Origin of the sequence: Bradyrhizobium sp. WSM3983, from assembly GCF_000473045.1 — a bacterium.
Classification (GTDB): Bacteria; Pseudomonadota; Alphaproteobacteria; order Rhizobiales; family Xanthobacteraceae; genus Bradyrhizobium.
Genome location: NZ_KI421489.1, coordinates 1 through 56740, shown reverse-complemented (window position 1 = coordinate 56740; position 56740 = coordinate 1). Strand labels below are relative to the sequence as shown.

Sequence of the window (56740 nt, the reverse complement as noted above, 5' to 3'; positions counted from 1 at the left end):
GGTTTGATTCGAAGGCGCCGCAGAATCCCACAAAGGAAGCGGCCGGGCCATCGATACACCGCGAAGTGAAGCGCGTTAAGGCCGCAAAATACGGGCCGATTGCCGCGAGCGGGAGAAAATGGGTTGGCGCGCCGGTGCGGCGACGATAAGGATGCAATTCCAGCGATTTGTACCCGGAAGGTGGATGGCTTCCCTCGATTCTTTCAGCATCGCCATTCTGCTCGGCGCCGTCCTGGTGATGGCCGGTATCCTGTCGAGCCTGCTCGCGCTGCGCTTCGGCGCGCCGCTGCTGCTGGTCTTCCTCGCGATCGGCATGCTGGCGGGCGATTCAGGTCCCGGCCAGCTCCAGTTCAACGACGTCGGCACGACCTATCTGGTCGGCTCGGTGGCGCTGGCCCTGATCCTGTTCGACGGCGGGCTGAAGACGCGCTTTGCCAGCATCCGCACCGTGCTCGCGCCCTCCGTTGTGCTCGCGACCGTCGGCGTGCTCCTGACCGCGCTGATCACAGCGCCGTTCGCGAAATACGCGCTCGATCTCAACTGGACGGAGTCGCTGCTGGTCGGCGCGGTGGTCGCCTCGACCGACGCCGCCGCCGTGTTCCTGCTGGTGCACACCCAGGGCCTGCGCCTGCGCCCGCGCGTCGGCGCGACGCTGGAGGCCGAATCCGGCACCAACGATCCCTTCGCGATCTTCCTCACCCTGATGCTGGTCGAGTACATCTCGCTGGGCTCGAGCTCGCCCGGCCATGTGGTGGTGGAGTTCCTGCAAGAGGCGGTGCTGGGCGCTGTCGTCGGCTTCCTTGGCGGACGTCTCGTCGTCATCGGGCTCAACAAGGTCGCGCTGCCGCAGGGACTGCATGCGCCGTTCGTGACCACGGCCGCGCTCGTAATCTTCGGCGGCTCGCAGATCATGCATGCCTCGGGCTTCCTCGCCGTCTATCTCGCCGGCATCATCATCGGCAACCGGCCGACGCGCGCGCATAATTCGGTGGTGGCGTTTCTCGATGCCGCGACCTGGCTGGCGCAGATCGTGATGTTCGTGCTGCTCGGCCTTCTGGTGTCGCCGAGCCGGCTGGGCTCCAGCGTGCTGCCGGCGATCGGCGTCGCCTTCGTCCTGATGCTGGTGGCGCGGCCGATCGCGGTGTTCGTGTGCCTGGCGCCGTTCCGCTTCAACTGGCGCGAAAAGATCTTCATTGCCTGGACCGGTTTGCGCGGCGCGGTCGCGATCTTCCTGGCGTCGATCCCGATGCTGGTCGGCCTGTCGAAGGCCTATCTCTATTTCGACGTCGCCTTCGTCGTCGTGATCATCTCGCTGCTGCTGCAAGGCTGGACGCTGGCGCCCGCCGCGCGCAAGCTGCACGTGGCGCTGCCGCGCGCCGAGCGCGGTCCGCGGCGCGTCGAACTTGATCTGCCCGGCCAGCTCGAGCAGCAGCTGGTCGGCTATCCGGTGCGGCCCAAGAGCCTGTATTTTCGCCGCGGCCTGATCCCGTCCTGGTCGAAGCCGACGCTTGTGATCCGCAAAGAGAGCATCCTGACGCCTGTGGAAGCCGAGCCGATCGCGCCCGGCGATTACATCTATCTGCTGGCGCCTCCGGAAAAAGCCGAGGCGCTCGATCGCTTCTTCGTCGACATGCAGCCGAGCACGGAGCCGGATCCGCACCTGCTCGGCGACTTCATGGTGTCGGGCGAGCACACGCTCGCCGAGCTCGCCGAGATCTACGGCGTGAAGGTGGGCGAGGAAGACGGCAAGCTCACGCTCGCCGATTATTTCGACGTCCATCTCGACCGTGCGCCGAAGGAAGGCGCCGAGCTCGCGCTTGACACCATCGTGCTCGTGGCGCGCAGCATCTCCGGCGGCCGCGTCAACGTCGTCGGCCTCCGCCTGCCGGAAGAGGACGAAACGCCGGCGCCGCTGACCCGCAGCCAGGTGCTGCGGCGCAAGCTGGCGGAGCTATGGACCTCGGTGGCGGGGGTGTAGTTTCCGTCATTCCAGGCTCGCGCTACGCGCGCCCGGAACGACGAGAAACCGCCACCAAATCGCCGCAACCGCCGAGAATTTGCGCGGCTTCGTGACTCCTGGTTCCGGAACGTCTCGCGGCGCTATCCGTTTCTCACGCGTAACGGTCAACGCATCTGACAGGAGCAACCCATGCGCAAATTCATCCTGCCCGCCATCGTCGCGATCGGCCTGGGGGCCGCGGCGCCGGCGATGGCCTATGACACGGGCGATCAGATCTCGATGCAGGCCGCGCTCGATGTCGCGACCGACATCGGCGTCATGACGATTTCGCACACCGAGTTCGCCGGCGACGAATGGCAGATCGAGGGCCGCGACCGCAGCGGCCGCTGGATGGAGGTCGATGTCGACGCCCGAACGGGCGATGTGCGCAACGTCGACCACGGCTGGTAACTGACGCACGTTCGATGGATCGCGCGGTATGGGTCGTGGCTTTCGCCAGGACGACAGCGGTGGAGGTTCAGCCAGCCCGCCTCACGTCAGCACCTTCACCCCGCCGAACGACGTCACGCGGCCCTGCCTGAGCATCACGATCTGCGTCGCGAGCTGGCGCAGCTCGGCGACGTCGTGGCTGACATAGACCATGGGGACATTGGCTTCGTCGCGCAGGCGGACCAGATAGGGCAGGATTTCGACCTTGCGGGCCTCGTCGAGCGCGCCGAGCGGTTCGTCGAGCAGCAGCAAACGCGGCTTTGACAAGAGCGCGCGGCCGAGTGCGACGCGCTGGCGCTCGCCGCCGGAAAGCTTTCCGGGACGGCGATCAAGCAGCGCGCCGATGTCGAGCAACTCGACGACGCGCGTACGTTGCGCCGGATCGGCCGCAAGGCGGTTCATCCGCCGTCCATAGTCGAGGTTTTGCGCGACGTTGAGATGCGGAAACAACCGCGCATCCTGGAACACATAGCCGATGCGGCGGCGCCAGGTCGGCACATGGATGCCGGCTGCGGTGTCGTCGACGGTCTCGCCGTCGATGACGATGGTGCCGCGGTCGGGCCGCAGCAGGCCTGCGATCATGTTGATCAGCGAGCTCTTGCCGGCACCGGAGGCGCCGAACAGGCCGGTGACACGGCCCTCGCTCTCGAAGGATGCCGAGAGGGAGAATTCGCCGAGCTGTTTTTCGACATCGACCCGCAGCATGGTCAGTTTCCGTGCAATCGCTGCGTGGCGCGACGGGCGAACCATTCTGCGGCGATCAGCGCGCCTAGTGCCAGGATCACGGAGACGATCACGAGCCGCCCTGCAGCCGCGTCTCCGTCCGGCGTCTGGATCAGCGAATAGATCGCCGACGAAATCGTCTGGGTCTCGCCGGGAATGTTGGAAACGAAGGTGATGGTCGCGCCAAACTCGCCGATCGCCTTGGCAAAGCCGAGCACCATGCCGGCGAGCACGCCGGGCAGCGCCAAGGGCAGCGTCACCGTGAAGAACACTTTGAGCGGCGCCGCACCGAGCGTCTCGGCGGCCTGTTCGAGCCGGCGGTCGATCGCCTCGATCGACAGCCGCATCGGGCGCACCAGCAGCGGAAACGACATCACGCCGCAGGCGAGCGCTGCACCGGTCCAGCGGAACGCGAAGACGATACCGAGATGATCGGCGAGGAAAGCGCCGACGAGGCCGCGGCGGCCGAAGGTGAGGAGCAGGAGATAGCCGGTCACAACCGGCGGCAGCACCAGCGGCAGATGCACGACGGCGTCAAGGAATGACTTGCCCCAAAAATCCTTGCGGGCGAGCAGCCACGCCAGGGCAATGCCGAACGGCGTTGCCACCAGCGTCGCGATGACGGCGACCCTGAGCGAGAGCAGGATCGCCGTCCATTCCGCGGGAGAGATGTCGAGCATCAAGTCGCAGAAATCAGGTGGTGGGGCTGATCAGGAACTTGAACCCGTATTTTTCCAGAATGGTCTTGGCCGCCGACGTGCGCAGGAAGGCAAGATAATCGTTGGTCTCGGGCTTCGCAGTCGTGGTCGCCGCAACCGGATAGATGATCGCCGGATGCGAATCCGCCGGGAAGATGCCGACGATCTTCACGCCGGGCTCGACCTTGGCGTCGGTGGAATAGACGATGCCGAGATTGGCTTCACCACGCGCCACCAGCGTCAGCGCAGCGCGCACGCTCTCGGCCATGGCGAATTTCGGCTCCGCCGCCTGCCAGGCGCCGAGCTTCTCCAGCGCGGCCTTGGCGTATTTGCCTGCTGGCACCGACTTGACGTCGCCGGTCGCGATCTTGCCGTCGCCGGCGAGTTTTGCGAGGTCAAAACCTTGCGCGATGGTGACGTTGTCGATTTTGGAGTCCTTCGGTGCGATCAGCACGATACTGTTGCCGAGCAGGTTGACGCGGGTCGGCTCGTTGATGGTCTTCTTGGAAGTCGCGTAGTCCATCCAGTCGGTGTCGGCCGAGACGAACACGTCGGCCGGCGCGCCCTGCTCGATCTGCCTGGCGAGCACCGAGCTCGCGGCATAGCTGACGCTGAACTTGATGCCGGTCTTGGCGGTGTAGGCGGCATCGACCTCGTCGAGCGCGTTCTTCATCGACGCCGCGGCGAAGACCGTGATGGTCTTGTCCTCGGCGCTGGCAGGCGAAAGGCTCGTGCCCGCGAGCATGACGAAGGCGGTGAAAAGTCCGGCGATACGATACATGGATGGCGCTCCGTGCGAGCCCGCGCGCGCAAACGCACGCGCAAATCTGGCGTTGGTGGGTTCGATCGCGACCGGCGGAAGCGCTGTTCCACGTGTCCCCGCAACGGCTTACGGCCGGCTGGGATATCGCTAGCCTCGAAGATAGCAGGCCGGCGCCTCAGGTCAAAGGCGCCCGTTTGTCTAATCTATTGCGCCGGCAGGATCGAAATCGAGAGCGAATTGTCCTTGGCGCCGCTGATTTGGAGCACGAAGGGCTTGTCCGAGAGCTCGTATTTCATGGTCTTGCGGATGCCGTCGCAATCGGTCGCGCCGCTGAAGGCGACCGGTTTGAGGAAATGCCCGTCCTGGACCAGATCGACCCAGGCGCCTGAGGACAGGCTGATCGTGTAGAGCCCGGCCTTGGCCGCCTTGATGCTTGTGAAGCCGGCAAAGGTGCCGTCCTTCGGCGCCCGCTCCGGCGGCGAGGGCAGCTTTGCCTCCTGAGGCGCGACCAGGCCCAGCGTGATCGCCGATGACGGGACCGCGGCCTGTTCGCTTCCCGAGGCGAGCTTGGCGCGGTCCGGCGCGGTCAGCGCGGCGCGGTCGCGCTCGATCGGCCATTTGAACTTGTCGCAGCCGCTCGGCTCTTCGGCAGCCAGAGCGGAGGTCGCGCCGAACATGAGCACGGCAAGGAGAGCGAGGACGCGCATGTCAAATCCCATCATTGGCCACGCGAGGACGCGGGCTTGCAGTCAAGCTTCGTCAGTGAACGGGATGCGCATCCCGGAATGCCGCGTGCTTACGGCCAGCGGCAGCGCGATCCTAGCTCATTTGAGAGGGACGACCAACCAACTAGTTCGTCATTCCGGGCAAGCGAAACGGCACAATCTCTCCACTCGTCGTCCCGGCGAAGGCCGGGACCCATGACCACAGGCCGTGGTTTTGCGATGACTCGGAGTGACCACTTCGTCCGACGACTTCTCCCTCGGCGTATGGGTCCCGGCCTTCGCCGGGACGACGGCGGTGGGTTGGCACCAGCGTTCCCGCTCGCAAATCCTACGGCTTCGCATCGCCCGCGCGCAGCACGGCTTTGCAGGCCGCCGGCATCTGCGCCAGCGTCATCGGTGGTTTCGGCTTCGGCGGCTCCGGCGGCGGCTTTGGATGCAGCACGCCCTCGCTGAACCAGTAGGCGAGATCGGAGGGCTTGCAGCCTTCGTCATCGGATTGCGACGGCTGTCCCTGGCATTCGCTGGCGCCCGCCGGGCAGCGCATGCGGATGTGGAAATGATAGTCGTGGCCCCACCACGGTCGGATTTTTGACAGCCAGGAGCGGTCGCCCTTGGCCTCGCGGCACAGCGCCTTCTTGATCGCGGGATTGACGAAGATGCGCTGCACCGCCGGCTCCTGCGCCGCATCGCGCAGCACCAGCACATGGCTCGGCGTGAACACTTTCGGATCGATGTCGAGCCGGTCCTCGCGCACCATCATCACCGCCGACATCTCCTCGCGCTCCTCGCGCGAGAGCCGACGGTCCGGCATCGGCGTCAGCCAGATGTCGGCATCGAGCCCGATCTGATGGCTGGCATGGCCGGATAGTGCCGGCCCGCCGCGCGGCTGGCCGATGTCGCCGACCAGGATACCCGGCCAGCCCGCGTCCTTGTGCACCTTGGCCGCGAGCCGCTTGATCAGCGCGATCATGTCGGGATGGCCGTAATTGCGGTGACGCGACAGGCGCATCACCTGCCAATTGTCGCCATTGAGCGGCATCTGTTGCGCGCCGCCGATGCAGCCCTTCACATAGGAGCCGATGACATGCGCCGGCCCCGCCGAGGGCAGGAGCTTGCGCGCGAACAGCTCCTTGGCGCCGATCTTGGGATCGTTCGGATTGGCGAGCGGCGGCAACGGTTTTGGGTTCACGCTGCCCTTGTCCTGGGCCAGCGCGCCGCCGGCGGCCAGGAGCGTCATCATAAGCAGGAGAGGGGCGATGCGGCGGGGACTCATGCTGATGTCCTTATAGCCCAACGCCGCGTCGGGGTTAAGGATTAGGCTTTCGGACTGGCGCGCCTTCAAGCGCAGCGGGGACATCGTGCGAAAGTCGTAGATTTCCGCCGCTGCAGCCCGATTTTTAACGGTACGATAACTCTATCCTGCCTTGACCAAAATTCGTGCTCGGAACGAGATGCGCTTGGCTGCTGCATGCACGCGGAGGTGCGTTCCGGAATTGATTCAAGGAGAGTGCACGTTTTTGCGTCTCCTCTCTCGCCGGTCGCGGCGAGCAAGCAGGTTCGACGCGCCTGACGACGCTGATCGCGCCTCGCAAACAGGCAAAACGCTGCGGCTCCCAGCCACAGCAACGCGCCTCCCCGGAGAACGAAACCACCCAAGATTACTTTTCTTTCAGACACTTGGAGCAAGACTTGCGTCCGCTGGGCGCGGCTAGGACGTGTGAAGTTGAGTTTGGGGTTCAAAAAAACAAAAAAGCGAAAGCGTAACGTGCTTGCCAGGGGCGACCGACAGCCGCGCAAGCCGCGGTTTGCGCGCGCGCCCCACCCGCGCGCCGAACGCGACCTGCTCGTGCAAAGCCGTGCGGAAGCTGAAGCGGCCATCATTGAAGCGCGCAAATCGCATGAGCGGCTGCGCCAGGCCGTCGACCTGCTGCCGCAGGGCATCGTGATCCTCGATCCCGAAGGCCGCTACGTCCTCTGGAACAAGCAATATTCCGAGATCTACAGCAAGACCGCTGATCTGTTCGAAGAAGGCGTGCGGCTCGAAGACACGCTGCGTGTCGGCGTGGCCCGCGGCGACTATCCGGAAGCGGCCGGCCACGAGGACGAATGGATCGCCGAGCGGCTGAAGAAGCTTTACGAGCCCGGCAAACGCCACGAGCAGACGCTGTCCGACGGCCGCGTCATCCTGATCGAGGAGCGCCGCACCGATGACGGCGGCGTCGTCGGCCTGCGCGTCGACATCACCGAATTGAAGCAGCGCGAGGCCTCGTTCCGCCTGCTGTTCGACGGCAATCCCGTCCCCATGATCGTCTGCGCGCTGGACGACGAGCGCATCCTCGGCGTCAATGATGCCGCGGTCGCGCATTACGGCTATAGCCGCGCCGAGTTCGAGAAGCTCAAGATCCGCTCCCTGCAGGCCTTCGACAGCGAGCCGCCCTGGACCATCGATCGCTCCAGCGAGGAGCAGGCCGCGCGCACCTGGAAGCACGTCAAGGCCGACGGTGCGTTGATCGATCTCGCGATCTATTCCCGCGAATTGACCTATGACGAGCGGCCCGCGGTGCTGCTCGCCCTGATGGACATCACCGAACGCAAGCGCGCCGAGGCGCGGCTTGCCTTCATGGCCCAGCATGACGGGCTGACCGGCCTGCCGAACCGCAATCTGCTGCGCCAGCAGGTCGACGAGATGCTCGCCCATACGCGTCGCAGCACCGACAAGGTCGCGGTGCTGATGCTCGGGCTCGACAATTTCAAGGCGGTCAACGACACGCTGGGTCACGCGGTCGGCGACAAGCTGCTGCGCGGCGTTGCCAAGCGGCTGCGCTCGACCTTGCGCGAGGAGGACGCGCTGGCGCGGCTCAACTCCGACGAATTCGCGATCGTGCAGAGCGGCCTGACGCGTCCCGAGGACGCGGTGATGATGGCAAAACGTCTCTTGGAAGCCATCGCCGATCCCTATCTGCTCGATGGCCATTCGGTGGTGATCGGCGCCTCCATCGGCATCGCGATGGCGCCCGGTGACGGCGATGAGTCCGAAAAGCTGCTCAAGAGCGCCGACATGGCGCTGTCTCGCGCCAAGTCGGATGCGCGCGGCACCTTCGCCTTCTTCGAGGCTGCGCTCGATGCGAAAGCGCAGAGCCGCCGCAAGATCGAGGTCGAGCTGCGTGACGCGATCCAGAACGACGTGCTGCGTCCCTATTATCAGCCACTGATCGACCTCTCGAGCGGCCGCATCACCGGCTTCGAGGCGCTGGTGCGCTGGCCGCATGCCGAGCGCGGCATGGTCTCGCCGGCCGAGTTCATTCCGGTTGCGGAAGAAACCGGTCTCATCAACCCTCTCGGCGGCCTGATGCTGCGCCGCGCCTGCCTCGATGCCGCGACCTGGCCGGATGACGTCCGCGTCGCCGTCAACCTGTCGCCGCTCCAGTTCCGCAGCGGCAATCTGCTGTCGATGGTCACGGACGCGCTGAAACATTCCGGCCTGCCGCCGCGGCGGCTCGAGCTCGAGATCACCGAAACGCTGCTCTTGGAGAAGAGCGCCCAGGTGCTGGCGACGCTGCATGCGCTGCGCGCGCTCGGCGTGCGCATCTCGATGGACGATTTCGGCACCGGCTATTCCAGCCTCAGCTATTTGCGCAGCTTCCCGTTCGACAAGATCAAGATCGACCAGTCCTTCGTCCGCGATCTCGGCGCCAACCGCGAGGCGCAGGCGATCATCCGCTCCATCGTCAGCCTAGGCAAAGGCCTTGGCGTCATCATCACCGCCGAGGGCGTCGAGACCGAGGCCGAACTGAGCTGCCTGCGCACTGAGGGCTGCGACGAGGGCCAGGGCTTTCTGTTCAGCAAGGCCCGGCCCAATGCCGAGATCATCAGCCTGCTGGCCGCGCAGCGCGGCATCGACGGTGACACCGCGCTGGTCGCTTAGGTATTGGTCATCTGTGTCTTGAAGGCGTAGCGCAGCGCAGATACAACCTGCGGCGAGAACGCTGCGTTGGTGGCATGATCTGACCTCCGCCATTGTCAGGCGTCCGACGATCCATCGGAGACCCGCGCCATGAGCCTTGACGCGCCGACCGCGCCCGACATGCCGCGTTATGCACGGTTCTCGCGGCGGCTGCGCGCCATGTTTCTCGACTGGACCCTCTCGTTGGCGCTGGTATTCGGCGCCTTGATCGTGGCGAGCAATGTCGAGAGCGATACCCTGGCTCGGGTGCTCGGGGCCGTGGTCGTTCTGATTCTTGTGCTCTACGAACCGCTCCTGGTCTCGCGCGTCGGCAGCACGCTCGGGCATTACTGGACCAACCTTCGCGTGGTCGCCGACAACGGCGGCAATCTGAGTTTTCCCAGGGCGCTCGGCCGGTTTGCCCTCAAGAGCCTGCTCGGCTGGTACTCGTTCCTCAGCATGGGGGCGACGCGTCGAAACCAGGCGGTGCATGATCTCTTGACGCGCTCGACGGTGCAGATCCGCGATCCTGCGCAGGCCGGGCCATCGCAATTCATCACCGAGCGGGTCGAGTCCGACCGCGCGGGAATGCCGTCACGCTTTCGACGAGGCGTTGTGACGCTGGCCTATCTCATTCTCTGCATCATCGTCTTTCCGATAGCGCTTGACGTCCTGGTCAAGGCCGGAGTTTTGTCGAGGGCCTGCTTCTTCAGCGGCATTTGCACCGGCAGCGATCGTATCGTCGATATCGTCGTCGGCATGCTGTATCTGGCGGGCCTGGCCTTCGTCATCGCCCTCGGCTGGCGTGGCCAGCTCCTCGGCGCGCGGAAGGCCTGACTCGTTCAGAGTGACTCAGTAACCGGAGTAGGGGCCAGACGGCATGCAGGTGTCGTCGACATAGCTGTAGCCGCCGCCATATCCGTACGCCGGCGCATAGCCATAGCCGGGATAGCCGCCGCCATAGCCTCGGTAATAGGCGCTCGCGATCCCGGCACCGACGACGGCGCCGGCGCCGCCGTAACCGAGGCCCCGGTAGCCGTAGCCGCGATAGCCGTAACCGCGATAGGCGAGGCCGCCACGATAGCCATAGCCGCCACGGTAACCCCATCCGACGCCGCGATAGCCGTAGCCGCCGCGGTAGCCGTAGCCCCAGCGCACGTTGGTGGTCACAGGATCGACCATCGACTTGATCGTCGCCACGGATGTCGGCATCGGGCCGGCCTGGGCGCCCGTGACGAGCAGGGCGCCGGCCGCGGCGAGAACGGCAGTACGTAGAGAGTTCGAGAACCTCATGACCGTCTCCGTGCTGTACGGCGGCGCTTGGGCGCGGCCATCGACACTCTATTCGGAGACAGCCTTGCTGTCGTGGGCTTGATTTAAATCAAACAGATCGCGGCCGGTCACGCCGCGCGAAGCCCCGCGAGGAAGGTGTCGACACTCTGCCGGAGCGCCGACGCATGCTGCCCGAGCTCGCCCGAGGCGACCATCACATTGCCGGCCAGCGCACGCGACTGGTCCGCGGCCTGGCTCGCGCCGGCGACGTTGGCCGAGACTTCGGTGGTGCCGGTGGAGGCCTGCTGCACGCTGCGGGCGATCTCCCGCGTCGCCGAGCCTTGCTCCTCGACGGCGGCGGCAATCGTGGTGGCGATGCCGCTGATCTCGCGGATGGTGCCGCTGATATCGGAGATCGCGGTGACGCAATTGCCGGTCGCCGCCTGGATCGCATTGACTTGGGTCGCGATCTCGTCGGTCGCCTTCGCGGTCTGGCTCGCCAGCTCCTTCACTTCGGACGCGACGACCGCAAAGCCGCGGCCGGCCTCGCCGGCGCGGGCCGCCTCGATGGTGGCATTCAGCGCCAGCAGATTGGTCTGGCTCGCGATCTCGCTGATCAGGCGCAGCACGTCGCCGATGCGCTCGGCGGAGGCCGCAAGGCTCGTGACCATCTCCGTGGTCTCGGTGGCCTTGACCACCGCGCCGCTCGCGACCTGGCTGGAATGGGTGACCTGGCGGCCGATCTCGGTGACGGAGGAGGCGAGCTCCTCGGTCGCTGCCGCCACCGCATTGACGCTGGTCGAGGCTTCTTCCGACGCGGTCGCAGCCGCCGAGGCGCGTTGCGAGGTGCCGTTGACGCTGGAGGTGATCTCGCCGGCGACATGCTGCATGCCCGCGGTCGCCTTGGCGACCGCGGCGACCACGCCCTTGACGTCGGCCTCGAAGCGGTCGGCCATCCGGCGCTGCAGCGCCTGCTTCTCGATCTCGGCCTTGGCCTTGTCGGCCTCCTGCGCCTCGCGCAGCGAGCCTGTTTCGAGCATGCTCTGGCGAAACATTTCGACCGCCTTGGCCATGGTGCCGAGCTCGTCCGGACGCTCGCTGCCGGGAATGGTGACGCGGGTGTCGCCGCTCGACAGGGCGTTCATGACCGCGGTGATCGCGGTGAGCGGCCGCGACAATCCGCGCCCGAGCAGGAACGCCAGCACGATGGCGGCGGTGAGGATTGCGACCGTGCCGAGGATCAGATTGCGCTCGGAAGCGGCAAAGGCGGCCTCGTATTCGGTCGTGTCCTTGATAATCTCGAGCACGCCGACCGGTTGGCCTGCGTAGTTCTTGATCGGCCCGGCATAGACCTCGGCCGGATGGCCGTCGAGTTCGGCCCCGCGCAGCAGCGGCGCGCCGCTGATCACGGCTCTCAGTTCGTCCGGCTTGGCGACGGCGTTCTCGCCGAAGGTCGAGGACAGCTTGTTCAGCGCCGCGCCGTCGACGGAGTAGACGGCGAGGTCGATGCCAAAGCGCTTCTTGGCGCGGTCGACGAATTCCTTGCCGAAGGCGGCGCCGATATCGACATTGGCGAGGTTCTTGCCGTCGCGCACGATCGGCGTCATGCCGAAGATGCCGAGCGCCTCGCGGCCCGGCTCGACGCCGACGATCTGCCGCCCGGTCTTGAGCGCCTCGACCACGGTGGCGCGACGGCCGGAGACGTCGTCGCCAAACGACTTGGGAGTGTGGACGCGGAAGAAAGAGATCGCCGGTGGAACCTGGAAGGTGATCAGCGGGATGCCTTGCGCCTTCAGCGCCTTGTTGGCGTCGCCGAGCAGCGCGAGGAGGGCGTCGCGATCGCCCTTGGCAATGGCATCGCCGACCGGCGGCAGCGCGGCGATCACGGCGGAGACCGCCAAGGCCGAACGGCCCTCATAGTCAATCGCCGCGATCACGCTCTCATATTGCAGCTTGAGCTGCTGATCGAGCGCCATCCGTGTCAGCGCCCGCTGCTGGGTGATCGAGAAACCGGAGAGGATGGCGCAAGCCACCGCAACGGTGAGCGCGATCGTGAGAATCAGGCGGGCCGCAATCGACTTGAGCTTGAACATCGAAAATTCCCGGGCATTACAAAAGATTGATTTTGGTTTTGCGTAACGGTCCCAGAAATTGCTTAACAACAAGAGCGGCATGGCTCCGTGTTTCCACGGATTCGCTACCCTGCTTTTGCATGACTCAATGCGGTCTGCGCATGGAGAGACTGGTCGTTCGCCGTCAGAAGAGACAAAGCGCCGCAGCTTCGTTTGTTGGCGACTAGCGATTTTCGGCAAGGATCATCTTGCCGACATCCTCGTAATGCGTGTCGCGCGCCTGGATCTGCTGGGTGATGGCGTGCATGTCACGAAACCGTCGCTCGAACGGATTGCTGCGGAATACGGCGGTGGCGCCGGCCATGTGATAGGCGGTGTCGACCACCTTGGCCGATTGCTGGATGGTCCAGGTCGCGGCGAGGCGGACGGCGCTGCGATGCGCCGGGCTGAACGAGCCTGTTACGGAGAGGTCGCGCCACATCGCATTCGCCGTCGCATAGAGATAGGCGTGGGCGGCGCGCAGATCCGCCTCGGTGCGGCCGATCAGGCCCTGGACTGATTGGTTGTCGCGCATAGCGCTGGCCGCCAACGACTGGTGTTTTGCGCGCGCCAGTGCGATCGCCGCATCCAGCGTCGCGCGCGCGACGCCGAGCGAGACCGCGGCAAAGCCGAGGCTGAAGGTCGAACCGGTGGGAAGCCGATAGAGCGGGCCTGGCTCGCGCAAGGCTTCCGGCACGTCCCGGAACACGGCGAAGCGATCGGGGATGAAGAGGTCTTTCACCTCATAGGAATCGGTACCGGTGCCGGCGAGCCCGATCGCCTGCCAGACGTCGTGCATCACGGCACCTGCCAGCGGGAACAGGATGGTGCGCATTTCCGGCGCACCATCGGCAGTCTTTCGCGGTGTGCCGTCGGCATTGACGATGCGGACATGCGCGCCTAACCAGCTCGCCTGCCGCGAGCCCGAGGCAAAATCCCAGCGCGCGGTGACGCGGTAGCCGCCCTCGACCGCGCGCGCCTCATGCGCAACCGCGCCCCAGGCGAGAATGCCGGGGGCGGTGTTGAAGATCTCGTGTGCGGAATCGTGGTCGAGGCTGGCTGCGATCATGGCGCAGACGCTGCATTGGGCGAGGCACCAGGCCGTGGACGCATCGGCCTTCGCGATCTCCTCCAGCATCTGCATGAAGATGTCGGGCGGCGCTTCCGATCCGCCCAGGCTCTGGGGCAGCAGCGCGCGATAGAGCCCGTTCTCGATCAGCGCGTCGACGAGATCAGGCGTCAGCCGCCGCGTCCGCTCGATCTCGTTGGCCTCGCCCGCAATCAGCGGCGCGATGGCCCGCGCCCGCTCGACGAGGCCAACCCCCGGAGTTGCGTTCATGTCAGCTTTTCCTCGCCCATTCTGGTGTGAGCGGTCAATGACGTGATGGTGGTCTATTTGGTGGGGACGATCAAGGTGGTGGGTCCGCGAAGCATTGTTCCGCGCGGGTTAGACTCAGCGATCTGCTTGTCGTGCAATCCGGATAAATGCTACGTTTCGTAGCATATCTCCATCCGAGAGGCACGTGATGAAGAAGCCAACCCGCCGCGCTGCAGCGCCGCCCGCGCCCGCGGTGGCGCTCGAGGACGCGCCGATGAGCGACATCATCGATGCCCTGGCCGGCGGCCGGGTCACCGCCACGGCGCTGACCAAAGCCTATCTCGCGCGCATCGCGGCCTATGATCGCGGCGGGCCCATGCTGAATTCCGTGCGCGCGCTCAATCCCGACGCACTCGCGATCGCAGCCAAGCTCGACGGCAGCAAGCCGTCGGCGAAACGGCCGCTGGCCGGCGTGCCGATCCTGGTGAAGGACAACGTCGCGACCTCCGACAAGCAGCCGACCACGGCAGGCTCGCTGGCACTGGAGGGCGCGCGCTCCAGGGACGACGCCACCGTCGTCAAGCTGCTGCGCAAGGCCGGTGCGGTGATCCTCGGCAAGGCGAATTTGACCGAGTTCGCCAACATCCTCGCGATCGAGATGCCTGGGGGCTATTCATCGCTGGGCGGCCAGGTGAAAAACCCTTATGTGCCGGCGCTGATGGACGAACATGGCATCCCGGTCGTGCAGCCGGGCGGCTCGAGCTCGGGTTCGGCGGTCGCCGTAGCGGCCGGTCTGTGTGCGGCCTCGATCGGCACCGAGACCTCGGGCTCGCTGCTGCATCCTGCCAGCCGGAATGGCCTCGTCACCATCAAGCCGACCGTCGGGCTGATCAGCCGCGCCGGCATCGTGCCGGTCGCGCACAGTCAGGACACCGCAGGGCCGATGACGCGCACGGTGCGCGATGCGGCGACGCTGCTGAACGTGCTGGCCACCAGGGACACGCGCGACCCGGCGACGGAGCGACAGCGTAGGCCGGCCGACTACACGGCCGACCTCGCGCGCGATGCGATGAAGGGCGCGCGCATCGGCGTGCCGAGCGACCCCGCCGACCCGCTGAACGATTGCTACTACGGCAAGTTGCCACCCGTCGGGGCCAAGCTGATGGCCGAGACGATCAGGGTGCTCGAGGATCTCGGTGCCGTCATCGTGCGCGCCAACATGCCGACGCGTGGCTGGATCGCCGGGCCGGGCACCGGCATGGCCGTGCTCAACCGCAATCCGCTGAGCAGCAACAAGGGCAATCCGACCGGTTCGCCGATCGTGTTTCTCTACGAGCTGAAATACGGCCTCAATCTCTATTTGAGGGATTGGGCGACCAACACCGACATCAAGACCATGGCCGACATCGTGGCCTTCAACGCGGCGAACGCGAAAGAAGCGCTGCGCTTCGGCCAGGACCTGTTTCTCGCCTCTGACCTCACCAGGGGTGATCTGAGCGAGCGCGAGTACAAATCGGCACGCGCCATGGACTTGCTCGCGGCCAGGACGCGCGGCATGGACGCCTACATGAACCAGCATAAGCTGGACGCCGTCCTGTTCCCCGGCGCGACCGGCGCGGCGATTGCAGCCAAGGCAGGCTATCCCAGCGTCATGGTGCCCGGAGGCTTCGTCTCGGGCGCCGACGGCAAGGACACGTCGGACTATCCGCTCGGCATCAGCTTCGCGGGCCGCGCCTGGAGCGAGCACAAGTTGTTGCGTCTCGCTTACGCCTATGAGCAGGCCTCGCACATGCGCAAGCCGCCGCCCGGCCTGCCGGCACTCTGAACCTTGGCGGCGCGGCCCGCGACCAACAACGGCCATTGTTACCAATACCGCCGGTTGAGGCCTCCCATGCCGATCGTCAGAATTCTCCTGATCCTTTTCGCATTCGTGTCGCCCGCGCTGGCGCAGGACGGCGCGCACGATCTGGCCGCCGCGCGCGATGCCGCGAAGGCCTTCAAGGTCTATGTCGACGCCGTCGCCAAAAAGGGCGAGCGGCCCGATCTGACCCGGCCGGAGGTCGCAGCCCTGCTCGGCCATGTCTTCGATCTCGATGCCCTCGCCGCGCTGCCGCCCGTGCAGGCGAGCGACATGAATTGGCTGATGGATTGGACCGACGCCGCCAACGCAACCCACAAGCTGTTCATCCTTTACGGTTCGAAGCCGGGGCCGCAGCCTGATCTGGCGGCACTTGCGCGCAACATGACCGAGTATGGCGACCAGTACGCGGTAGCGATGAGTTTCATGATCCGCGGCATGGCGCGCGAAGCGGTTGCGGGCCAATTGTTCTGGGCCGAGCTCGCGCCGGAGCAACGCACCCGCATCCGCGAGGAGGGATTTTTGGGCTTCCGCAAGAACAGCGCTATCTACATCCTGACCACGGTCTGCGCGGCGATCCAGGGCGCCAGCAAGCCCGCCAACGCGCGGCTGGTCGCGGCCGCACTGCGCGACACGCGCGAGGTCTGGGCAAGCTTTCTGCTGCCGCAGGATCGGGCCCGCGTGATCGCAGAGCTCGCCGACCTTCCGAAATGGGCGCCCGACGAGCTGGCGCGCGCCGATCTTGCCACCTTCACGGCCGCACTTCAGGTGGCGAACTGATCCCGCATTAGACCTGCGCTTCGGCTTTCGCATCCGGGCTGCTTTGACCGAGCCGCGGCTCCGTGCCCGCGAGCAGCCGCTGAATGTTGGCGCGATGGCGAACGATCACGTAGAGGCCGCCTGCGATCACCAGCAACCGATAGGGCCACGGGTGCGCAAAGCCGCAGACGAGGATGATGGCGGTTGCTGCTGCGAGCATCGAGCTGAGTGAGACGATCCGGGCGATCGCCAGCACGATGCCGAAGACCGCTGCCGCCCCCAATCCCACCGGCCACGACATTCCCAGCAGCACGCCCAGCCCGGTTGCAGCCGATTTGCCACCCGTAAAATTCAGCCAGATCGAGCGGCCATGACCCAGCAGTGCGGCAATGCCGGCGAGGCACACGGCCCACGGCACCCAGACTTGCAAATCGGCCGCTGTCGGCGGCGTCGGGGATAGCTCCGCAGTGAGCCACGGACAAAACCAGCGGGCAACGAGGATGGCCGCCACGCCCTTCAGCACATCGATGACGAGTACCGCCAGCGCAGGCCATTTGCCGAGGGTCCGCAACACATTCGTGGCGCCGGTGGATCTGGAGCCGTGCTCGCGAATGTCGATGCCTCTCAGCAGCTTCCCCGCCAGATAGCCCGTCGGGATCGCGCCGAGCAGATAGGCGATCACCAATCCGACTATAACAGCTATCCAGAATCCCATCGGCCCTGAGTCCAGTGTCCCGCAAGCGCTGTTTTATCGCCGACTTCGTTTGACCGCCATGGGCGAGTGCCTTGGAACTGTGTTCCCGCTGTAGTAGAAGGCATCCCGGCACGAGTGAAAGATCATGCGTTTGGCGCTCAGGATTTTCGGCTTCGTTCTCGAGCTTCAGAGCGACCGACAACAATTCGGGGCTTGTCCCGACCATGGTGTTCACGCGTGATGATCATCCCGACCAGAAGCTGACTCTGACCGAGATCTCGTCAAAGACGATGTCTGACGTTCACGGTCCGGCGGGCCGCCAACCGCGCTCCGAGCAAATCACTGCGTATCGCAAGGTCTATCGGTGGGTGAGCGATGGCATCTATGAGGGTCCATACGAGATCAAGATGGATTGCGCGAATTACGAGCTCTCGGCGCCAACGCGGAGGCCCTGACCACAGCACGCGCTCTTGCCAGTCTCTTGAATCGGCGGACACGGCACGCTGCCGTAGGAGCAAAACACGCAACAGTCGCCCGCCTTGGGCTTCAACCTGGTGCCGCATCCCTTGCAATCGTAGAAGAACTCGCACGCGTCGGTTGGCATGGTCTCTGTGGCCTTGTGGCCGCATGCGGGACAGGTCAGGGTCGATTGCATTTGCATGGCCGGGCTGCTCTGAGGAGCCTCAAAAGGCGAAGATAGCACGTTTTGCATATTTTTTCACATTGACGGCTCGACCATGTCGGTATGGACAGGTCTCGATCGTCCTTGGCCAGACACTTCCCGGACGTGCTGGAGATGGACCCCGCGCACGTGAAGTGATGCCGTCATCTCGATCGTCAAAATCGAACTGGAGCAATACCCATGAGGATCACCGTCGAAACCAGCGTCGCAGCCCCAATCGATCAGGTCTGGCGTGCCTATACGACGCCTGCCGACATCGAGAAGTGGAACGCCGCGTCGGACGACTGGCATACGACCAAGGCGACGGTCGACCTGCGTGAAGGCGGCGTGTTCTCGTCGCGCATGGAGGCCAAGGACGGCAGCATGGGCTTTGACTTCGCCGGCACCTACACGACGATCGTTGAACACAAGCTGATCGAATATGCGTTCGGCGATCGAAAGGCCGAGGTCGAGTTCGTTCCCGGCCCGAAAGGCATTGTCGTCCGCGTCGTCTTCGACGGCGAACAGACGCACTCGGTCGAGCAGCAGCAAAGCGGCTGGCAGGCGATCCTCGACAGTTTTGCGCGATACGTCGAGGCGAAGCAGAAGGCGTCGTAAAGGGCGTGTGGCCGCCAGGGAGAGGTCCCTGACGGCCGCCGCCGGCTTTCCGCGGAGCACTTGGCGGAAATTGAACAGGGAATAGTCTGCTTCCGGTTAGTTGTGGGCATGAATCGTGGTCGTAGCGATGTCAGCTTCGGGTCATCCAGTTTGTCAAGAACCCACATTCGGCGAAGAACGGCTCGGCCCGTACAGGCGGAAATAGGCGAACCAGGATTGCCCGGGATCATGGGCTCCAGTTCGCGCGAGGTTGGCCGCAGCGTCGCGGCCAGCGCTAAATGTCAACGCTAACTGTTCCGCAGGGCTGGAAGGTTTGGAGCGAGCGCCCGCGCAAGCACCCCTCATGTTTCTGGGCGTAGGCAAGCACGCCCATGATAATCAAAGCCACCACGACCAATCCAGCTACTAGGTTCTGCACCATGGCTGTCACTCCAAGGCGAACTCATGAACAAGGCGACCGGCGCGAATCGTAGGGATCAACGCCGGGAGCCGCGCTCCCTCTCAGCCCGATCATGGGGCTGGGGCTGAAAAGATCGGCGAGAGATCGCGCAGCCAAAGAGAGCACAACCGTCGACCTGATGGCAGTGCAAACTTGTGCCGCGCTGCGCAAATTCGATGCCTGATCAGACTCGTTCCCGGCCCGAAAGGCATTGTCGTCCGCGTCGTCTTCGACGGCGAACAGACGCACCCGGTCGAGCAGCAGCAAAGCGGCTGGCAGGCGATCCTCGACAGTTTTGCGCGATACGTCGAGGCGAAGCAGAAGGCGTCGTAAAGGGCGTGTGGCCGCCAGGGAGAGGTCCCTGACGGCCGCCGCCGGCTTTCCGCGGAGCACTTGGCGGAAATTGAACAGGGAATAGTCTGCTTCCGGTCACAGAAGCCGACCCAATGCCCGTCTTTGCGGCCTACTCCTGTGAAAGCTTCCTCAGAAGGACGCCAAATAGTGTGAGAAAGAAGATCGTGGTTGTCTCCCGGCTCTGTCGAGACCGTATTGTCGACGCCGGCGTTTGCCGCTAATGGGCGCCCCGAGCAACGATCTATTAATTGTGAGCGCGCGCCTCACGTGCGTTTTGAACGATTAGCGCTTAAGTTGTGATCGACATAACGGTCGAAAGCCTTGGTGCAAATCGCATGCAAACATACGATTGGGCTGTTGTCCTCTACTACGCGTGGCCAATCATCTTGATACCTGCGGGATGGATCCTGTTAGGGCGATCGTGCCGGGAACGCGCAGCTTCCGGGGCCTCGATGATTGAGTTGCGGGAGCAACACCTCACCGAAACATGCCGGACGAGCGCTGCAATGGAGAGGATCGCAGCTGTTCTCGAGAAAAACCAAGCGACTGATCAAAGTTACCTAACTTAGGAGGTTGTAGATGACCGTGCGCGATATACTGCTTGCCATGTACTCTTGGTGGCCGTTCATCCTGATGGTGGGTGGATCGATCTTGGCAATGCGTGTGATGCGCCAGCGCACCCCGTCCGGCGCCACGATGATTGATCTATATGAGCAGCAGATTGCCGAAACGCGGCGAACGAACGCAGGATTGGAGCGGATCGCTGCTGCTCTCGAGCTTGGGATTGGTAGGACACAACCGCAGGTCAATAGAGGCGTCGAAACCGCTTGAATGCGCAAAGTATCGGTGAGACCACATCAATGATACGGCTGTGAAGCACCCCAATCCAAGGAAGCATCGATCCATTCGGCGACTCCACTGGAGTCCGGATCGCGCGGGCATTGTATGGATGCTGGTGTCAGCAATTATCGCTGTCACCATCTTTGCGGTCGTTGTGGTTTATTTCCCTTTCCTACCGCAGCGGAACGCCAATGCGGGCTTTGGACCCGACTGGGATTGCACGCCTCACCCCAGCGGCGAACCCACTTGCATCAAGAAGATCGGCCGATAAATCAGCCGATACGCGCGGCTTCGAGACCGCAGACTTCTGCTTAGGGTTAATTGCGGCCCCTCACCCGGATTGCTCAGGCGCGCAATTGCGCGCCAAAGCAATCCGACCTCTTCCCGCTGGGGAGAGGTGAACCAGGCTGCTCACCTAACTCATTTCATGGTGTGGCGAGCCGCGATCTCTTCGTCTACGATCCGATCGCGCCACGTTTCGGAGACGCCAGGATGCGAACCATTGGCCTGATTGGGGGCATGAGCTGGGAGAGCACCGCGCTCTATTACAAGCTCATCAACGAGCGTGTCCGCGACCGCATGGGCAAGCTGCATTCGGCGCCGCTGTTGCTGTACTCCTACGACTTTCAGGAGATCAAGGAGATGCAATATGCCGGCCGCTGGGCCGAGGCGGCGACGAGCCTTGCGGAGGTCGCGCAGTGCCTCGAAAGCGCCGGCGCGCATGCGATCGTGTTGTGCACGAACACGATGCATAAACTGGCGCCCGATATCGTTTCGAAGCTGACCATCCCCTTCATTCACATCGGCGATGCAACCGCGCAACGCATTCGGGCCAAGGGGTATCGGCGGGTCGGGCTTTTGGGAACGAAGTTCACAATGGAGGAAGACTTTTACGTCGATCGACTGCGAGCGCACGATCTCGATGTGCTGGTGCCTCCCGCCGACGAGCGGGCCGACGTGAACCGCATCATCTACGATGAGCTGTGTCTTGGCGTCGTCGCCGCTCCCTCGCGCCGCCGCTATCAGGACGTGATGGCCGCGCTGGTCGGGCGCGGCGCGGAGTGCATCATCCTCGGCTGCACCGAGATCACGATGCTGGTGGGGGCTGCCGATACATCGGTCGAGACGTTCGACACGACGGCCATTCACGCAGAGACGGCAGCCGATTTCGCGATTGGGTGAAGGCGGTGTAGCCGGGTTGGCGTTGGTTCAATTCGCTGATACCAGAACCCAATCTCGTCTGGAAAGGCGCCGACACCCCGGCCGAATTCGGCCCAAAGTGGACAAACTCGTACGTTACCAATCGTAACCGAGCATCCAGCCCAGTTGGTTCGACCATGCTCCGACTCCCTCCGCCGATTTGGACGTTGATCTACCTGGTCTTGTGCGCGGTGCTCAGTTGGTCGCTCGGCTGGTCGGCGCTTCCGGGCTTCCCGCTTCCGCTGCTGGGAGTGGTTTTAGTTGCCTTGGCGTTCATCGCTCCAGTCTGGGCTTTCGTTCTGTTCCGGCGTGAGGACACCGAGATCCAACCAACGTCGCCGACGAATCGCAAGCTGGTTACCGGCGGCCCCTACCAGTTCACGCGCAACCCGATGTATCTGGGCCTCGTGATTCTCGCTCTCGGCATCGCGATATGGGTCGGCGCCTGGCCCATGTTTATTGCGCCTGTCGCGGTGTTCGCGACGGCCAACTGGGTCCATATCCCGTTCGAGGAAGCCAAGATGCGCCGCCAGTTCGAGGCGGAATATGACGACTACGTCGCGCGCGTGCGGCGCTGGGTGTGAGCTCGTAGGATGGGTTTCGCTGCAGCGAAACCCATCAAACTTCTTGTCCTCGCAATCGGATCGAGCTGAACGCGGCGCCCGCCCGTCGGGCGATGGGTTTCGCAAGAGCTCAACCCATCCTACGGGCTTCCTGCCTTCTTTGCCGGATGTTTCGGTTTGCGCGGGATGCCGCCGCTGTAGTCCTTGCGTCCTCTGAGCGCGTTTCCATTGGATTGCCGTCACGCCGAAGTGACGCCTCCGTGGGAAATGTGCCGTCTGGCTTCCCCCGACTGGCGGACGCGGAGTGCTCGATGTGATGACACGGTTGCGTGGATCTCGCCGCTACGAGATCGACAACCTGATCGCAGGCTGATCGGAAGCTGCGAGCAAGCACAGCGAGTGTCTCATGAAAACATTCAACTCCGTCATTAGATCAACAAGCGCCATCACAGCCCTTGCTGCCGGGATTCTTCTGGTCGCGGCACAAGGGGCCACTGCCGGCAATCATGATGGCAATCATGGCTTCAACCATTTTGGTCAGGGCGGCGGCAGTGACACCAGGCGCGGCATGGGCGATCCGGCTCGCAATGCCATCGGCGCCGAGCGTCGCGGCAGCGGCCAATCTGATCGCAAGCCCATGTTTGGTCTCAAGCCAGATCGTGCCGACAAGCATGCCAACAAGCAGGACCGAGAGCACGACAAATGGGGACGGGACCGAGAGCGGCTCGCTGACGGCAAGAAAATGACTGGGCCCACGGGCAAGCCGAGCGACAAGCCTGTTGAGGCGAGTAGCGGAAAGCCAACTGACTCAGCTGCAAGCAAACCTATTGCTTCCGGCTCGGCGAACACGGCCGCCGTCGCTCCGCCCGTTAACACCATCCATCCGATTCTCAGCCCGCCCGCCGGCAACGTGACCGTGTCCAACGGCGTGACCAAGTATGAAATACCCGATGGCGCGGGAGGGGTGTCGGCGTATTCCAGCGCTCCCGGCAAGATCACCGTGACCAACGGCAAGGATTCGGTGACCTTGAACGGCGGCTCGGTGACCGTATCCAACGCGCTCGGTGTCGGAGCGGCGCAGAATAACGTTCAGGTTGGCGCCCGAAACGGCGAAGGCAAGACGGTCGTCAGCGTTGCGCCGACGCCGGAGGCGCCGACCTCTAGAGGCACTGTCACCGGTTTTGGTATGCCGGGGGGTCCTGTTGCGAAAACTGCCCTCAAGATCATCGACGCAGTTCCAGTCGCCACCTTTGGCCCTCCCATTGCTGCCGGCTATGGCCTCGCCAAAGACGGAGTTAAGGGCGCCGTTCACGGCGTCAAAGAGTCGGCGAAGGTCGTCTATGACTTTCTGACTTGGTGACCTCTGCAACTGATCGCGTGGGCGGCGGGCTTATTCTCGTCGCCCTGCCAGCACCAGTGCCTAGTAGCCATCCGAGGGAAACCAGAATGTCCAGACTTTCACGTCACACGATCCCCACCGTCGCGCTCACCCTGATCAGCTTCGGGGTTTCCACCCAGCAGGCCCTTGCTGAGCCTGAAAACTGCTCGGCGAGATTCAACCATTGCATTCGCGATGGCGAGAAACTCGGCTCTTTCAACGCCTGCAACAAAGCTGAACACGCGTGCGAAAGCAGGAATACCGAAAGGGGATACAAAGGCAATGACGTGAAAGGCCGCGGGGCGGAGGGCAAGGAAAAGAACACGGGGGGAAAGGGCGGAGGCAAGACTGCCTCAGATGGCGCGACCTGGAATGGCGAGTACACGACCGTCGTCGTGACGGACAATGCAGGCACCAGCACCTACACGGTCAAACAAGGCGTCCCTATCGAAAATGGACAGATGATTCTAGCACCAAACGGTGCCAGCTATCACGTCTGGGATCCTGAATTGGCGAGGCAACTCAAAGCAGCAGGCGTCAATGCCGCCTACGCCAATCCCGCGGCTGCAAAAAACGAGTACGCGCTCTCGCGCGACAAGGTCGTCCGCGACAGAGCGATCGCAGCGGGCCAGCCTGTCCCTCCACCGACCGGCCATCGCAACGACGACGCGTTAGGTAATCGAGCTCCCGTCGTCAACGATCATCGCAATGGCGGCTCGCCCAAGCCCGACAGCCCGCCGCCCGCTGCCGCCCCGGGAACCGTCAGCAGCACGCCCGTATCCAACCCTGATGCAGTGTCGCGGGTTAGCGATCATCGTCATCCGGCAGGAGCTGCTTCCGGCCACGAAGGCGGGGTTACGGTCACCCAGACGACCAGGACTGCGGGTTCAGGATCTGCTTCGGGTGACGGCAACCGCAGGCAGAAATGAACCGAAATGGATTTGCGCAATCTCGCATCACCCAGGAGAAAGCCATGGATGCTCGCTGGAGAATGCCACTATTCGTCGTTGCACTCAGCGTCGGATCGCTTGCCGCGGCTACTGCCCAGCTCTCAGCGCCGATCCCTACGGCAATTGCAACGCCCAGCCTCGCACTAGCTGTTGTCCTTCATGCCGAGGGGGCTCAAATCTACGAGTGCAGGGCCGCATCCGACGGCAACCTCGCCTGGCGCGCCCGTGAGCCGATCGCCACGCTTGTCTTCGACGGTAGCACGGTCGGGCGCCATTACGCGGGTCCACGCTGGGAGTACGTCGATGGAAGCGTGGTGCACGCCAAGTTGGCCAGCAGCACGCCTGGTGCGTCCGAGGCCGATATCCCGTGGCTCCGGCTCGATGTCGTGGACCAGCGCGGCAACGGCAAATTGTCCGGCGTGACCCGCGTAGAGCGTGTCAACACCCGGGGTGGCGTAGCGCGCGGACCTTGCGACGAAGCAGGCGCTTTCCTCAGCGTGCCTTACTCGGCGGATTACGTCTTTTTGCGAAAGGACTGAGACCCTGTGACCAGGCCGGCGCTGAAGACTGCGGAGACTGGCGTCGCTTCTCTCCACATGCAGTCCGCTCAAGCTGCGCAACGAACCGCGCCAAGCGACCCTCGCGACAAAGAGTGCCGATGCGCTCGGAGTCCTGAAGGAGGTCACTATGCTGATTGATCACGGGCAAACTGAATTCACGTACTGTCCCCCGGTCGGAGGATTTCTGCGGCGGCGCTGAGTGCTAGACGCGGATGGCAATGAATCTCTGTAAGTCGCTTTGCCAAAGCAGGCAGCATCCGCGAGACTAATAGAAAGGAAAAACCCATGAACAAGTCGAAGAACCTCATTTCCACCATCCACATCGTCGCGCTGATTGCAGTCGGAAGCGTTCCGGCGGCAGCCGCCGGCGGTACGTTCGCAGCAGACGCCGCCGGGACTGAAGGCCGCGCCCTCCGAGAAATTCCAATCGAAAAGCCTCTCCCTCCAGTTTACCGGGGCGAGCACAGGCACGATCGTAGTTGGTGGTACCCCTTTCATCGTGGTCACAGCAGCCGGGTCGTCATGACGCCTGTCATCGGCAAGCGCGCGCGATAGAGCACGACAGATCTGCGACTCTCGGGATCCGGGGTTGTTATCAGATGCAGACCAGCGCAGGCCAGCCAAAGGTTGCGGATATGCTGCCTCTGGTTCCCGAGAGGGCACGGCCCGCGAAGACCTTAGCGGCATCGTGCTTGGTCAGAGTTTAAGGACCCTCATCGTCGAAGCCGAGCTCAAATCCGGCTTCGACGAAAGAGACACGCGTTCGACGCTTTTCTGCTCATGCAAAATGGTCGAGAACACGCGGCGTCAGCTGTCGATGTTGGAAGCCGGGACTGCAGGTGTGTTAGCGCGAGTTTCCATCGCTTGCCGACCGACATCGCCGAAGCGCGAGCTTGAGCTCGGGCTTCGGCGAGAACCGTTCTGACGCGGCTTGCCGCTGTCCGGAGAGCCGGCCTTATTCCGGCACTGCTTCGCCGGAGCCGCCGAGTTCGGCCGGAAAATCCTTGAGCTTGGGGAGCCCGTCCCGCATGCGCAGCACCGTTTCAGCGTAATTGACGTGAACGCCAGGCGCAAAGGGAAGGGTCGGGATGGTCGCGGCGAACACGTCCACAAGCCCCAGCGGCGGATGGTTGGTCATCAGGTGACCGCCGCACTTGCTGCAGTATTGGCGCTCGCTGAGTGCCGTCTTCTCGAACGTCGCAATGTGCTCGGCTCCTGACTTGATCTGTACCGCGCCGGGCTTCCACAGGCTGAAGGCGTTGACAGGACCGCCGGACCAGGACCGGCAAGAACTGCAATGGCAGTACCCCATGGCCTCCGGAGATCCTGTGACCTCGACTTTCACTGCGCCGCAAAAGCAGCTCCCGATGTGACTCATGACTCTTCTCCCTTTCGAAGTTGATCACGTGTCATCGAGTATCAAAGAGCGTTGACGCGATTCCAGTTCAGGAACTGTACTGGCGCCAGGTATGTCGTCGCGAAGCAGTTCAGCTTCATGCTGGTCGACGAGGCCGGGAGCCGGATCTCGTGTTCAGCTCGCGAGCTTTTGCTCCTTTGCAAATGGACTGAGACCAAGCCAGACTTGCATCGCCGAGGCAAGTTGCCGATTTCCGGTCAGCATCATCCGCTCGCTCCCAACGGCAGCGCGTACGGTATCAAGCCCCATCCAGATGGCCGTCATGGTGCGCAGGTCGACTGACACATAGAGGTCGACATCGAACCCTGGATCGACCGAGCAGAGATCGACACCATCTTCGGGATCGACGATCAGCCACCACGAGCGCTGCGCACCCGACAAGTCAGGGTAAACGAACTGGACTACGCTACGCGTTCGCGGCATGGGGGTCGTATTCAGATTTCGCCGCATGTCCCACATCAGAAGCTGAACGTCCAGGTGCTTCAGCGACAGGTGCGCTTCGATCCGGCGCTGACCCCAGACGCCGAAGGCCTCGATGATGGGCCCGAGTTCGCGTCCAGATACCGTCAGATGATATTCGAAGATGCCGGGATCGGACACCGAGGCCGTGCGGGCGACGATTCCCGCCGCCTCAAGGTCCTTGAGCCGCTGGGAGAGCAGGGCCGGCGACATCCGCGGCACGCCGCGACGCAAGTCATTAAAACGTGTTGAGCCGGCCACGAGCTCGCGCAGCAACACCACTGTCCAACGGGTGCATAATATCTCTGCTGCCATCGCGACCGGGCAAAATTGCTTATAGCTGCCTGTTGCCATGTTTTCCTCCGCCAACCAGGTCACCGTACGACTTGGACGCGAGTGCTTCCAGTTCAGTTTCTGTACCGGCTTCGATTCAGTTCCTGAACTGGTCGCGCGCAATGCCGGTTGATAACTGGGGGGAGCGAGCTTGGGCTCGCCGAAAACGCGCACTCCGCCTGTCGTCGCGTGCCGCCGATGAGGTGCAGAGCCGCCCCTTGCAGCTTTTAACCAATAAGGATTTCCTATGACATCGTATACGTTTGAACCGACTTTGCCGGTGATAATCCGCTCCGCGGCGCTTGGCGCGGCAGCCCTTGTAGTGATGGGCGTCTCAGCAGCTTCCGCGGCCACGCTGTCGCGCAGTGTCGACGTTAAAGGCTCACCATCGGCCGTATGGTCGATGATCGGTCCGTTCTGCGCGATCAAGGACTGGTTGCCGCCCGTGGGCGCCTGCATTGAGGACGGCAAGGCGCCCCCATCCCGAACCCTCGTGACAAAGGACGGCAAGGCGGCATTCGTGGAAAAGCAAACCGCACGAAATGACTCGGAGTATAGCTATTCCTATTCATTCCTATCGAGTCCGTTGCCGGTGACAAACTACACGTCGACCATCAAGGTTACGGCCAAGGGCGACGGCTCCTCCACTGTCACATGGACCGGCTCTTACACCCCGGACCAAGGCAAAGAAAGGGCGGCTAACGAGGCGTTGAACGGCGTCTATGAAGTTGGTCTGGCTGAAATCAAGGCCAGGCTTGCCAAATAATTGGCAAGGCCATCGTCCCTGATTGCGTCTCTGCCGGTTCGGCATCGCCCAGCCAACGTTCGATGCCGACCGGCAGAGTTAATTTCGTGAGATTGCCTGGCGATTCAGCAAGGCTTCATGGGAAACAATCTGATTTGAATCAGTTCCACTGATCGCAAATTTATCAATGGCCGGCGGAGACATGGGTGAACATTGCTCATCCGAAGTGAGCGAGTCCCTCTTTGTTGGGCGCTCAGCATTCGTTCCGATCCGGCTGTCCATCAACTGTCCTCGCCTTCTATCCTCACAGTTGTGGAATTTCGGTCGCGTCTCGAGAGGAAGCAACGGTGGCTAGCGGCATTCAATACCATCCGAAATCTGCTCCGGCGGGCACCGTTGTTCGGTCGGACGCGCAGAACGAACGGCAGAGCCAATATCAAAAAGCATCCCGTCTGATTGGAGACATCTATGATGCCTCCCTCGACCCGGCGACTTGGACCACTGTCCTCGAAGAGATAGCAGAATTCGTAGGCGGTCCGGCAGCCATGCTGGCCTTCACGCGGCCTGGCCTTGCAGTCGTCGAATCGTATCATCAGTTCGGTATCGATGCGCGTAGCATGCGACTCTATTCGGAGACATATTCGAAATTCAACCCGCTCGCGGCAGTTGCGCTTGTCGGCATTGGACAAGTCGTCAGCGTTCCGGATCTCGTGTCGTACGAGGAATTCTGTAAGGGGCGCTTCTATCAGGAATGGGCGGCGCCCCAGGGCTGGATCGACGTTGCGAGCGCCGTGCTGGAGAAATCAGCGACGGGATGTGTCTTTCTCAGTGTCGTCCGCAGCCGGACGGCGGGGATGGTCGACGACGAAATGCGTCGGCGCATGTCGCTTGTCATCCCTCACGTCCGGCGTGCGGCTCTGATAGGCAAGACCATCGATCTCAAGCGCGCAGAGTCGTCGACATTCGCCGAAGCTTTCAATGGACTCTGCTCCGGCCTGTTTCTCGTTGACGGCCGACGACATATCGTGCACGCCAATGCCGCAGGGCATGCCCTTCTCAGGGAGGGCAGCGTGTTCCGTTCGATTAATGGCGAACTCAACGCAGGCGAAGCGCAGATCAACAGGATCTTGCGCGACACTTTCGCAGCGGCCGATCAGGGCGGCGCTGTGCGCTCCGCCAGGGGCATTGCGTTGCCACTACAAGCGTCCGACGGAGAACGCTACGTCGCTCACCTGTTGCCGCTGAAATCGGACGCCCATCTGCCTGCTGGCGCTATCAATGGGGCGGTCGCTGCATTGTTCGTCCGCAAGGCCGTCTTGGAAGCACCGTCGGCTCCGGAAGTTATAGGCCGGAGCTACAAGCTGACGCCGACCGAGTTGCGTGTGTTGCTTGCCGTCGTTGAAGTTGGCGGTGTTCCGGAAGTTGCCGCGGCGCTTGGGGTCGCGGAGAGCACGATCAAGACGCACGTCAGTCGCCTGTATGAAAAAACCGGCGCTGGTCGACAGGCCGATCTGGTCAAGCTTGTCGCCGGATTTTCCACGCCACTAGCCGATTGAAGGCACGCAAACGGCGTGCCTCCACATTTCCTCAGCGCCTTCACTGATCACCATTGCCGGTGCGGGCGAGTGGGGCGGGTCCCGCCACCCATAGAGCCGCCCAACCCGGCAGTGGGTTCGCCGCCGATGCCCTTGCCCGGGCCACCATTGATGTTGAAGGGCTTTGCCGCGGCAGAGCTGATCGGGCGCGTACCGGTGTTGTCTCGGGCGAACACGCCTTCCGTCGCCGCTATGAGCATAATGCTCGCCGCGACTGTCGTGACGATTGTAAAGAAATTCATATGATTTTTCATGGTCTACTTCCTGCTCTGTCCGCTCATCTGGATGCCCGACCAAGAGGCAAGGCCCTGAGCTGCCCGCATCATGACGACAATTTCTGCTGCCAGCGTCGTTCGATCGGGGGACGGCCCGATGCTCAAAGGCCATTAAGGACGTCGCGCATTAAGCGCGCGAGGCGCGGGGTTCGATTCGCCCTGGAAAGGCGCCTGTTCGATCTCCCGGCAATGGTCCCGCCATCCACAGGCGCCGCCATGATGCCATCGTGCCGCTGTTTTGCCCGACGCGTCAAGTCGTTTCGTAAAATCAGCAGCGAGTGCCGCGTGGCCACTGGCTACTGTGCATGGGGTTGTTTTCGATATTTTTTGTCCGGTCCAGCAAGCCTCAGCCGGACCCCATCGCCATCATGCTTAGGCGGTCCGAGCACTCGCCTCAGCTGTCGACCTTCAGCGCGGCAATGAAAGCTTCCTGCGGGATGTCGACCTTGCCGAACTGCCGCATCTTCTTCTTGCCTTCCTTCTGCTTCTCCAGAAGCTTGCGCTTACGCGTGATGTCGCCGCCGTAGCATTTTGCGGTGACGTCCTTGCGCAGCGCGCGGACCGTCTCGCGCGCGATCACCTTGCCGCCGATCGCCGCCTGGATCGGGATCTGGAACATGTGCGGCGGGATCAGCTCCTTCATCTTCTCGACCATGGCCCGGCCGCGGCCTTCGGCACGGGTGCGATGCACCAGCATCGAGAGCGCATCGACCGGCTCGTTGTTGACCAGGATCTGCATCTTGACGAGGTCGGCCGGCTTGTAGTCGGTGAGATGATAGTCGAACGAGGCGTAGCCCTTGGAGACCGACTTCAGACGGTCGTAGAAATCGAACACGACTTCGTTGAGCGGCAGATCATACTTCACCATCGCGCGGGAGCCGACGTAAGTCAGCTCCTTCTGGGAGCCGCGGCGGTCCTGGCACAGCTTCAGCACGCTGCCGAGATATTCGTCGGGAGTGAGGATCGTGGCTTCGATCCAGGGCTCCTCGATCTCCGCGATCTTGACCACGTCCGGCATGTCGATGGGATTGTGGATCTCGATCTCGGAGCCGTCGTTGAGCTTCATCTTGTAGATGACGCTCGGTGCGGTCGCGATCAGATTGAGATCGAACTCGCGCGACAGCCGCTCCTGGATGATCTCGAGGTGCAGCAGCCCGAGGAAGCCGCAGCGGAAGCCGAAGCCGAGTGCGGCCGAGGTTTCCATCTCGAAGGAGAAGCTGGCGTCGTTCAGCCGCAGCTTGCCCATCGCGGCGCGCAGGGTTTCGAAGTCGTCGGCATCGATCGGGAACAGGCCGCAGAACACCACGGGGATCGCCGGCTTGAAGCCCGGCAGCATCTCCGTGACGGGTTTCCTGTCGTCGGTGATGGTGTCGCCGACGCGGGTGTCTGCGACCTCCTTGATCGCGGCGGTGATGAAGCCGATCTCGCCGGGGCCGAGCTCGTCGACCTGCTGCATCTTCGGCGTGAAGAAGCCGACGCGCTCGATGTCATAGGCCGCACCTGTGCCCATCATGCGGACGCGGCTGCCCTTCTTCATGACGCCGTCGACGACGCGGATCAGCACGACCACGCCGAGGTAGACGTCGTACCAGCTGTCGACCAGCAGCGCCTTCAACGTTGCGTCGCGATCGCCCTTCGGCGGCGGCAGTCGGGTGACGATGGCTTCCAGCACATCGGGAATGCCCAGGCCGGTCTTGGCCGAGATCATCACCGCGTCGGAGGCGTCGATGCCGATGACGTCCTCGATCTGCTGCTTGACCTTCTCGGGCTCTGCGGCCGGAAGGTCGACCTTGTTCAGGACAGGAACGATCTCGTGATTGTTGTCGAGCGCCTGGTAGACGTTGGCGAGTGTCTGCGCTTCGACGCCCTGGCTGGCGTCGACCACCAGCAGGGAACCCTCGCAGGCCGCCAGCGACCGCGAGACCTCGTAGGCGAAGTCGACATGGCCTGGCGTGTCCATCAGGTTGAAGATGTAATCCTTGCCGTCCTTGGCGCGATAGGCGAGCCGGACCGTCTGCGCCTTGATGGTGATACCGCGCTCGCGCTCGATGTCCATGGAATCGAGCACCTGCTCCTTGCCCGCCATTTCGCGGTCGGAGAGGCCGCCGGTCATCTGGATCAGGCGGTCGGCCAGCGTCGATTTGCCATGGTCGATATGGGCGACGATGGAGAAATTGCGGATGTTGGAAATGGGGACGGTCGTCATGGGCGCGGGATACCACTCACATCCCCGTGCGGCAACCATATTGCTGTAATTTCAGGGCCTTTCTTCACGCCAAGCTGATTCCACCGGGTGCCAAAACGCGCTACGCAACGGCCATGTCAACGACCTCGATCCCCTCCGCCCGCGCGCGCGCAAAGACACGCCTCGGCTTTGACCGTTTCCGGGCCTGGCTGGTTGCCTACGCGACCCACCCCTCGGCCCGGCTTTGGCTGGTGATCCAGCTCGCCATCCTGCATGCGGTGATCTGGACCTTCATCCTGATCAATCTCAAGGCGGCGCAGGACGTTCACATGGACGTCGCAGAAGCCTGGGGCTGGGGGCAGAAATTCCTGTGGGGCTACGGCAAGCATCCGCCGTTGTCGGGCTGGATCGCCGGGCTCTGGTTTTGGGTTCTCCCCGCAACGGACTGGGCGACCTATGCGCTGGCGATGGCGACGGTCAGCGTCGGCATGGTGATCTGCTGGCTGGTCGCGTTGCGCGTGGTCGATCCGCGCCGCGCGTTCCTGGTCGTGGTGATGGTCGCGCTCTATCCCATCTTCAATTTCAAGGGCTTCAAGTACAACCCCGATCTGCTTCAGCTCGTCACCTTGCCGCTCGTCGTGCTCGCTTATCTCAACGCGTTCGAGAAGCGGAGCTGGCAGTCCGGAATCTTTCTCGGGCTTGCCGGCGCGCTGGCGCTGATGACCAAATACTGGGTGCTGACCATGATCGGCGCCATTGGCCTTGCCGCGCTGATCCATCCGGAGCGCATGAAGTTCCTGCTGTCGCCGGCGCCATGGGTCGCGATCGCGACGATGGCAGTGGCGATGATCCCGCACATCGTCTGGCTTGCGGATGCGCATTTCGTGCCGCTGACCTATGCCGGCGACACCTACAGCATCGAGGATGCCGGCCAGGTGCGTCAGCTCGTGTTCGGCTATGTCCTGCACAACGCCGCGCTGCTGGCGCTTCCCGTGGCGCTCGCCGCACTCGCGATGGCGCTGGTGCCGCCCTGGCTGACGCTGCTTGTGCGCGCGCCGCTGCGCATTGTCACGCGGGCCTGGGCGCGCGGCGCCAACGCGAGCGTCAATGTTCCCCAGGCGCTGAACATCTGGATCATCCAGATCATCGTCGCGGCCGGGCCGCCGCTCGGCGCGCTTGCCTTCAGCATCTACATGAAGACCGATTGGGGCATCTCGCTGTTCTTCCTGGTGCCGCTCGCGCTGGTCGCGATCCCGACGCTGCGGGTGCAGAGCGCCGTGCTGTTCAACATCGTAGCGATCTGGCTCGTGCTCAGCGTCGCGACGCTTGTCGCCTCGCCCTGGATCGCCGCGCGCGAGATGGCGGCGAATTCCGACAATACGGCGACCTATGGTGCGCGCTCGGAGCTTGCGCGCGAGCTGACGCAAGCCTGGCATTCGCGCTTCGCCTCGCGCTGGGCGATCGTTGCCGGCACCATGGAATCGATCCAGCCGATGGTGTTCTACAGCGCCGATCATCCGGCTGCGTTCACGCCGAACGAGGCGTGGGGCTCCGGGCTGACGACACTCGACGACGTCAGGAAATACGGCTTCATCGGCGTGTTCGACCCGACCGACGGCCGCTTGCCTGCATTCGAGAAATGGGTGTCCGAGATCGCGCCGAACGCCGAGCGGATGGTGATGACGACGCGCCGCTTCACCCACGGCAAGGCCGGTCCGTCGATGACGTGGAACGTCTACATCGCCCCGCCGGAGAAGTGACCGAGGGGCCTAAACCCCTTCCTCGTTGAATTTGCTTTCAACGAGCTCGGTAATCGCCGCCAGCGCGGCTTCGGCATCGTCGCCGGCGGCTGCAACCGTGATCGTCGTCCCCGGTCCTGCCGCAAGCATCATCAGGCCCATGATCGAGGTGCCGCCGACGGTCTCGCCGCCGCGCGTCACCCACACCTGCGCGTTGAAGCGCTCGACCGCCTGGACGAATTTTGCCGAGGCGCGGGCGTGCAGGCCGCGCTTGTTGATGATCAGGAGCTCTTTGGAAATCGCGCCCGCGGGCACGCCTGTCCCCGCTTGTGGAGCGTCGTCGCTCATTTGCCGGCGAGCACCCGGCTGGCGATGGTGACGTATTTGCGGCCGGCTTCCTGGGCCATCGCGATCGCGTCGGGAAGCGGACGCTCCTCGCGCACCTTGGCGAGCTTCACCAGCATGGGCAGGTTGATGCCCGCGAGAACTTCGACCTTGGGCCGGCTCATGCAGGAAATCGCGAGGTTCGACGGGGTACCGCCGAACATGTCGGTGAGGATCGCAACGCCGTCGCCGGAATCGACGCGGTTAACCGCCTCGATGATGTCGCTTCGGCAGAGATCGGAATCATCTTCGGCGCCGATCGTAATCGCTTCGATTTGCTTTTGTGGGCCCATGACATGTTCAAGCGCTGCCTTGAATTCGTCGGCAAGGCGCCCGTGGGTCACAAGTACTAGACCAATCATCGGAAAACTCCCGCGGGCGCTTTTGGTGCACCGCACGAACGCGCCACTTTGACCATCCAGAGCCCCCGCGCAAGGGGGGATGTTGCGTATCTCCCTGAATCTAGACGGATGGATAAGGGGAGCTGCGCCGGTCTATTCGGTCGCGAGTGTGGGGTTCATATGGTTACAATTTCCCTTCAAACAATCGGCTCAAGGGTTAGCCGGAGGTTAACTCTTGGTAGTGATCAAGGCCGCAACAACCAAGGGGAGGGGCGAATCGCCGCGCTTGACCGGGATTCGCGGTATTTCGACACCCAAAATGGTGGTTTTCAGCAATTCCGGCGGCGGCAGCCGTTCGGCGTCGTCGGCGTCCAGATCGACCACGAGGCCGACCGTCGCATGCTCCACGAAGTCGCAGCGGCGGATTCCCAGCCCGCGAATCTCGATCAGCCCGGCCAGAAGAGGGGCGGGACGAACCGAAATTTCATGGCCGACTGTCGCCAGATGGACACGGTCGTCACCGACCAGGACGGCGCTTTCGATCACGCCTGAGCGCCCCGCCATGATCAAATCGAAGGCAAGGCGCGACTTGCCGGCCCCCGAGGGCCCACGGATCAGCACCGCCAGGGGGCCGACCTTGACCGCGGAGGCGTGAACGCTCGGCCCGCCGTCGCTCATAGCGCCGGCAGCCTCACCACGAAGCGCGCGCCGGCAATCGTCGGCGCCCCGTCTTCATCAGCTGGGCCGGCGCGGTTCTCTGCCCAGATGCGCCCGCCATGGGCGTCGACGATCTGCTTGGAGATCGACAGGCCGAGGCCGGAATTCTGGCCAAAGCCCTGGTGCGGCCGGTCGGTGTAAAAGCGCTCGAAGATGCGCTCCAGCGCGTCGTCACGGATGCCGGGGCCGTCATCGTCGACCACGATCTCGATCTCGCCGCGGACACGGCGGCAGGTCAGGCGCACCTTGCTGCCGGCTTCCGAGAAGGACTGCGCGTTGGAGAGCAGGTTGGAGACCACCTGCCCGAGCCGCGAATCATGGCCGGTAACCGCGAATGTGTCGGTCGGGCTGCGGCCCTCGAAGCGTGCCTCGACCGCGACGTCGTGACCGAGCTTCGTTTCATTGGCGACCGCAACCAGGGTACCCAGGAGCCGCTTGAGATCGACCGGGATCGCATCCTGCCGCTGCAATTCGGCATCGAGCCGGCTCGCATCCGAGATGTCCGAGATCAGGCGGTCGAGCCGCTTGACGTCGTGCTCGATCACTTCGAGCAGGCGGGCGCGACTGGTCTCATTGCGCGCCAGCGGCATCGTCTCGACCGCGGAGCGCAGCGAGGTCAGCGGGTTCTTCAGCTCGTGGGCGACGTCGGCGGCGAACATTTCGATCGCCTCGATCCGCTTGTAGAGCGCGTTGGTCATGTCGCGGAGCGCGCCGGAGAGGTGGCCGATCTCGTCGCGGCGACGGGTGAAGTCGGGAATTTCGACACGGGTCTTGATGCGGCGGCGGACCCGTTCGGCGCTATCGGCGAGCCGGCGCACGGGACCTGCGATGGTGCTCGCGAGCAGCAACGACAGCATGATCATGACCGCGGCGGCGACGCCGCCGACTTTCAGGATCGCGAGGCGCTCGGCGGTGACCATCTGATCGATTTCGTCACCCTGGGTCGACAGCATCAGCGCGCCACGGATGGCGCGCGAGCGCAGCACGGGGACCGCGACCGAGACAATCACCTCGCCGCGCGCATTGACCCGCACCATCGAGCGCTTCTGGCCCTGGAGCGCGTCGGCGACTTCGACATAGCCATTGCCGTTCTCGCGCCCGAGTTCGCGATAGAGCGGCAGGTCGCCGCGGTTCAACCAGGTGCGGGTCGCGACCATGGCGCGCTCGACCAGGCCGGGTTTCTCGGACGGTGGCGGCAGCGGGAAGGCCCTGAGAACGTCGAGGTCACGGCTGTCGAGCAACACCGAACCGTTGGGATCGAAAATCCGCGCACGGGTTTTGGTCGGCGAGATCAGCGTGCGCAACACCGGCGCCACGCGCTCGGGATTGATCGGAAAATCCAGCGAGTCGTCGGTCCCGCCATAGCTCTCACCCAGCTTCAGGTCGAGCAGCCGTTCGGGGTCGACGGTGATCGCATTGGTCTGCACCGTCGCCGACGCGCCGATGGCGCCGGCGATGATTTCGGCCTGCACCAGCAGGCTCTGCGCGCGGGCGTCGATCAGGCCGGCGCGGAACTGCGAGAGATACAGGATGCTCGCGACCAGGGCGACGAGACCCGCGAGGTTGAGCGAGACGATACGGCGGGTCAGGCTCGAGAACGACAGCGCGAAGAAGAACTGGCCGGCGCGCTTGAGCCAGTTCAGCGGCCCCCAGCCTCGCGAGCCCGGCTTGTCTTCATGGTCCGAGGCGCCGTGGGCGACAACGTCCTCGGCGTTCGAACTCGGATCAGACTGCGTTCGGTCAAGCAATGCTTACGCCCGCGTTAGGACAGCTCGTGCGACGGCCCCCGCATCCTAGAGCATGCCCGGTTCCGATGGAATTCAGAACCGGCGCAGCCCTCATCTGTTGTGAAGGCGCGTGCGCCTCAGGCTTCCTTGAAGCGGTAGCCGACGCCGTAGAGCGTCTCGATCATCTCGAAATCGTTGTCGACCACCTTGAACTTCTTGCGCAGCCGCTTGATGTGGCTGTCGATGGTGCGGTCGTCGACATAGACCTGGTCGTCGTAGGCGGCGTCCATCAGCGCGTTGCGGCTCTTGACCACGCCGGGCCGGGTCGCCAGCGCCTGGAGGATCAGGAATTCGGTGACGGTGAGCGTCACCGGCTCGTTCTTCCAGGTGCAAGTATGCCGTTCTGGATCCATGCGCAGCAGGCCGCGATCGAGCGCCTTGGCGTCGTTCTCCTTCGGCGCGACGGTCGGATCCTTCGGCGCCGAGCGGCGCAGCACCGCCTTGACGCGTTCGACCAGCAGGCGCTGCGAGAACGGTTTGCGGATGAAATCGTCGGCGCCCATCTTGAGGCCGAACAGCTCGTCGATCTCCTCGTCCTTGGAGGTCAGGAAGATCACCGGCAGGTCGGACTTCTGCCTGAGACGGCGCAGCGTCTCCATGCCGTCCATGCGCGGCATCTTGATGTCGAGGATGGCGAGATCGGGCTGGGTGGTGCGGAAACCGTCAAGCGCGGAAGCGCCGTCGGTGTAGGTCATGATGCGGTAGCCTTCGGCTTCCAGCGCGATCGAGACGGATGTGAGAATGTTGCGGTCGTCGTCGACCAAAGCGATTGTGGGCATGAGCCTCTGCTTTCTGCTTTCCGTTTGGGTCGTGGCTTAAACGGCGAGCAATCCAGTGATGCGCCGCATACATGGGTCCCGAACTTGGAATTCGAACTTTGTCACCGAGCAATGCAAGCTGGGCTGAAGTGTGACCAAGTTCCGCGAAACACGGCAGATTCGCCGCATGTCGACCCATAACCCGGCCCTCGTTTACCCGAAAAAAGGCCTGCCTTGCAACCACCTGAGCCGAGAAAGCCAATGCAACCGACCCCTGATTTCGACCCCGGAAAGCTTGCCAAATCGCTCCTCAGGCGGTCGCGGCAGGGGGCGCTCGCGACGCTCATGCCGGGCAGCGGCGATCCCTATTGTTCCCTGGTCAATCTGGCCAGTCACCCCGATGGTTCGCCGATCCTGCTGATCTCGCAATTGGCGGTTCATACCAGGAACATCCTCGCAGACAGCCGGGTCTCCCTGATGCTGGACGAGCGCGCTGCGGGCGATCCGCTGGAAGGCGCCCGGATCATGCTGTCCGGTCGGGCCGAACAGGCCGACGGCGAGAGGGATTTGCTCCAGCGGCGGTATCTCAATGCCCATCCGTCGGCGGAAGCCTTTGTCTCATTTAAGGATTTTGCGTTTTTCCGGATCCACCCTGCGGGAACCCATCTGGTTGCAGGTTTTGGCCGAATCGTCGATCTCAAGCCGGAGCAGTTCCTCACGGACCTCGCCGGCGCCGAGGATCTGCTCGCGGCGGAGGAGGGGGCGGTCGAGCACATGAATGCCGACCATCGCGACGCCATGGGCCTGTACGCAACGCGGCTGCTCGGCGCGGCCGCGGGCGACTGGCGCTGCACCGGCTGCGACCCCGAAGGTCTCGACATGCAGGACGGCCAGACCGCACTGCGGCTGGATTTTCCGGAGCGGGTCACGAACGGCACGGCGCTGCGCAAGATGTTGGTCCGTCTGGTGGGAGAAGCGCGTGCGAAGAGGGACTAACCCGCAATAGTTTGAACGTCGCCTCCCATCGCTGCGACCCAAGATCGTGATCGGTCTGAGATTGGCAGCGAGAAGGTTCATGACGCGTCGTTTGGCATTGGTCGCCGGCCTGGCGCTCTCGATCACGGCATCGCTTGCCACGCCCAGCTTTGCCCAGACGGGCGGTCTTGCCGCGCAGAGCGCGCGGATTAATGTGCTGAGAGGTGCCGGGAAATACTCCGAAGCGCTGCCGCTGGCGCAGGCCATGGTTGTCTCGCTCGAGAAGACCAGCAACAACCGCGATCTCGCCGCTGCCCTCAACAACCTCGCGCAGATCTATGCCGATCAGGGGCATGACGATCAGGCCGAGCCGATCTACAAGCGCGCCATCGCTTTGATGGAGAAGGGGACCGGCCTCGACAGTGTCGAGATCGCGCCCGTGCTGAACAATCTCGCCGCTCTCGATCAGCGGCAAGGCCGCTTCGCTGATGCCGAACCGTTGTTCAAGCGGGCGCTGGCTATCCGCGAGAAGGCGCTGTCGCGCGAGCATCCCGACGTCGGCCAGTCTCTCAACAATCTCGGTACGCTCTATGTGAAGCAGGAGCACTTTGCAGATGCCGAGCCGCTGTTCCAGCGGGCGCTCGCGATCTACCAGAAGGTCGGCGGCCCTGAGCATCCGGCGGTCGCGACGCTTCTGAACAATCTCGGCCAGCTTGATCGCGATCTCGGCCGCGACGCCGATGCCGAAGCGCCGATCAAGCGCTCGCTCGCGATCCGGGAAAAAGCGCTGGGGCCCGATCATCCCGACGTCGCGCGGTCCCTCAACAATCTCGCCGGCCTCTACGAGCACCAGCAGCGCTATGCCGAGGCAGAACCGCTCTATCGCCGCGCGCTCGCCATCCGCGAGCGTGCGCTTGGGCCGGATCATCCTGACGTCGCGACGTCCACCAGCAATCTCGCTTATTTCCTCTTTGTGTCCGGGCGAACCGCGGACGCGTTGCCGCTCGCGGAAAAGACGCTTGCGAATGGTCGCGCGCAACTGCGCGTGGTGCTGCCGATCCTGTTTGCGGCGCGCCAGCAATCGCTGCTGCCGCAAGACAAGGCGCTGGACGAGACGCTCGCCGCGATCCAGCGCGGCACGCAATCTTCCGCCGCATCCGCGGTGAACAAGCTCGCGGTGCGGCTCGCCGCCGGCAGCGACCGTCTCGCCGAGCTGGTGCGCAAGGACCAGGATCTCGCAGCCGAATCCGAGGCGCTGGACAAAGCGATTATCGCGGCCGTCTCGAAGCCGTCGGCGCAACGCGACGTCGCCTCCGAGCAGCGCAGCCGCGGGCGGATCGCGGCCATCGCAAGCGAGCGCGCCGGCCTGCAGAAGACGCTCGCCGTCGAGTTCCCCGACTACGCCTCGCTCTCCAACCCGCTGCCTCTGACGGTCAAGGACATCCAGCCGCTGCTGTCGGCCGACGAGGCGATGGTGCTCTATTCCGTCGTCGACAAGCGCAGTTATGTCATTGCCATCACGCGCGATGGCGCCGACTGGAAGGAAATTCCGCTTGGCGCGGACGCGTTGGCGCAGAAGGTTACGTCGTTCCGCAAGGGGCTCGATGTCGGCAAGGCGCGCGATGGCTCCGGCAAATCGGGTTTGTTTGATCTCGCGCTCGCCAACGAGCTCTATGTCACGCTGCTCGGCCCGATCGAGGCGCTGACCAAGGACAAGCGCAGCCTGCTCACGGTGCCGTCGGGCGCGCTGACCGCGCTGCCGTTTCATCTGCTCGTCACGGAGACGCCGCAAGCTGCGATCCCGGAGACGCTCGAAGGCTATCGCAGCGCCGCCTGGCTGCTGCGGCGTCAGGCTGTCTCCGTGCTGCCATCGGTGGCCAGCCTGAAATCGCTGCGTGCCTTTGCGCGCAAGGATCAGGGCGTCAAGCCGATGACCGGCTTTGGCGATCCCGTGTTCAATCCCGCGCAGGAAAGTCCTGCCGATCGTCGCGCCGCAAGCGGCAAGGTGGCCGCCCGCAACATTGCGACCATCGCTTATACCGATTTCTGGCACGGCGCCGGCGTCGATCGCGCCCGGCTTGCGCAGGCGCTGCCGCAACTGCCCGATACTGCGGACGAGCTGAGCGCGGTGGCGAAAGATGTCGGCGCGGCCGAGGCCGACATTCATCTCGGCCGCGATGCCAGCGAAGCAACGCTCAAGCGTGCATCGCTTGCTCAATACAGCATCATCTACTTTGCGACCCACGGCCTCGTCGCCGGCGACATCAAGGGAGTGGGCGAGCCATCGCTTGCGCTCTCGATTCCCGACCAGCCCTCCGAGCTCGACGATGGTCTGCTGACCGCAAGCGAGGTCGCGCAGCTCAAGCTCAATGCAGATTGGGTCGTGCTGTCGGCCTGCAACACAATCGCGGGCGACAAGCCCGGCGCCGAGGCGCTGTCGGGATTGGCGCGCGCCTTCTTCTATGCCGGCGCACGCGCGCTGCTGGTTTCGCATTGGGCAGTGGATTCGGAGGCTGCCACCCGCTTGACCATTTCGACTTTCGATCTGCTCAAATACGAACCAAAAATCGGCCGCGCCGAAGCACTGCGGCGCGCAATGTTGACGTATGTTGACGACACTTCATCGCCGCGTAATGCCTACCCTGCGATGTGGGGACCGTTCGCGCTCATCGGCGAAGGTGCGGTACGATAGGGCAGCGCAGCATTTGTGCGTCGCAAAACATTCGATAACGCCGAAACAGGCGTTTGGTTGCGCGATCATCCGTGATTTTTGCGCAGGCGTGCTCTGGGCTGACATGCGCGACGTTTGGCGCGGTCCTTGAATAAACCAAATCCTGCGGGATCAGCTTGGCAACGCCAGCGTTCATCATTATTAGGTCGTTCAGCCGAGGCCGGATGGCCTGTAATTCACGGTGACCGCGATGGCACCAAAGCTTGGTCGCGCTGTGTCGCGGATTCTAGGAGGATTTTTCGTGCAAGAGACGGGCGTGCGCAACGGTGCCTTCGGCGCCGACAAATTCGGCTTAAAGAATCTCAAGCAGGTTCACTGGAACCTCGGCGCGCCGCAGCTCTATCAATATTCGCTCGCTGCGGGCGAGGCGGTGCTGTCCGCCGACGGCGCACTGTGCGCCGATACCGGCGAGTTCACGGGCCGCAGCCCGAAGGACAAGTTCACGGTGCGTGACGCCACTACCGACAAGAAGATGTGGTGGGCCGGCAACCAGTCGATCACTGCGGAGCAGTTCGAGACCCTCTACCAGGATTTCCTCAAGCATGCCGAAGGCAAGAGCCTGTTCGCGCAGGACCTCTATGGCGGCGCCGATCCCGCCTACCGGATCAAGACCCGCGTCTTCACCGAGCTTGCCTGGCACTCGCTGTTCATCCGCACGCTCTTGATCCGCCCCGAGGCGATCGAGCTGTCGACCTTCACGCCCGAGCTCACCATCATCGACATGCCGAGCTTCCGCGCCGATCCGAAACGTCACGGCGTGCGCTCGGAGAACGTCGTCGCGATCGACTTCGCCCGCAAGATCGTGCTGATCGGCGGCTCCTACTATGCCGGCGAGATGAAGAAGTCGGTCTTCACGACGCTGAACTATTATCTGCCCGAGCGCGGCGTGATGCCGATGCATTGCTCGGCCAATGTCGGCGCCAATGGCGACACCGCGATCTTCTTCGGGCTATCAGGTACCGGCAAGACCACGCTGTCGGCCGATCCCAACCGCACGCTGATCGGTGACGACGAGCACGGCTGGGGCCCGAACGGCGTGTTCAACTTCGAAGGCGGCTGCTACGCCAAGTGCATCAAGCTGTCACAGGAAGCCGAGCCCGAGATCTACGCGGCGTCGACCCGCTTCGGCGCTGTGCTCGAAAACTGTGTGCTCGACGAAGATACCCGCGTCGTTGATTTCGATGACGGCTCCAAGACGGAGAACACGCGCTCGGCCTATCCGCTCGACTTCATCCCGAACGCCTCGCGCACCGGCCGGGCGCCGCAGCCGAAGAACGTGGTGATGCTCGCGGCCGACGCCTTCGGCGTGCTGCCGCCGATCGCCAGGCTGTCGCCGGCGCAGGCGATGTATCACTTCCTCTCCGGCTACACCGCCAAGGTCGCCGGCACCGAGCGCGGTCTCGGCAACGAGCCGCAGCCGGAATTCTCGACCTGCTTCGGCTCGCCGTTCCTGCCGCTCGATCCCAGCGTTTACGGCAACATGCTGCGCGATCTGATCGCCCGGCACAATGTCGACTGCTGGCTGGTCAACACCGGCTGGACCGGCGGCAAGTACGGCACGGGCTCGCGCATGCCGATCAAGGTGACGCGTGCACTGCTCACCGCCGCGCTCGACGGTTCGCTTCGCAACGTCGAATTCCGCACCGACAAATATTTCGGCTTCGCGGTCCCGACCGCGCTGCCGGGCGTACCGAGCGAGATCCTCAATCCGGTCAACACCTGGAAGGACAAGGAGGAGTTCGACAAGACCGCACGTGGCCTGGTCGGCATGTTCCAGAAGAACTTTGCCAAGTTCGAAGCCCAGGTCGACGCCGAGGTGCGCGCCGCTGCGCCGGACGTGAAGCTCGCGGCGGAGTAATTTTCAAATCGCTTGGAAGGCAAAAGGGCAGCCGAGAGTGCCCTTTTTGTTCTGTGGGCACCAGCATTTGTTTTGTGGGCACCAGCGCGAACCACGCCCTCGGTGTCGTCCCGGCGAAGGGCGGGACCCATACCGCGCGATCTACCGAGGGAGCGCGGTCCAAGTACCGGCGAAGGATCACTACGAATCTTCGCCAAATTGCTCCCTGTGGTTATGGGTCCCGGCCTTCGCCGGGACGACTTTGGGGAGACTTCAGGCCTTGAAATACGCGATCTGCGTCGTGGTCGCCAGCAGTCGCCCGTTCGGCGACCACAGCTCGGCGTTCTGGTCGGCGTAGCTCTTGTGCATGATCTTCGAGTCGGCCGTCGCGAGCACACGCGTGATGTGTTCGGCGGCGAGTTCTTCGCGGTCGGTGTGAAAATAGGTCGTCAGCGACACCGTGCCGAACGGCACCAACTCGCGCCTCGCGTGGAAGATGCGGCCGAAGAAGGCATCCGACATCGACATCAGCGACGGCATGTCGAGCCTGCGCGGCTCGCGGTCGCTGATCCAGAGCTTTGAGTAGGTGCTGGCGAGCTCCGCCTGCGGCGGCCCGAGCCGCATCTCGCCTTCGACGAAGCGGAATTCGTACTGGTTGGCCCAGGACGCCGAAATCGTCGGGAATGGCAGTGTCTGTTCGAACGGCTTTGTATCCGGATATTGCGCCACCCTGTGCTCCCAGGACGGCCGGCGCTCGGCGAATACGGCGGTGGCGAGTGTCGCGACCTCGCCGCCGCCCTGCGATAGTTCGACGCTCCAGTGCTGGCTGGATCGGTTGGCCTTCACCAGCCGTATGTCGAGATCGAACGGGCCCTTGGCAATCGGCGCGCAGTAATTGACGGTCAGCGCCAGCGGATCGCCGGCACGTTGCGGATGCTCGATCAGCGCGCGCAGGATGGTCGCGGCGGTCGCGCCGCCGAACGGGCCGACGAAAGCCCAATAGTCGTCGCTGGTGTGCCCCTGCCAGCTGGAGTCACCGGCGGTGATGCGGGTGGCATCGTCGAAGGGGTGCGGAAGCTTGGCGTGCATTGTCATGTCCGGCTTTCAATGACGGACGTCATATCACGTCCGACGCCGGTTTGTGCAATTACCTCTGGGGTAGCCGATTTCACGCTGCGGAAAAATCAGCTCGCGGCGTCGCGCATGTCTTCTGCGGTCTGGAACGGCGGCGTGATCGGATTGACCGGCACGTTCCAGATTTCCTCGGCATATTCGCGGATGGTGCGGTCGGACGAGAACCACGCCATGCGCGCGACGTTGAGGATGGAGGCGCGGGTCCAGGCCGGCGCCACCTGCCATCGCGCGTCGACGGCGCGCTGCGCCTCGTAATAGGAATCGAAATCGGCGCTGACCATGTAGTGGTCGAGATAGCGCAGCGCATGCGCGATGGATTCGAAACGGCCGGGATCGCCGGGCGAGAACTCGCCGGCGCCGATCGCATTGATGGCGCGCTGGAGCTTTGGCGAATTGCGGATCACGTCGGAGGCATCCAGCCCCTGCTTGCGCTTGATCATGACGTCGCCAGCTTCCATGCCGAAGATCGCGATGTTCTCCACGCCGACCTGGTCGCGGATCTCGATATTGGCACCGTCGAGCGTGCCGATGGTGATGGCGCCGTTGAGCGCCAGTTTCATGTTGCCGGTGCCGGAAGCTTCCATGCCGGCGGTCGATATCTGCTCGGAGAGGTCGGCCGCGGGGATGATCACTTCCGCAAGGCTGACATTGTAGTCGGGCAGGAAGACGACCTTAAGCTTGCCGCCGATCGCGGGATCGTTGTTGACGACCTCCGCGACGTCGTTGATCAGCTTGATGATCAGTTTTGCGTAGCGATAGCTCGCCGCCGCCTTGCCCGCAAAAATCTTCACCCGCGGCACCCAATTGCCGTTGGGATCGTCCTTGATCGACTGGTACAGCGCGACCGTCTCGATGACGTTGAGCAGCTGCCGCTTGTATTCGTGGATACGCTTGATCTGCACGTCGAACAGCGCGGTCGGGTCGACCTTGATGCCGAGCCGTTCGCCGATCAGGCGCGCAAGTGCCGTCTTGTTGTGAAGCTTGACGACGTGGAATTTCTTCTGGAATTCGACGTCGCTGGCACGCGCCTCGATCAGCGAGAGCTGGGTCGGGTCGTCGAGCACGGCTTCGCCGCAAGTCTCGCGCAGGAGATCGGTCAACTTCGGATTCGCCAGCATCAGCCAGCGGCGGAAGGTGATGCCGTTGGTCTTGTTGGTGATGCGGCCGGGATAGAGATGGTTGAGATCGTGGAACACGGTCTCGCGCATCAAATCCGAATGCATTGCCGAGACGCCGTTGATGCGGTGCGAGCCGACGAAGGCGAGCTGGCCCATGCGCACGCGGCGCCCGCTCCTCTCGTCGATCAGCGAGACCGAGGCGCGGAAGTCGATGTCGCCGGGCGCGCGCGCTTCGGCGAGGGCCAGATGCTGCACGTTGATGCGGTAGATGATCTCGAGATGGCGCGGCAGCAGCTTCTCGAACAGCTCGACCGGCCAGGTCTCCAGCGCTTCGGGCAGCAGCGTATGATTGGTGTAGGACAGCGTCGCGACCGTGATCTTCCAGGCCTCGTCCCAGCGGAAATTGTGGAGGTCGACGAGGATGCGCATCAGCTCGGTGACGGCGAGGCTCGGATGCGTGTCGTTGAGCTGCACCGCGACCTTGGACGACAGGCTGCGCAGCTGGCCGTCGGAGGCGAGGTGCCGCTTGATCAGATCCTGCAGCGACGCCGAGACGAAGAAATATTCCTGGCGCAGCCGCAGCTCGCGGCCAGCCGGGCTCTCGTCGTTCGGATAGAGGAATTTGCAGATCGCTTCCGCGCGCGACTGCTCGGCGCTGGCGCTGACATAGTCGCCCTTGTTGAAGGCGTCGAGCTTGAGCGGATCGGGCGAGCGTGCCGACCACAGCCGCAGCGCGTTGACGTGCTGGCCGCGCCAGCCGACGATCGGCGTGTCATAGGCGATCGCCTGCACCGTCTCGCCGGGATGCCAGATCGCGCGGTCGCGTCCCTTGTCGTCGACATGCTCGACGCCGCCGCCGAAATTGATGTCGTAGATCACTTCCGGCCGCTGCAATTCCCAGGGATTGCCGAAGCCGAGCCATTCGTCCGGATATTCCTGTTGCCAGCCCTGATTGATGATCTGGCGAAACAGGCCGTAATCATAGCGGATGCCGTAGCCGATCGCAGGGATCGACAGCGTCGCCATGCTCTCCATGAAACAGGCGGCGAGACGGCCGAGGCCGCCATTGCCGAGCGCCGCATCCGGTTCGCATTTGCGCAGCTCAGGCAGCGAGACGCCGAGATCGCCGAGCGCAACCTCGAAGATCTTCAAGAGCCCCATGTTGTTCAGCGCGTCAGTGAAGAGGCGGCCGATCAGGAATTCGAGCGAGAGATAATAGACGCGCTTGCGGCCTGCGTCATAACTGCGCTTCTCGGCGGTGAGCCAGCGATGCACGATGCGGTCGCGCAGTGCGAGCGCCGCGGCCTGGTACCAGTCGTGCCTGGTCGCCATGCCTGCATCCTTGCCGATGGCAAGGCGCAGCTTCGCCAGGATCGCGCCCTTGATCTCCGACAACGCGAGCTCGTCGATGGGCTGACCGGGGGCGGGGAAATTTGGCTGGAACGATTGATCTTGCAAGGCCGTCACTTCCTGGTCGCGAGAACACCACTAACCCTACGCGTCTTGTAACGTACGCGGCTTGTAACTTACGCATCTTGCCCCTGCACCGGAACCGTCGCTGGCGCGGCCGTGCACTGCGCTGGCGTAAAATTATGCAAGGAATGGGCCGATTTGGGAACCCGGACGAGCACGGAGAGGCGCGAATTTGGTGCTAGATTGGAGACAGATTCAGCCATCAGTGTGGAGACGCCCCATGAGACTGCTGATCGAAATTGCCGCTGCAGCGCTTCTAGTCATTTGCATCGCTACCTCGAGCGCCGCTGTCGCCGCCGGCAAGCGCAGCGCCGATGGCCTCAGCTGCGGCTTCTCCCTCCCGCAAAACGCAACGCCTGCCGCGCGCTGCGCCGCCATCAAGCGCCAATGCGGCGGCAAGTTTTACGCGAGCGCCTGCGGGCATAAGTTGATGTCGGCGGCGAATTGAGCCCGACCGGCGCAACAAAGATGGTGTCGTCCCGGCGAAGGCCGGGACCCATAACCACCGCTGTCAGAGAAGATGCGGGAGATCGCGCCAGTCTGGATTTTCCTGCTCAATCAAGCGAATCTTCCAGTCGCGTTGCCATTCCTTGAGCGCTTTCTCGCGTGCGATCGCTTCGGATGGCGATGCATACGTCTCGACGTAGACCAGCCGCGTCACGCCGTACTTCTTGACGAACTTCGAGCCGCGTCCCGAGCGATGCAATGTCAGCCGGTTGCTGATGTCATTGCAGACGCCGATGTAAAGCGTGCCGTAGCGCCGGCTTGCGAGAATGTAAACGTAGTAAGCGGCTGGTGCATTCATTGCTGGGCGCCCATTTCCAAACACGTCTGGTCGCGGTGGTTATGGGTCCCGGCCTTCGCCGGGACGACGGTCTTACATAGACCATTTGCCATCAGAACAAATTAAGAACACTTTAGCAAGTCTTTGATATATCATTGTGATTCGGCGCATCGCCGACACAATATCTAGGGTCTGACAGCCGTCGCGAGGTCTACATGTCCACCATTGCCTTCGATCAGTTTGCCCTCACCCGGATCGCCGATTTCGCGCGGTCGCTGTCGCGGCTGCACCAGGCGGCGCGGCGCTATGCCGTGGACGACGACCAGTTCGACCGCGAGTTCAACGCGGTGTGCCAGTCGATCTGGGGCTACACCATCGACGACATCAGCGACGATCTGTTCGCACCCGAAGATCATCACTTCCTCGACACGCTGGACGAAGCGCATGCGCGCATCTTCGCGGCCGAGCAGGGCTATGATCTTGTCAGCGAGACCCGCATGCTGACCGACTGGTGGGGCTTTTGCTGGATGATCCTGGCCGAGAAGCGCGGCCTGCTGACGCCGGACAATCGCGCCGCCGCGCGCGCGGCGATCGAGGAGAAATATCTGGCGGCGCCGAATGTGATCGGCGTGATTATCGGGAGGTGACGCTCTCGACCCTCATCCTGAGGAGCTTGCGTAGCAAGCGTCTCGAAGGAAGAAGGCCGAGCTGCAGTAGCCGGGCCTTCATGGTTCGAGACGCGCGTTCCGCGCTCCTCACCATGAGGATCTCAATCCAATCCCGCCCGCTTCGCCGACTTCGCCGGCGTCTTCGGCACCGTCACATCCGGCAGCGTCTCGCGCACGATCTCGGCTGCTGGCGCATCTGCCGCCACCGTTTCCGCGCGCACCGGGGCCACCTTCATCTCGCCGAGCCGGGCGCGGACCTGCGCGGTGAGACCGGGATAGGAGGCGACCGGGGTGAACTCCGCGGTCTGCTCCTGGCCGAGGCGGACGCCGGTATAGGCGACGAGGCCGTCGGTGGTGGCGATGACGTCGCCGGCCTTCAGCGAACTGTCCAGCGTCAAATCGACCGGGGCGAGCCCTGCCGGCTCGCGACCGTTGCAGGTGCAGTCCGCGCGCAGCGCCTTGCGATAGGCGAACGCGTTCTCGCTGTCGGCGTAGCGCTCGCCGGTCTGCGAATAGGCGCCCTCGATCGAGGAGCCGAAGAAGACCTTTGTGGTGCTGGCAGGACAGAACGCCTGACACATTTGCGCCGGCGAGGCGAGGCCGCGCATCAGCGGAAAATATTTGCCGTCGCAACTGCGCACGCAGAACGCCGGGCCGGAGCCACCGGCCGCCGCCGAGCGGGTTGGCGGCACATATTGCGGCTGGACAGCCGGATTCTGCTGACCGGTGAAGGGATCGACGTAGGAGTTCGCCTGCGGCACGTCGCGCTGCGGGCGTTGCTGGGCGCCGCCGAAGAAGAAGTCGAACAGGCCTTCGGCTGCAACCGGGGCCGGAGCTGCAAGCAGCGGTGCTGCAAGGATGGCGGCCACGAGCATCGCGCGACGCCGCCGGCGCGCATGGAACACTATCGTACGCAACGCTTACTCCACCCGACGCTACTGAACCGGCCGGGACCATCAGGGTCTCAGCACATGATTCACCATAAAGCGGGATGGTAAATGAGCGGTTGAAGGGGCGCCTCGCGCCGTTATGCCTTCAAAAATTCCGACGCCTTGTACAGCGAGCGGAACGGCAGGCCGGCGGCACCAAAGGTGTCGTCGGCGCCTTCCTCGCGGTCGACCATGGTCAGCACCAGCACCACTTCGGCGCCGGTCTCGCGCACGGATTCCACGGCCTTCATCGCCGAGCCGCCGGTGGTGGTGACGTCCTCGACGATCACGACGCGCTTGCCCTCGAGCGTCTCGCCCTTCGGCAGGCCTTCGATCGCGAGCTTGGCGCCATGCTCCTTCGGTTTCTTGCGCACGAAGAAGGCCGCGATCGGATGGCCCTTGATCCAGGAGATCTGCGCCAGCGCGCCGGCCAGCGGCACCGCGCCCATCTCGAGCCCGCCGATGAAATCGAGCTGGTCGTCCTTCAGCGTCTCATAGGTGAGCTCGGCGAGCAGCGTCGCGCCCTCGGGGTCGAGCATGGTCGGCTTGAGGTTGAAATAGAAATCGCTCTTGCGGCCCGACGCGAGCGTCACCTCGCCCCGGCCGAAGGAGCGGCGCCGGATGATTTCGAACAGGCGGGCGCGGGAGGCAGATTTCGACACGGCAGTCCCTCGGGAGCGTTTTGAGAGCTGGCGGAATTTATCCGCGACCGCCGTGACATTCCAGAGGGGGCGTCCCCCGTCAACAGGGATCGGCCATCCCGGTCCGCCGGTTGTGAGGGTGCAACTTTCTGGAGTAGGTGGATGCCGATATCCCGGGCAAGGAAATTGGGCAAGGAAACAGGCAAATGACCATCGAGCTGCACACCTGGAACACGCCGAACGGCCGCAAAATATCGGTCGCGCTGGAGGAAATGGGGCTGCCCTACAAGGTGGTCCCGGTGAACATCACCAAGGGTGAGCAGATGGCGCCCGGGTTCCTCAAGCTCTCCCCGAACAACAAAATCCCCGCGATCCTCGACCCCGAGGGGCCGGACGGCGAGCCCGTCAGCATCTTCGAGTCCGGCGCGATCCTGCTCTATCTCGGCGAAAAGACCAGTAAATTCCTGCCCAAATCGCTCGCGGGCCGCATCCCCGTCTATGAATGGCTGATGTGGCAGATGGGCGGCTTCGGGCCGATGCCGGGCCAGGTGCACCATTTCATTGCGCTGGAGGACGAGCAGGACCGCGCCTATGGCCTGAAGCGCTACATGGCCGAGACGCGCAGGCTCTACGGCGTGCTTGACCGCCGCTTAGAGGCCCGCGATTTCGTCGCCGGCGATCTCTCGGTCGCCGATTTCGCCATTTTGGGTTGGGCCTGGCGGCATCCGCGCCACAAGGTCGAGCTTGCCGATTTTCCCAACGTCAAGCGCTGGTACGACGCGCTGATGGCTCGCCCGGCGGTGAAACGGGGCATGGAGGCGAAGCTGGATTAGTCTCTTCGCTCTCGCATCTCGTGCCCCGGACGCTGTGCAGCGCGCAAGCGATGCACTGCAGAGCCGGGGCCCATGCGGCAACACTGGGTCCCGGCTCTGCGCAGCACCGCAAGAGCGCTGCAGCGCGTCCGGGACACGAGCGCGGTTTGCAACAGTCGGCTACACCTTCCGCGCTTCCACGGCCATCCTGACCGCAAGCCCGGCGAGCACGGTGCCCATCAGCCAGCGCTGCACCAGCATCCAGCTCGGCCGGCTCGCCAGGAACAGCGCGATCGATCCGGCCCCGAGCGCGATCATCGCGTTCACGCTGACGCTGATTGCGATCTGGATCGCGCCCAGCACCACCGACTGCGTCAGCACGCTGCCAGCCGCGGGATCGATGAACTGCGGCAGCAGCGCCAGATACAGCATCGCGATCTTCGGATTGAGCAAATTGGTGACGAGCCCCATCGCGAACAATTTGCGCGGGCTGTCGATCGCGAGCTTCTTCACCTGGAATGGCGACCGCCCGCCCGGCTTCACCGCCTGCCAGGCGAGCCACAGCATGTAGCCGGCACCGGCGAAGCGCAGCGCGTCATAGGCAAAGGGAATCGCGAGCAGCAGCGCCGTGATGCCGAACGCCGCGCACAGCATGTAGAACACGAAGCCCAGCGCCACCCCGCCCAGCGAGACGATGCCTGCCGCCGGCCCCTGCGTGATCGAGCGCGAGATCAGATAGATCATGTTCGGCCCGGGCGTGAGCACGAGACCGAGGCAGACGAGGGCGAAGCCGAGCAGGGCGGAGGTGTGGGGCATGGGTGAACCGGTGCGGGAGATGCACGGGTTTTAATATGCGCAAAGTTGTGGAGCTATCGCGCAATTGCACGGAGGACAATTGTTTCGCGCGGCTCCCTCCAATGTCGTCCCGGCGAAGGCCGGGACCCATACCCCCAGGGAGAAGTGCGGCGCGAGATCGCAGTTGGCAATCTTCGCCTAACTCGATGTTGTGGTTATGGGTCCCGGCCTTCGCCGGGACGACACCAGAAGTGAGGCGAAATCAGTGCGCCTCGTCCCAATTATTCGCCGCCCGCGCATCCACATGCAGCGGCACCGACAGCAGCACGGCCGGGAACGGCGCGTCCTGCATGACGTGCTGCACGACGGGGAGCGTCGCCTCGACCTCGGCGTCGGGCACCTCGAAGATCAATTCGTCATGCACCTGGAGCAGCATCTGCGCCGAGAGCTTCTTCTCGGTCAGTGCGTCCTCGACGCGCGTCATGGCACGGCGGATGATGTCGGCGGCGGTGCCCTGAAGTCGCGCGTTGATCGCGGCGCGCTCGTTGAAGGCGCGCACCGAGGCGTTGGAGGCCTTGATATCAGGGTAGTGGCACTTGCGGCCGAACAGTGTGGTGACGTAGCCGTGGCTCCGGCAGAAATCCCGCGTCTCGTCCATATAGGCGCGGATGCCGGGGAAGCGCTCAAAGTACTTCTTGATGTAGGCCGAGGCCTCTTCGCGCGCGATGCCGAGCTGGTTGGCGAGGCCGAACGCCGAGATCCCGTAGATGATGCCGAAATTGATGGCCTTGGCGCGGCGACGGATCTCGCTCGGCATGCCCTTGATCGGCACGCCGAACATTTCCGATGCGGTCATGGCGTGAATGTCGAGGCCGTCGCGAAATGCCTGCTTCAGCACGGGAATGTCGGCGATCTCCGCCAGCAGCCGCAGCTCGATCTGCGAATAGTCGGCGGACACCAGCTTGTGTCCAGGCGTTGCGATGAAGGCGCGCCGGATCTTGCGGCCATCTTCGGTACGAACCGGGATGTTCTGCAAGTTCGGCTCGTTCGACGACAGCCGGCCAGTCGTGGTCGCGGCCAGCGCGTAGGTCGTGTGCACGCGATGGGTCTGCGGATTGACATAGGTCGGCAGCGCGTCGGTGTAAGTCGATTTCAGTTTCGAGACCTGGCGCCACTCCAGAATCTTCCGCGGAAAATCGTGGCCCTGCTCGGCGAGCTCGTCGAGCACCTGCGCGGTGGTCGACCACGCGCCGGTCTTGGTCTTGGTGCCGCCCGGCAATCCCATCTTGCCGAACAGAATGTCGCCGATCTGCTTGGGGCTGCCGACATTGACGGGCTCGCCGGCGATCTCCTGGATCTCGGCTTCGACGCGCGCCGCAGTCTGGGCAAAGTCGCCGGAGAGGCGCGACAAGACCTGGCGGTCGATCGAGATGCCGCGCCGTTCCATGCGCGCGAGCACCGACACCAGCGGACGCTCGAGCGTCTCGTAGACCGTGGTCATATGCTCGGCGACGAGGCGCGGCTTCAGCACGCGCCAGACGCGCAGGGCCATGTCGGCGCCTTCCGCCGACAACAGCGCGGCTTTGTCGATCGGCACCTGATCGAAGGTGATCTTGCCCTTGCCGCTGCCGAGCAGCTCGCTCTCCTTCAGCATGGCATGGCCGAACCAGCGCTCGGACAGCGATTCCAACGCGTTCGAGCCGCGCCCGGCGTCGAGCACGTAGGAGATCAGTTGCGCATCGTCGGTGTTGCGCAGGGTGATGCCGTGCTGCGCCAGCATGACGGCGGTAAATTTGACGTCGAAGCCGATCTTGAGAATGCCCGTCGATTCCAGCATGCGCCGCAGCGCTTGAATCGCGTCTTCGTGCTTGACCTGATCCGGCGCAAGACCGGCGTCGAACAGGCCAGCGCCGCCGCCGGACTGCTTGTGCGCCAGCGGCACATAGCAGGCCTCGTTCGGCGCCAGGGCCAGCGCGATGCCGCAGAACTCGGCCTGCATCGGATCGATCGAGTTTCCTCGCATCTCGATCGCAACGTGGCCGGCATCATGGATGCGTGCGATGAAGGCGTTGAGTTCCTTCAGCGACTTGATCGCCTGATATTTGCTGCGGTCGACCGGCAGCTTCCGCAGCGCCTCCTCACGCGCAGCGGCGAGCGAGATCGGAGCGCCTTTCGGGCTGGCGGCCTTGTCTTCCTTGCTCGCCGATGTGTTGCGCTCGCCCGGCCGAGCCTGGGCCGGGGTGCCGGCGCCCGGTGCGGGCACGACGTCCGAGGGCGGCAGCGGCGAGAACACGCTGGCACCGCTCGCATAGCCGGGATCGGCGTCGACGCTGCCAAGGTCGATCTGCGAATAATCGGCGACACGGCGCGTCAGCGTGGTGAATTCCATCGCCTTCAGGAAGGCGATCAGCTTGCGGGCATCGGGCTCGTGGACGGCGAGGTCGTCGAGCGGCACCTCCAGATCAACCTTGTCGTCGAGCAGCACGAGCTGGCGTGAGATCCGCGCTTTTTCGGCATTCTCGATCAGCGCTTCGCGGCGCTTCGGCTGCTTGATCTCGGTGGCGCGGAACAAGAGTTGTTCAAGATCGCCATATTCGACGATCAGCTGCGCCGCGGTCTTGATGCCGATGCCGGGAACTCCAGGCACGTTGTCGGTGGAATCGCCGGCCAGCGCCTGGACTTCCACCACCTTCTCCGGCGGCACGCCGAACTTCTCGATCACCTCGGGGATGCCGATGCGGCGGTCCTTCATGGTGTCGTACATGGTGACGCAATCGGTCACGAGCTGCATCAGATCCTTGTCGGAGGAGACGATGGTCGCGCTCGCGCCGCGCTCGCAGGCCTGCCGCACATAGGTCGCGATCAGATCGTCGGCCTCGAAGCCCACCTGTTCCAGGCAGGGCAGGTCGAAGGCGCGCACGGCTTCACGGATCAGCGCGAATTGCGGGATCAGATCGTCCGGCGCAGGCGCCCGATGCGCCTTGTACTCGGGGTAGATCTTGTTGCGGAAGGTGACCTCCGACTTGTCGAAGATGATCGCGAGATGCGTCGGCCGGTTGTCCTCCGGCATGTCGCGAAGCAGCTTCCACAGCATGTTGCAGAAGCCGAGCACGGCATTGACCTGCAGGCCGTCGGACTTGCGGTTCAGCGGCGGCAGCGCGTGATAGGCGCGGAAGATGTAGCCGGAACCATCGACCAGGAAGACATGGTCGCCTTTTCCTGCCGCCTTCGCCGCGACCGGTTTGGCAGCAGCTGTCGCAGCAGCGGGCTTGGTGTCTGCAGCCTTGGGTGCAGCAGCCTTGGTGTCAGCTTTGGCGGAGGTCTTCGGGGATGTCTTGGGCATGGCCGCAATGTATGAATTTTTGCGGGCTTTGACAGCCTTGGGAGGGGGATTTTTGGGCAGCTGGCGCTACTATCCCCACTGTCATTCCCCACATTCACGCTGTCATTCCCCGCGAAGGCGGGGAATCCAGTACGCCGCGGCTTTTCCGCATACGACTGCCGGCTCTGGAATACTGGATGCCCCGCCTTCGCGGGGCATGACAGTCACTCCGCCGCCTGCAACACAGTACTGGCCTTCTTCGGTGCGATCCAGAATGCGTCAGGCCGCTCGAACAGGAAGTCAGCGTGCAGTCGCAGCGCGGCCTGCCAGATCGCCAGCGATCCGATCAGGCCGACGATGGTGACGATCAGCGACACCGTGCCGATGTCGGTGATGATTCCGCCGCGCAAGAGCAGCGTTCGCGTCGCAGCCATCGGCAGGAAGAAGGCGAGATAGATCACGATCGAATGCTCGCCGCAGAAGCGGAAGAAGTTCAGCCAATGCGCGCGCGCAAGCAGCGTGCCGATGGTGATGATGGCGCACGCACCGGCGAAGCCGAGCACGAGCGAGACGATCTTCCATTCGCTCGCGCCGAGCACGACGAGGCCGGCATTGACCAGCGCCCAGGCGGCGAGCGCTGCAAGCGCAAGTGCCGGATGGCTGCGCGCGCGATCCGACAGGACGAACACGTAAGGCGCGAACAGATAGCCCGAATAGAAATAGACGAAGCGCGCGCAGAATTCGTCGATCGCAGTCCAGCCGGTTGTGATGCGCGCGCTCTCCAGCGCGGCCACTACGAGCCAGATTGCCGGTGCAGGGATTCCACGTGTCAGTTTTGTGACGACGAAGAAGATCGGCAGCAGGTAGATGAACCAGAGCGTGCCGAACGGCTCGATGAAGGATTCGAGATAGAGCAGGCCAGCGTCGCGCCAGCTGGTTTCGGCCGCGAAAGCAGGCGCCTTGAAGCCGAACTGGATTGTCACCCAGACGACATAAAAATAAGCGAAATGCACCACCTTGCGGTCGAGATAGGTTCGCCAGTCCCGATCGATCACCAGCGGCAGGAACAGGCCCGAAATCAGGAAGAAGTCCGGCATCCGGAACGGCTTTGCGAAGGCCACCAGGACATGCATGAAACCGGTCTCGCCGGCGGCGAGCTCGACGCCCAGCACCGAATGCATCATCACCACCATGACGATGCAGATGCCCTTGGCATAGTCGACCCAATCGACACGCGCAGCAGCCGGGCCCGTGGTGCCCTCGCTCGCGGCGATTGTGCCTGATGATGCCATGGTGTCCCGTTTCGAGGCGTGTTCCGCCCGATCCTGTGTAGGCGTGGGGCAGTGTGGGGCCTTGTGGTTTCCGACTTCTTTACCGGTACAAATCGCGTGCCGGTTTCTGAGCGTGGGCTCTTCCTTCCCGGCGGGAAAATGCTAAACCGCCCCCGGATTGGGGTTTCGTTAACCAAGCTAGAGCAGGGATTTTCATGCGCATCGCGATGATCGGCACGGGTTATGTGGGACTGGTGTCCGGAGCCTGCTTTGCGGATTTCGGTCACGACGTCACCTGCGTCGACAAGGACGAGAAGAAAATCGCGGCGCTTCATCGCGGCGAGATTCCGATCTACGAGCCGGGCCTCGACGAGCTGGTCGCAACCAATGTGAAGGCCAAGCGGCTCGACTTCACCACCGACCTGTCGAAGCCGGTCGCGGATGCCGANGCGGTGTTCATCGCGGTCGGCACGCCGTCGCGTCGCGGCGACGGCCATGCCGATCTCTCCTACGTCTACGCTGCCGCGAAAGAGATCGCGCAGTCGCTGTCCGGCTTCACCGTCGTGGTGACCAAGTCGACCGTGCCGGTCGGCACCGGTGACGAGGTCGAGCGCATCATCCGCGAGGCCAACCCCAAGG

General features: G+C 63.6%; 50 protein-coding genes and 2 pseudogenes. 25 read left to right on the top strand and 27 right to left on the bottom strand.

The features are described from left to right. Positions 1-184: 184 nt before the first annotated feature. Together YUA_RS0140995 and YUA_RS0140990 are read left to right on the top strand one after the other, a co-directional pair. Positions 185-1978, top strand: a complete 1794-nt coding sequence (locus YUA_RS0140995; protein ID WP_027535813.1) for a potassium/proton antiporter — start codon at positions 185-187, stop codon at positions 1976-1978. A gap of 171 nt (positions 1979-2149) precedes the next feature. Then, positions 2150-2410 (top strand): PepSY domain-containing protein, encoded by a 261-nt coding sequence (locus YUA_RS0140990; RefSeq protein WP_027535812.1) that lies wholly within the window; start codon positions 2150-2152, stop codon positions 2408-2410. A gap of 81 nt (positions 2411-2491) precedes the next feature. Here the strand turns inward: YUA_RS0140990 and modC are convergent, their stop codons facing one another. From modC to mepA, 5 genes are all read right to left on the bottom strand, one after another. Then, positions 2492-3154: a molybdenum ABC transporter ATP-binding protein gene (gene modC, locus YUA_RS0140985; RefSeq protein WP_027535811.1), complete on the bottom strand. Its 663-nt coding sequence runs from the start codon at positions 3152-3154 to the stop codon at positions 2492-2494. 2 nt (positions 3155-3156) lie between these two features. Further along, entirely contained in the window at positions 3157-3852 is a 696-nt protein-coding gene (modB, locus tag YUA_RS0140980) for a molybdate ABC transporter permease subunit (protein WP_027535810.1), read from the bottom strand. Positions 3853-3865: 13 nt separating this feature from the next. Next, positions 3866-4651, bottom strand: a complete 786-nt coding sequence (gene modA, locus YUA_RS0140975; RefSeq protein WP_027535809.1) for a molybdate ABC transporter substrate-binding protein — start codon at positions 4649-4651, stop codon at positions 3866-3868. Positions 4652-4836: 185 nt separating this feature from the next. Beyond that, a complete protein-coding gene (locus YUA_RS0140970; protein ID WP_027535808.1) occupies positions 4837-5340 on the bottom strand; it encodes a hypothetical protein in 504 nt (167 codons plus the stop codon). 346 nt (positions 5341-5686) lie between these two features. Next, positions 5687-6631, bottom strand: coding sequence for a penicillin-insensitive murein endopeptidase (gene mepA, locus YUA_RS0140965; protein ID WP_027535807.1), 945 nt, complete (start codon positions 6629-6631; stop codon positions 5687-5689). 492 nt (positions 6632-7123) lie between these two features. On the opposite strand from mepA, the gene YUA_RS0140960 reads away from it, so the two are divergent. Next, positions 7124-9283, top strand: coding sequence for an EAL domain-containing protein (locus YUA_RS0140960; RefSeq protein WP_027535806.1), 2160 nt, complete (start codon positions 7124-7126; stop codon positions 9281-9283). 129 nt (positions 9284-9412) lie between these two features. Further along, the gene (locus tag YUA_RS47390) at positions 9413-10138 is read left to right on the top strand and encodes an RDD family protein (RefSeq protein ID WP_051383649.1); all 726 of its coding nucleotides are present in this window, start codon (positions 9413-9415) and stop codon (positions 10136-10138) included. Between the two features lie 15 nt (positions 10139-10153). Here the strand turns inward: YUA_RS47390 and YUA_RS46690 are convergent, their stop codons facing one another. The 3 genes from YUA_RS46690 to YUA_RS0140940 all read right to left on the bottom strand — a co-directional run bounded on the left by YUA_RS46690 (position 10154) and on the right by YUA_RS0140940 (position 14023). Beyond that, a complete protein-coding gene (locus YUA_RS46690; RefSeq protein ID WP_035973089.1) occupies positions 10154-10594 on the bottom strand; it encodes a hypothetical protein in 441 nt (146 codons plus the stop codon). A 107-nt stretch (positions 10595-10701) separates the two neighbouring features. After that, positions 10702-12666, bottom strand: a complete 1965-nt coding sequence (locus tag YUA_RS0140945) for a methyl-accepting chemotaxis protein (RefSeq protein WP_027535805.1) — start codon at positions 12664-12666, stop codon at positions 10702-10704. 202 nt (positions 12667-12868) lie between these two features. Next, a complete protein-coding gene (locus YUA_RS0140940) occupies positions 12869-14023 on the bottom strand; it encodes an acyl-CoA dehydrogenase family protein (RefSeq protein WP_027535804.1) in 1155 nt (384 codons plus the stop codon). A gap of 187 nt (positions 14024-14210) precedes the next feature. Between YUA_RS0140940 and YUA_RS0140935 the strand changes: the two genes are divergently transcribed. Further along, entirely contained in the window at positions 14211-15827 is a 1617-nt protein-coding gene (locus tag YUA_RS0140935) for an amidase family protein (protein ID WP_027535803.1), read from the top strand. Positions 15828-15893: 66 nt separating this feature from the next. After that, the gene (locus tag YUA_RS0140930) at positions 15894-16640 is read left to right on the top strand and encodes a hypothetical protein (RefSeq protein ID WP_027535802.1); all 747 of its coding nucleotides are present in this window, start codon (positions 15894-15896) and stop codon (positions 16638-16640) included. A gap of 7 nt (positions 16641-16647) precedes the next feature. Here YUA_RS0140930 and plsY read toward each other — a convergent pair whose 3' ends face one another. Together plsY and YUA_RS52255 are read right to left on the bottom strand one after the other, a co-directional pair. Next, positions 16648-17334 (bottom strand): glycerol-3-phosphate 1-O-acyltransferase PlsY, encoded by a 687-nt coding sequence (gene plsY / locus YUA_RS0140925; protein ID WP_027535801.1) that lies wholly within the window; start codon positions 17332-17334, stop codon positions 16648-16650. Between the two features lie 400 nt (positions 17335-17734). Then, complete coding sequence (locus YUA_RS52255; RefSeq protein ID WP_084293240.1) at positions 17735-17974, bottom strand: GDCCVxC domain-containing (seleno)protein; 240 nt, start codon at positions 17972-17974, stop codon at positions 17735-17737. A gap of 201 nt (positions 17975-18175) precedes the next feature. Between YUA_RS52255 and YUA_RS0140915 the strand changes: the two genes are divergently transcribed. From YUA_RS0140915 to YUA_RS50780, 9 genes and pseudogenes are all read left to right on the top strand, one after another. Continuing rightward, positions 18176-18592, top strand: a complete 417-nt coding sequence (locus tag YUA_RS0140915) for an SRPBCC family protein (RefSeq protein ID WP_027535799.1) — start codon at positions 18176-18178, stop codon at positions 18590-18592. Between the two features lie 622 nt (positions 18593-19214). Then, positions 19215-19364, top strand: a pseudogene (locus tag YUA_RS46685) (polyketide cyclase); the annotation flags it as partial. Between the two features lie 600 nt (positions 19365-19964). Next, positions 19965-20216, top strand: a complete 252-nt coding sequence (locus YUA_RS46680; protein WP_051383648.1) for a hypothetical protein — start codon at positions 19965-19967, stop codon at positions 20214-20216. Between the two features lie 501 nt (positions 20217-20717). Continuing rightward, positions 20718-21407: an aspartate/glutamate racemase family protein gene (locus YUA_RS0140890; RefSeq protein WP_027535796.1), complete on the top strand. Its 690-nt coding sequence runs from the start codon at positions 20718-20720 to the stop codon at positions 21405-21407. A gap of 185 nt (positions 21408-21592) precedes the next feature. Then, complete coding sequence (locus tag YUA_RS0140885; protein WP_245285395.1) at positions 21593-22009, top strand: isoprenylcysteine carboxylmethyltransferase family protein; 417 nt, start codon at positions 21593-21595, stop codon at positions 22007-22009. 385 nt (positions 22010-22394) lie between these two features. After that, positions 22395-23348 (top strand): hypothetical protein, encoded by a 954-nt coding sequence (locus YUA_RS0140880; RefSeq protein WP_027535794.1) that lies wholly within the window; start codon positions 22395-22397, stop codon positions 23346-23348. An 86-nt stretch (positions 23349-23434) separates the two neighbouring features. Further along, a complete protein-coding gene (locus YUA_RS0140875) occupies positions 23435-24295 on the top strand; it encodes a hypothetical protein (RefSeq protein WP_027535793.1) in 861 nt (286 codons plus the stop codon). Positions 24296-24339: 44 nt separating this feature from the next. Beyond that, positions 24340-24855 carry a DUF3455 domain-containing protein gene (locus YUA_RS0140870; RefSeq protein ID WP_027535792.1) on the top strand — a complete coding sequence of 172 codons (516 nt, stop codon included), beginning with the start codon at positions 24340-24342 and terminating at the stop codon, positions 24853-24855. Positions 24856-25161: 306 nt separating this feature from the next. Further along, on the top strand, positions 25162-25431 hold the full coding sequence (locus YUA_RS50780) for a hypothetical protein (RefSeq protein WP_156947620.1): 270 nt from the start codon (positions 25162-25164) through the stop codon (positions 25429-25431). Between the two features lie 400 nt (positions 25432-25831). Here YUA_RS50780 and YUA_RS0140865 read toward each other — a convergent pair whose 3' ends face one another. Together YUA_RS0140865 and YUA_RS0140860 are read right to left on the bottom strand one after the other, a co-directional pair. Further along, complete coding sequence (locus YUA_RS0140865; RefSeq protein WP_027535791.1) at positions 25832-26254, bottom strand: GFA family protein; 423 nt, start codon at positions 26252-26254, stop codon at positions 25832-25834. Between the two features lie 153 nt (positions 26255-26407). Next, on the bottom strand, positions 26408-27106 hold the full coding sequence (locus YUA_RS0140860; protein ID WP_027535790.1) for a helix-turn-helix domain-containing protein: 699 nt from the start codon (positions 27104-27106) through the stop codon (positions 26408-26410). Positions 27107-27332: 226 nt separating this feature from the next. Here YUA_RS0140860 and YUA_RS0140855 point away from each other — a divergent pair, with 226 nt between their 5' ends. Together YUA_RS0140855 and YUA_RS0140850 are read left to right on the top strand one after the other, a co-directional pair. Continuing rightward, positions 27333-27851: an SRPBCC family protein gene (locus YUA_RS0140855; protein WP_035973087.1), complete on the top strand. Its 519-nt coding sequence runs from the start codon at positions 27333-27335 to the stop codon at positions 27849-27851. A gap of 326 nt (positions 27852-28177) precedes the next feature. Continuing rightward, entirely contained in the window at positions 28178-29386 is a 1209-nt protein-coding gene (locus tag YUA_RS0140850; protein WP_156947619.1) for a LuxR C-terminal-related transcriptional regulator, read from the top strand. Between the two features lie 47 nt (positions 29387-29433). Here YUA_RS0140850 and YUA_RS0140845 read toward each other — a convergent pair whose 3' ends face one another. Both YUA_RS0140845 and lepA read right to left on the bottom strand, forming a co-directional pair. Next, the gene (locus YUA_RS0140845; protein WP_156947618.1) at positions 29434-29679 is read right to left on the bottom strand and encodes a hypothetical protein; all 246 of its coding nucleotides are present in this window, start codon (positions 29677-29679) and stop codon (positions 29434-29436) included. Positions 29680-30094: 415 nt separating this feature from the next. Next, positions 30095-31906: a translation elongation factor 4 gene (lepA, locus tag YUA_RS0140840; RefSeq protein ID WP_027535786.1), complete on the bottom strand. Its 1812-nt coding sequence runs from the start codon at positions 31904-31906 to the stop codon at positions 30095-30097. Between the two features lie 113 nt (positions 31907-32019). Between lepA and YUA_RS0140835 the strand changes: the two genes are divergently transcribed. Next, positions 32020-33645, top strand: coding sequence for a glycosyltransferase family 39 protein (locus YUA_RS0140835; RefSeq protein ID WP_027535785.1), 1626 nt, complete (start codon positions 32020-32022; stop codon positions 33643-33645). A gap of 9 nt (positions 33646-33654) precedes the next feature. Here the strand turns inward: YUA_RS0140835 and YUA_RS0140830 are convergent, their stop codons facing one another. The 5 genes and pseudogenes from YUA_RS0140830 to YUA_RS0140810 form a co-directional block, all read right to left on the bottom strand. Continuing rightward, complete coding sequence (locus tag YUA_RS0140830) at positions 33655-33972, bottom strand: HPr family phosphocarrier protein (RefSeq protein ID WP_027535784.1); 318 nt, start codon at positions 33970-33972, stop codon at positions 33655-33657. Then, a complete protein-coding gene (locus tag YUA_RS0140825) occupies positions 33969-34370 on the bottom strand; it encodes a PTS sugar transporter subunit IIA (protein ID WP_007597752.1) in 402 nt (133 codons plus the stop codon). The genes YUA_RS0140830 and YUA_RS0140825 overlap by 4 nt, the downstream gene beginning before the upstream one ends. A 189-nt stretch (positions 34371-34559) precedes the next feature. Then, a pseudogene (locus YUA_RS0140820) lies at positions 34560-35027 on the bottom strand (HPr kinase/phosphorylase). Then, the gene (locus tag YUA_RS0140815) at positions 35024-36814 is read right to left on the bottom strand and encodes a sensor histidine kinase (protein ID WP_027535782.1); all 1791 of its coding nucleotides are present in this window, start codon (positions 36812-36814) and stop codon (positions 35024-35026) included. The pseudogene YUA_RS0140820 and the gene YUA_RS0140815 overlap by 4 nt, the downstream one beginning before the upstream one ends. Positions 36815-36930: 116 nt before the next feature. Next, on the bottom strand, positions 36931-37632 hold the full coding sequence (locus YUA_RS0140810; RefSeq protein ID WP_027535781.1) for a response regulator transcription factor: 702 nt from the start codon (positions 37630-37632) through the stop codon (positions 36931-36933). Positions 37633-37872: 240 nt separating this feature from the next. On the opposite strand from YUA_RS0140810, the gene YUA_RS0140805 reads away from it, so the two are divergent. The 3 genes from YUA_RS0140805 (at position 37873) to YUA_RS0140795 (ending at position 43175) form a co-directional block, all read left to right on the top strand. Continuing rightward, entirely contained in the window at positions 37873-38607 is a 735-nt protein-coding gene (locus tag YUA_RS0140805) for a HugZ family protein (protein WP_027535780.1), read from the top strand. Between the two features lie 79 nt (positions 38608-38686). Then, on the top strand, positions 38687-41278 hold the full coding sequence (locus YUA_RS0140800; protein WP_027535779.1) for a tetratricopeptide repeat protein: 2592 nt from the start codon (positions 38687-38689) through the stop codon (positions 41276-41278). Positions 41279-41558: 280 nt separating this feature from the next. Beyond that, positions 41559-43175 carry a phosphoenolpyruvate carboxykinase gene (locus YUA_RS0140795; protein WP_027535778.1) on the top strand — a complete coding sequence of 539 codons (1617 nt, stop codon included), beginning with the start codon at positions 41559-41561 and terminating at the stop codon, positions 43173-43175. A gap of 252 nt (positions 43176-43427) precedes the next feature. On the opposite strand, the gene YUA_RS0140790 is transcribed toward YUA_RS0140795, so the two are convergent. Then, a complete protein-coding gene (locus YUA_RS0140790; RefSeq protein ID WP_027535777.1) occupies positions 43428-44243 on the bottom strand; it encodes an acyl-CoA thioesterase II in 816 nt (271 codons plus the stop codon). A 95-nt stretch (positions 44244-44338) separates the two neighbouring features. Continuing rightward, a complete protein-coding gene (locus tag YUA_RS0140785; protein WP_027535776.1) occupies positions 44339-46864 on the bottom strand; it encodes a glycogen/starch/alpha-glucan phosphorylase in 2526 nt (841 codons plus the stop codon). Positions 46865-47099: 235 nt separating this feature from the next. On the opposite strand from YUA_RS0140785, the gene YUA_RS0140780 reads away from it, so the two are divergent. Then, entirely contained in the window at positions 47100-47327 is a 228-nt protein-coding gene (locus YUA_RS0140780) for a hypothetical protein (RefSeq protein WP_027535775.1), read from the top strand. Positions 47328-47390: 63 nt separating this feature from the next. Here YUA_RS0140780 and YUA_RS0140775 read toward each other — a convergent pair whose 3' ends face one another. After that, the gene (locus tag YUA_RS0140775) at positions 47391-47684 is read right to left on the bottom strand and encodes a GIY-YIG nuclease family protein (protein WP_027535774.1); all 294 of its coding nucleotides are present in this window, start codon (positions 47682-47684) and stop codon (positions 47391-47393) included. A gap of 194 nt (positions 47685-47878) precedes the next feature. On the opposite strand from YUA_RS0140775, the gene YUA_RS0140770 reads away from it, so the two are divergent. Further along, positions 47879-48310, top strand: coding sequence for a hypothetical protein (locus tag YUA_RS0140770; protein WP_027535773.1), 432 nt, complete (start codon positions 47879-47881; stop codon positions 48308-48310). A 122-nt stretch (positions 48311-48432) separates the two neighbouring features. Here the strand turns inward: YUA_RS0140770 and YUA_RS0140765 are convergent, their stop codons facing one another. Both YUA_RS0140765 and pyrE read right to left on the bottom strand, forming a co-directional pair. After that, positions 48433-49206: a DUF2865 domain-containing protein gene (locus YUA_RS0140765; RefSeq protein WP_035973085.1), complete on the bottom strand. Its 774-nt coding sequence runs from the start codon at positions 49204-49206 to the stop codon at positions 48433-48435. 152 nt (positions 49207-49358) lie between these two features. After that, positions 49359-49922 (bottom strand): orotate phosphoribosyltransferase, encoded by a 564-nt coding sequence (gene pyrE, locus YUA_RS0140760; RefSeq protein WP_027535771.1) that lies wholly within the window; start codon positions 49920-49922, stop codon positions 49359-49361. A gap of 185 nt (positions 49923-50107) precedes the next feature. On the opposite strand from pyrE, the gene YUA_RS0140755 reads away from it, so the two are divergent. Beyond that, positions 50108-50734 (top strand): glutathione S-transferase family protein, encoded by a 627-nt coding sequence (locus YUA_RS0140755; protein ID WP_027535770.1) that lies wholly within the window; start codon positions 50108-50110, stop codon positions 50732-50734. Between the two features lie 159 nt (positions 50735-50893). Here YUA_RS0140755 and YUA_RS0140750 read toward each other — a convergent pair whose 3' ends face one another. The 3 genes from YUA_RS0140750 to YUA_RS0140740 all read right to left on the bottom strand — a co-directional run bounded on the left by YUA_RS0140750 (position 50894) and on the right by YUA_RS0140740 (position 56122). Continuing rightward, on the bottom strand, positions 50894-51529 hold the full coding sequence (locus YUA_RS0140750) for a LysE family translocator (protein ID WP_027535769.1): 636 nt from the start codon (positions 51527-51529) through the stop codon (positions 50894-50896). Positions 51530-51770: 241 nt separating this feature from the next. Further along, on the bottom strand, positions 51771-54851 hold the full coding sequence (polA, locus tag YUA_RS0140745) for a DNA polymerase I (protein WP_027535768.1): 3081 nt from the start codon (positions 54849-54851) through the stop codon (positions 51771-51773). A gap of 203 nt (positions 54852-55054) precedes the next feature. Next, positions 55055-56122 carry an acyltransferase family protein gene (locus YUA_RS0140740; protein WP_027535767.1) on the bottom strand — a complete coding sequence of 356 codons (1068 nt, stop codon included), beginning with the start codon at positions 56120-56122 and terminating at the stop codon, positions 55055-55057. Between the two features lie 194 nt (positions 56123-56316). On the opposite strand from YUA_RS0140740, the gene YUA_RS46675 reads away from it, so the two are divergent. After that, a partial coding sequence (locus YUA_RS46675) for a 2-dehydropantoate 2-reductase N-terminal domain-containing protein (RefSeq protein ID WP_035973082.1) occupies positions 56317-56740 on the top strand: 424 nt, incomplete at its 3' end.

What these genes read in the sequence shown, in the direction of transcription:
- YUA_RS0140995 (WP_027535813.1), top strand. Translation starts at nt 185, where the DNA reads ATGGCTTCCCTCGATTCTTTCAGCATCGCCATTCTGCTCGGCGCCGTC.
- YUA_RS0140990 (WP_027535812.1), top strand. Translation starts at nt 2,150, where the DNA reads ATGCGCAAATTCATCCTGCCCGCCATCGTCGCGATCGGCCTGGGGGCC.
- modC (WP_027535811.1), bottom strand. Translation starts at nt 3,154, where the DNA reads ATGCTGCGGGTCGATGTCGAAAAACAGCTCGGCGAATTCTCCCTCTCG.
- modB (WP_027535810.1), bottom strand. Translation starts at nt 3,852, where the DNA reads ATGCTCGACATCTCTCCCGCGGAATGGACGGCGATCCTGCTCTCGCTC.
- modA (WP_027535809.1), bottom strand. Translation starts at nt 4,651, where the DNA reads ATGTATCGTATCGCCGGACTTTTCACCGCCTTCGTCATGCTCGCGGGC.
- YUA_RS0140970 (WP_027535808.1), bottom strand. Translation starts at nt 5,340, where the DNA reads ATGCGCGTCCTCGCTCTCCTTGCCGTGCTCATGTTCGGCGCGACCTCC.
- mepA (WP_027535807.1), bottom strand. Translation starts at nt 6,631, where the DNA reads ATGAGTCCCCGCCGCATCGCCCCTCTCCTGCTTATGATGACGCTCCTG.
- YUA_RS47390 (WP_051383649.1), top strand. Translation starts at nt 9,413, where the DNA reads ATGAGCCTTGACGCGCCGACCGCGCCCGACATGCCGCGTTATGCACGG.
- YUA_RS46690 (WP_035973089.1), bottom strand. Translation starts at nt 10,594, where the DNA reads ATGAGGTTCTCGAACTCTCTACGTACTGCCGTTCTCGCCGCGGCCGGC.
- YUA_RS0140945 (WP_027535805.1), bottom strand. Translation starts at nt 12,666, where the DNA reads ATGTTCAAGCTCAAGTCGATTGCGGCCCGCCTGATTCTCACGATCGCG.
- YUA_RS0140940 (WP_027535804.1), bottom strand. Translation starts at nt 14,023, where the DNA reads ATGAACGCAACTCCGGGGGTTGGCCTCGTCGAGCGGGCGCGGGCCATC.
- YUA_RS0140935 (WP_027535803.1), top strand. Translation starts at nt 14,211, where the DNA reads ATGAAGAAGCCAACCCGCCGCGCTGCAGCGCCGCCCGCGCCCGCGGTG.
- YUA_RS0140930 (WP_027535802.1), top strand. Translation starts at nt 15,894, where the DNA reads ATGCCGATCGTCAGAATTCTCCTGATCCTTTTCGCATTCGTGTCGCCC.
- plsY (WP_027535801.1), bottom strand. Translation starts at nt 17,334, where the DNA reads ATGGGATTCTGGATAGCTGTTATAGTCGGATTGGTGATCGCCTATCTG.
- YUA_RS52255 (WP_084293240.1), bottom strand. Translation starts at nt 17,974, where the DNA reads ATGCAAATGCAATCGACCCTGACCTGTCCCGCATGCGGCCACAAGGCC.
- YUA_RS0140915 (WP_027535799.1), top strand. Translation starts at nt 18,176, where the DNA reads ATGAGGATCACCGTCGAAACCAGCGTCGCAGCCCCAATCGATCAGGTC.
- YUA_RS46680 (WP_051383648.1), top strand. Translation starts at nt 19,965, where the DNA reads ATGACCGTGCGCGATATACTGCTTGCCATGTACTCTTGGTGGCCGTTC.
- YUA_RS0140890 (WP_027535796.1), top strand. Translation starts at nt 20,718, where the DNA reads ATGCGAACCATTGGCCTGATTGGGGGCATGAGCTGGGAGAGCACCGCG.
- YUA_RS0140880 (WP_027535794.1), top strand. Translation starts at nt 22,395, where the DNA reads ATGAAAACATTCAACTCCGTCATTAGATCAACAAGCGCCATCACAGCC.
- YUA_RS0140875 (WP_027535793.1), top strand. Translation starts at nt 23,435, where the DNA reads ATGTCCAGACTTTCACGTCACACGATCCCCACCGTCGCGCTCACCCTG.
- YUA_RS0140870 (WP_027535792.1), top strand. Translation starts at nt 24,340, where the DNA reads ATGGATGCTCGCTGGAGAATGCCACTATTCGTCGTTGCACTCAGCGTC.
- YUA_RS50780 (WP_156947620.1), top strand. Translation starts at nt 25,162, where the DNA reads ATGAACAAGTCGAAGAACCTCATTTCCACCATCCACATCGTCGCGCTG.
- YUA_RS0140865 (WP_027535791.1), bottom strand. Translation starts at nt 26,254, where the DNA reads ATGAGTCACATCGGGAGCTGCTTTTGCGGCGCAGTGAAAGTCGAGGTC.
- YUA_RS0140860 (WP_027535790.1), bottom strand. Translation starts at nt 27,106, where the DNA reads ATGGCAACAGGCAGCTATAAGCAATTTTGCCCGGTCGCGATGGCAGCA.
- YUA_RS0140855 (WP_035973087.1), top strand. Translation starts at nt 27,333, where the DNA reads ATGACATCGTATACGTTTGAACCGACTTTGCCGGTGATAATCCGCTCC.
- YUA_RS0140845 (WP_156947618.1), bottom strand. Translation starts at nt 29,679, where the DNA reads ATGAAAAATCATATGAATTTCTTTACAATCGTCACGACAGTCGCGGCG.
- lepA (WP_027535786.1), bottom strand. Translation starts at nt 31,906, where the DNA reads ATGACGACCGTCCCCATTTCCAACATCCGCAATTTCTCCATCGTCGCC.
- YUA_RS0140835 (WP_027535785.1), top strand. Translation starts at nt 32,020, where the DNA reads ATGTCAACGACCTCGATCCCCTCCGCCCGCGCGCGCGCAAAGACACGC.
- YUA_RS0140830 (WP_027535784.1), bottom strand. Translation starts at nt 33,972, where the DNA reads ATGAGCGACGACGCTCCACAAGCGGGGACAGGCGTGCCCGCGGGCGCG.
- YUA_RS0140825 (WP_007597752.1), bottom strand. Translation starts at nt 34,370, where the DNA reads ATGATTGGTCTAGTACTTGTGACCCACGGGCGCCTTGCCGACGAATTC.
- YUA_RS0140810 (WP_027535781.1), bottom strand. Translation starts at nt 37,632, where the DNA reads ATGCCCACAATCGCTTTGGTCGACGACGACCGCAACATTCTCACATCC.
- YUA_RS0140805 (WP_027535780.1), top strand. Translation starts at nt 37,873, where the DNA reads ATGCAACCGACCCCTGATTTCGACCCCGGAAAGCTTGCCAAATCGCTC.
- YUA_RS0140800 (WP_027535779.1), top strand. Translation starts at nt 38,687, where the DNA reads ATGACGCGTCGTTTGGCATTGGTCGCCGGCCTGGCGCTCTCGATCACG.
- YUA_RS0140790 (WP_027535777.1), bottom strand. Translation starts at nt 44,243, where the DNA reads ATGCACGCCAAGCTTCCGCACCCCTTCGACGATGCCACCCGCATCACC.
- YUA_RS0140780 (WP_027535775.1), top strand. Translation starts at nt 47,100, where the DNA reads ATGAGACTGCTGATCGAAATTGCCGCTGCAGCGCTTCTAGTCATTTGC.
- YUA_RS0140775 (WP_027535774.1), bottom strand. Translation starts at nt 47,684, where the DNA reads ATGAATGCACCAGCCGCTTACTACGTTTACATTCTCGCAAGCCGGCGC.
- YUA_RS0140770 (WP_027535773.1), top strand. Translation starts at nt 47,879, where the DNA reads ATGTCCACCATTGCCTTCGATCAGTTTGCCCTCACCCGGATCGCCGAT.
- YUA_RS0140765 (WP_035973085.1), bottom strand. Translation starts at nt 49,206, where the DNA reads ATGCTCGTGGCCGCCATCCTTGCAGCACCGCTGCTTGCAGCTCCGGCC.
- YUA_RS0140755 (WP_027535770.1), top strand. Translation starts at nt 50,108, where the DNA reads ATGACCATCGAGCTGCACACCTGGAACACGCCGAACGGCCGCAAAATA.
- YUA_RS0140750 (WP_027535769.1), bottom strand. Translation starts at nt 51,529, where the DNA reads ATGCCCCACACCTCCGCCCTGCTCGGCTTCGCCCTCGTCTGCCTCGGT.
- polA (WP_027535768.1), bottom strand. Translation starts at nt 54,851, where the DNA reads ATGCCCAAGACATCCCCGAAGACCTCCGCCAAAGCTGACACCAAGGCT.
- YUA_RS0140740 (WP_027535767.1), bottom strand. Translation starts at nt 56,122, where the DNA reads ATGGCATCATCAGGCACAATCGCCGCGAGCGAGGGCACCACGGGCCCG.